43 protein-coding genes (1 of these 43 only partly in view) are annotated in these 46,137 nt (G+C 62.4%); 15 read left to right on the top strand and 28 right to left on the bottom strand.

Translation table 11 applies throughout. The annotated features are described in order from the left end of the window. The first annotated feature begins 326 nt into the window (after positions 1-326). A complete protein-coding gene (locus NCR98_RS26065; RefSeq protein ID WP_250468353.1) occupies positions 327-596 on the top strand; it encodes a hypothetical protein in 270 nt (89 codons plus the stop codon). Between the two features lie 212 nt (positions 597-808). Here the strand turns inward: NCR98_RS26065 and NCR98_RS26060 are convergent, their stop codons facing one another. The 10 genes from NCR98_RS26060 to NCR98_RS26015 form a co-directional block, all read right to left on the bottom strand. Next, entirely contained in the window at positions 809-1,669 is an 861-nt protein-coding gene (locus NCR98_RS26060; RefSeq protein ID WP_250527749.1) for an MOSC domain-containing protein, read from the bottom strand. 92 nt (positions 1,670-1,761) lie between these two features. Then, positions 1,762-2,769, bottom strand: a complete 1,008-nt coding sequence (locus NCR98_RS26055; RefSeq protein WP_250527748.1) for a Gfo/Idh/MocA family protein — start codon at positions 2,767-2,769, stop codon at positions 1,762-1,764. A 25-nt stretch (positions 2,770-2,794) separates the two neighbouring features. Then, positions 2,795-3,727 carry an electron transfer flavoprotein subunit alpha/FixB family protein gene (locus tag NCR98_RS26050; protein ID WP_250527747.1) on the bottom strand — a complete coding sequence of 311 codons (933 nt, stop codon included), beginning with the start codon at positions 3,725-3,727 and terminating at the stop codon, positions 2,795-2,797. Beyond that, entirely contained in the window at positions 3,727-4,476 is a 750-nt protein-coding gene (locus NCR98_RS26045) for an electron transfer flavoprotein subunit beta/FixA family protein (protein ID WP_250511636.1), read from the bottom strand. Before NCR98_RS26045 ends, NCR98_RS26050 begins: the two co-directional genes overlap by 1 nt. Before the next feature lie 30 nt (positions 4,477-4,506). Continuing rightward, positions 4,507-5,466, bottom strand: a complete 960-nt coding sequence (locus tag NCR98_RS26040) for an ABC transporter permease (protein ID WP_250527746.1) — start codon at positions 5,464-5,466, stop codon at positions 4,507-4,509. 7 nt (positions 5,467-5,473) lie between these two features. Then, positions 5,474-6,973: a sugar ABC transporter ATP-binding protein gene (locus NCR98_RS26035; RefSeq protein ID WP_244830541.1), complete on the bottom strand. Its 1,500-nt coding sequence runs from the start codon at positions 6,971-6,973 to the stop codon at positions 5,474-5,476. A 16-nt stretch (positions 6,974-6,989) separates the two neighbouring features. Further along, the gene (locus tag NCR98_RS26030; protein WP_250527745.1) at positions 6,990-7,928 is read right to left on the bottom strand and encodes an ABC transporter permease; all 939 of its coding nucleotides are present in this window, start codon (positions 7,926-7,928) and stop codon (positions 6,990-6,992) included. A 77-nt stretch (positions 7,929-8,005) separates the two neighbouring features. Next, positions 8,006-9,085, bottom strand: coding sequence for a sugar ABC transporter substrate-binding protein (locus tag NCR98_RS26025; protein WP_244830542.1), 1,080 nt, complete (start codon positions 9,083-9,085; stop codon positions 8,006-8,008). Positions 9,086-9,166: 81 nt separating this feature from the next. Continuing rightward, positions 9,167-10,840 carry a GMC family oxidoreductase gene (locus NCR98_RS26020; RefSeq protein WP_244830543.1) on the bottom strand — a complete coding sequence of 558 codons (1,674 nt, stop codon included), beginning with the start codon at positions 10,838-10,840 and terminating at the stop codon, positions 9,167-9,169. 84 nt (positions 10,841-10,924) lie between these two features. After that, complete coding sequence (locus tag NCR98_RS26015; protein WP_250527744.1) at positions 10,925-12,433, bottom strand: aldehyde dehydrogenase family protein; 1,509 nt, start codon at positions 12,431-12,433, stop codon at positions 10,925-10,927. 193 nt (positions 12,434-12,626) lie between these two features. On the opposite strand from NCR98_RS26015, the gene NCR98_RS26010 reads away from it, so the two are divergent. Continuing rightward, on the top strand, positions 12,627-13,310 hold the full coding sequence (locus tag NCR98_RS26010) for a TetR/AcrR family transcriptional regulator (protein WP_244830546.1): 684 nt from the start codon (positions 12,627-12,629) through the stop codon (positions 13,308-13,310). Positions 13,311-13,350: 40 nt separating this feature from the next. Here NCR98_RS26010 and NCR98_RS26005 read toward each other — a convergent pair whose 3' ends face one another. Further along, complete coding sequence (locus tag NCR98_RS26005; protein WP_404989367.1) at positions 13,351-14,883, bottom strand: acyl CoA:acetate/3-ketoacid CoA transferase; 1,533 nt, start codon at positions 14,881-14,883, stop codon at positions 13,351-13,353. Between the two features lie 202 nt (positions 14,884-15,085). Between NCR98_RS26005 and NCR98_RS26000 the strand changes: the two genes are divergently transcribed. From NCR98_RS26000 to NCR98_RS25970, 7 genes are read left to right on the top strand one after another with little or no spacing between them, the layout of a single operon-like run. Then, positions 15,086-16,231, top strand: a complete 1,146-nt coding sequence (locus NCR98_RS26000; RefSeq protein WP_244830549.1) for an acyl-CoA dehydrogenase family protein — start codon at positions 15,086-15,088, stop codon at positions 16,229-16,231. Continuing rightward, positions 16,228-17,007, top strand: coding sequence for a 3-ketoacyl-ACP reductase (locus NCR98_RS25995; RefSeq protein ID WP_250511628.1), 780 nt, complete (start codon positions 16,228-16,230; stop codon positions 17,005-17,007). Before NCR98_RS26000 ends, NCR98_RS25995 begins: the two co-directional genes overlap by 4 nt. A 7-nt stretch (positions 17,008-17,014) precedes the next feature. After that, a complete protein-coding gene (locus tag NCR98_RS25990) occupies positions 17,015-18,184 on the top strand; it encodes a dihydrodipicolinate synthase family protein (protein ID WP_250527742.1) in 1,170 nt (389 codons plus the stop codon). A gap of 38 nt (positions 18,185-18,222) precedes the next feature. Next, positions 18,223-19,074, top strand: a complete 852-nt coding sequence (locus NCR98_RS25985) for a sugar phosphate isomerase/epimerase family protein (RefSeq protein WP_250527741.1) — start codon at positions 18,223-18,225, stop codon at positions 19,072-19,074. 18 nt (positions 19,075-19,092) lie between these two features. Continuing rightward, on the top strand, positions 19,093-20,073 hold the full coding sequence (locus tag NCR98_RS25980) for a Gfo/Idh/MocA family protein (protein ID WP_250494661.1): 981 nt from the start codon (positions 19,093-19,095) through the stop codon (positions 20,071-20,073). Next, positions 20,060-20,338 carry a hypothetical protein gene (locus NCR98_RS25975; protein WP_250469713.1) on the top strand — a complete coding sequence of 93 codons (279 nt, stop codon included), beginning with the start codon at positions 20,060-20,062 and terminating at the stop codon, positions 20,336-20,338. Before NCR98_RS25980 ends, NCR98_RS25975 begins: the two co-directional genes overlap by 14 nt. A gap of 38 nt (positions 20,339-20,376) precedes the next feature. Then, positions 20,377-20,802, top strand: a complete 426-nt coding sequence (locus NCR98_RS25970; RefSeq protein WP_250527740.1) for an acyl-CoA thioesterase — start codon at positions 20,377-20,379, stop codon at positions 20,800-20,802. 75 nt (positions 20,803-20,877) lie between these two features. Here NCR98_RS25970 and NCR98_RS25965 read toward each other — a convergent pair whose 3' ends face one another. The 9 genes from NCR98_RS25965 to NCR98_RS25925 all read right to left on the bottom strand — a co-directional run bounded on the left by NCR98_RS25965 (position 20,878) and on the right by NCR98_RS25925 (position 31,094). Then, positions 20,878-21,651: an SDR family NAD(P)-dependent oxidoreductase gene (locus tag NCR98_RS25965; protein WP_244830560.1), complete on the bottom strand. Its 774-nt coding sequence runs from the start codon at positions 21,649-21,651 to the stop codon at positions 20,878-20,880. Positions 21,652-21,673: 22 nt separating this feature from the next. Beyond that, on the bottom strand, positions 21,674-22,435 hold the full coding sequence (locus NCR98_RS25960; RefSeq protein WP_244830562.1) for an SDR family NAD(P)-dependent oxidoreductase: 762 nt from the start codon (positions 22,433-22,435) through the stop codon (positions 21,674-21,676). 49 nt (positions 22,436-22,484) lie between these two features. Beyond that, positions 22,485-23,483 (bottom strand): ABC transporter permease, encoded by a 999-nt coding sequence (locus tag NCR98_RS25955; protein WP_244830564.1) that lies wholly within the window; start codon positions 23,481-23,483, stop codon positions 22,485-22,487. Between the two features lie 16 nt (positions 23,484-23,499). Beyond that, complete coding sequence (locus NCR98_RS25950) at positions 23,500-25,017, bottom strand: sugar ABC transporter ATP-binding protein (RefSeq protein ID WP_250527739.1); 1,518 nt, start codon at positions 25,015-25,017, stop codon at positions 23,500-23,502. A gap of 58 nt (positions 25,018-25,075) precedes the next feature. Then, the gene (locus NCR98_RS25945; protein ID WP_250469709.1) at positions 25,076-26,185 is read right to left on the bottom strand and encodes a sugar ABC transporter substrate-binding protein; all 1,110 of its coding nucleotides are present in this window, start codon (positions 26,183-26,185) and stop codon (positions 25,076-25,078) included. Between the two features lie 29 nt (positions 26,186-26,214). Further along, positions 26,215-27,507, bottom strand: a complete 1,293-nt coding sequence (locus NCR98_RS25940; RefSeq protein ID WP_250527738.1) for an acetoin dehydrogenase dihydrolipoyllysine-residue acetyltransferase subunit — start codon at positions 27,505-27,507, stop codon at positions 26,215-26,217. Further along, positions 27,504-28,490, bottom strand: a complete 987-nt coding sequence (locus NCR98_RS25935; protein WP_250527737.1) for an alpha-ketoacid dehydrogenase subunit beta — start codon at positions 28,488-28,490, stop codon at positions 27,504-27,506. Before NCR98_RS25935 ends, NCR98_RS25940 begins: the two co-directional genes overlap by 4 nt. A 1-nt stretch (position 28,491) precedes the next feature. Further along, on the bottom strand, positions 28,492-29,514 hold the full coding sequence (locus tag NCR98_RS25930) for a thiamine pyrophosphate-dependent dehydrogenase E1 component subunit alpha (protein ID WP_244830572.1): 1,023 nt from the start codon (positions 29,512-29,514) through the stop codon (positions 28,492-28,494). Between the two features lie 77 nt (positions 29,515-29,591). After that, complete coding sequence (locus NCR98_RS25925) at positions 29,592-31,094, bottom strand: FGGY-family carbohydrate kinase (RefSeq protein WP_250527736.1); 1,503 nt, start codon at positions 31,092-31,094, stop codon at positions 29,592-29,594. Between the two features lie 124 nt (positions 31,095-31,218). Between NCR98_RS25925 and NCR98_RS25920 the strand changes: the two genes are divergently transcribed. The 3 genes from NCR98_RS25920 to NCR98_RS25910 all read left to right on the top strand — a co-directional run bounded on the left by NCR98_RS25920 (position 31,219) and on the right by NCR98_RS25910 (position 35,326). Beyond that, positions 31,219-32,235: a sugar-binding transcriptional regulator gene (locus NCR98_RS25920; protein ID WP_250527735.1), complete on the top strand. Its 1,017-nt coding sequence runs from the start codon at positions 31,219-31,221 to the stop codon at positions 32,233-32,235. 113 nt (positions 32,236-32,348) lie between these two features. Continuing rightward, on the top strand, positions 32,349-33,854 hold the full coding sequence (locus tag NCR98_RS25915; RefSeq protein ID WP_250527734.1) for an argininosuccinate lyase: 1,506 nt from the start codon (positions 32,349-32,351) through the stop codon (positions 33,852-33,854). Positions 33,855-34,177: 323 nt separating this feature from the next. Then, positions 34,178-35,326: a porin gene (locus NCR98_RS25910; RefSeq protein WP_250527733.1), complete on the top strand. Its 1,149-nt coding sequence runs from the start codon at positions 34,178-34,180 to the stop codon at positions 35,324-35,326. A 48-nt stretch (positions 35,327-35,374) separates the two neighbouring features. Here the strand turns inward: NCR98_RS25910 and NCR98_RS25905 are convergent, their stop codons facing one another. The 5 genes from NCR98_RS25905 to NCR98_RS25885 form a co-directional block, all read right to left on the bottom strand. After that, complete coding sequence (locus NCR98_RS25905; RefSeq protein ID WP_250527732.1) at positions 35,375-36,541, bottom strand: MFS transporter; 1,167 nt, start codon at positions 36,539-36,541, stop codon at positions 35,375-35,377. Continuing rightward, positions 36,538-37,356, bottom strand: a complete 819-nt coding sequence (locus NCR98_RS25900; protein WP_250527731.1) for a DeoR/GlpR family DNA-binding transcription regulator — start codon at positions 37,354-37,356, stop codon at positions 36,538-36,540. Before NCR98_RS25900 ends, NCR98_RS25905 begins: the two co-directional genes overlap by 4 nt. A 21-nt stretch (positions 37,357-37,377) precedes the next feature. Continuing rightward, positions 37,378-38,733 carry an MFS transporter gene (locus NCR98_RS25895; protein WP_255784903.1) on the bottom strand — a complete coding sequence of 452 codons (1,356 nt, stop codon included), beginning with the start codon at positions 38,731-38,733 and terminating at the stop codon, positions 37,378-37,380. Positions 38,734-38,810: 77 nt separating this feature from the next. Further along, a complete protein-coding gene (locus NCR98_RS25890) occupies positions 38,811-39,662 on the bottom strand; it encodes a sugar phosphate isomerase/epimerase family protein (RefSeq protein WP_250527730.1) in 852 nt (283 codons plus the stop codon). A 23-nt stretch (positions 39,663-39,685) separates the two neighbouring features. Then, a complete protein-coding gene (locus tag NCR98_RS25885; RefSeq protein ID WP_250527729.1) occupies positions 39,686-40,654 on the bottom strand; it encodes a phytanoyl-CoA dioxygenase family protein in 969 nt (322 codons plus the stop codon). Positions 40,655-40,802: 148 nt separating this feature from the next. On the opposite strand from NCR98_RS25885, the gene NCR98_RS25880 reads away from it, so the two are divergent. After that, positions 40,803-41,825 carry a LacI family DNA-binding transcriptional regulator gene (locus tag NCR98_RS25880; RefSeq protein ID WP_250494646.1) on the top strand — a complete coding sequence of 341 codons (1,023 nt, stop codon included), beginning with the start codon at positions 40,803-40,805 and terminating at the stop codon, positions 41,823-41,825. Between the two features lie 25 nt (positions 41,826-41,850). Here NCR98_RS25880 and NCR98_RS25875 read toward each other — a convergent pair whose 3' ends face one another. From NCR98_RS25875 to NCR98_RS25865, 3 genes are all read right to left on the bottom strand, one after another. Further along, positions 41,851-43,386 (bottom strand): amino acid permease, encoded by a 1,536-nt coding sequence (locus tag NCR98_RS25875; RefSeq protein WP_250527728.1) that lies wholly within the window; start codon positions 43,384-43,386, stop codon positions 41,851-41,853. A gap of 133 nt (positions 43,387-43,519) precedes the next feature. Beyond that, the gene (locus NCR98_RS25870; protein ID WP_250527727.1) at positions 43,520-44,299 is read right to left on the bottom strand and encodes an SDR family NAD(P)-dependent oxidoreductase; all 780 of its coding nucleotides are present in this window, start codon (positions 44,297-44,299) and stop codon (positions 43,520-43,522) included. A 178-nt stretch (positions 44,300-44,477) separates the two neighbouring features. Beyond that, positions 44,478-45,119 carry a glutathione S-transferase family protein gene (locus NCR98_RS25865; RefSeq protein WP_250527726.1) on the bottom strand — a complete coding sequence of 214 codons (642 nt, stop codon included), beginning with the start codon at positions 45,117-45,119 and terminating at the stop codon, positions 44,478-44,480. Between the two features lie 256 nt (positions 45,120-45,375). Between NCR98_RS25865 and NCR98_RS25860 the strand changes: the two genes are divergently transcribed. Both NCR98_RS25860 and NCR98_RS25855 read left to right on the top strand, forming a co-directional pair. Next, positions 45,376-45,534: a hypothetical protein gene (locus NCR98_RS25860; protein ID WP_244830596.1), complete on the top strand. Its 159-nt coding sequence runs from the start codon at positions 45,376-45,378 to the stop codon at positions 45,532-45,534. A gap of 33 nt (positions 45,535-45,567) precedes the next feature. After that, on the top strand, positions 45,568-46,137 hold the start of the coding sequence (locus NCR98_RS25855) for a phosphocholine-specific phospholipase C (RefSeq protein WP_250527725.1). It continues 1,704 nt past the right edge of the window; 570 of the gene's 2,274 nt are visible here — the first part of the coding sequence; the start codon lies at positions 45,568-45,570; the stop codon falls past the right edge of the window.

The raw sequence follows: 46,137 nt of genomic DNA, 5'->3' as shown, positions 1-46,137 counted from the left end.
CTTCTCTCGTTGATTCTTGCCGATAACGTCCGAGCCTCAACGAGAGGACCGTATCTCCTTGCGGCCCTCTGGGTGAAGAGTTTTAGCCCGCTTGTTAGCGGGCTTTTTTTGCGTCCGATCAAAGCGACGGTACGACATGCTCCCTCGAAAACCACGAGCGATAAATCGTCTACCGCGTCGAAGATAATCCGCCAGCAAATTTATCCGGTTGACAACGCTTTTTGGCCAGAGAAACCTGACGTTGTGCAATGCACCAATCTGGCTGAATCGCGGCAGAAGCCAGGAATACACGTCACGCCGCTCAACGTTCATCTTCGAGGTCCGTCATGCGACTTTCCATCCTGCTGGCTGCACTCACGACCTGTCTGACCTGTACGGCACGCGCAGAAAATCCGGCTTCGCCACAAGACTCGGCCATGTACCTTTCGAGTGTCGTCGGCAATTCGCAGATGAACGCAAATCCGCAACTGGCGCAGCCAGTCAGCGCGTCGTCGGACAAACCATGCACGTCGCCCGGAAGACGGGTTCAGCGGGACATCCGGGGGTCGATCGACGGTGGCTCGCGCTGCGACAATGCAACGGCCACCGCGTTCTAACGACACGCGCGAAGCAGCGTGTTGACGATTGCGACGCGTGCATCACTTTAGGTGTAGCTGCTCGACGACAAGCGCAGGACAACAAGTTCACTCAGAGGCCGCTCAAGTGCGAGCGCGGAAACGGCCCTAGCATTGCTCGATGCATCGCGCACCTTCGCGCCGCCAAAAACCAGCACGCGCAATGCCGCGCTGAAGAGGAAGAGGGACGCGCCTTAAAAGTCGTCGGAAAAACTCAGTTCATAGTCGACGCTCGCGCCAACGCGCAACTCACGGCCCGCGCCGTCAAGAGCAATCGCGTTCTGCCCGAACGTGAGGCCGCCATCTACACGAGCATTAGCGCGCCAGCCCATCATCACGTCGAGCGGTTCGTTGGGCCATTGCGCGTCGCGCACGCCGTGCGTCTGATCGACCGTCGTGATCGGACAGCGCGCGCACGGCTTCACCATGCGCAACACGATGCCATCGACCGAGATCGTATCGATGAAGTCTTCCTCGAAGGCGTCGAGACCGCTCAAGACGACATTGGGCCTGAAGCGATTCATCGGCACGCGCGGCGCGCCCTTCGCTTCGAGACGCGCGTTGAGATCGTCGAGCGAGGCGTGGTTGGTGACGAGCAGCGGAAAGCCATCGGCGAATTGCGTGGGTGCGTCGGCATCGCGCGTCCACGTCTTGCTCGCGAGGCGCGTGACGTCGTCGGCAAAGCGCACGAGCCGCACGGGAACGCCGAGGCGTGCGGAGAACCAGCGCGCGGCGCTCACGCCTTCGTCTAACGCCTCGAAGTGATCGCGCCAGACATTCACGGCAACGCGCGCCGGGTCTTTCGCGCGCGCAAGCGGCACTTCGAGCGGTTCCGCAGTATCGGGGGAATTCAGCACGAGCGCATCTGCCGTGAGCGTTGGAATGATGCGCGCCATCGCCGGGAATTCGCGTTGCGAGACGAAGCGCCCGTTTTCGTCGATGACCATCCAGTGGCGATCCCACGGAAACCCGTGAACGGCGAGCTGCACGCGATCGAGTGCGATTGCGCCGCATGACTTGACTGGATAGACGAATAGCGCGCTGATGGTAGGCATGATCGGGGTGTTCGATGGCGCGAACCGCTCTTCTGGAAAAGCGCCATTGTCCCGTGCTCATATTGTTCCGGCAAGCGGTGCGCTCATACGCTTTATAACCGCTTCCCCGCATCCGCCGTGACGCGCTCGATCAACCGCTGCACACGAAGCGCATCATCGCCGCTGACGCTCGGCGCGCGATCATCCCGCACGGCATCGAAAAAGTCCTTCAACAACGCACGATGCGCGGCGTGCGAGAAGTCCATCGGCTTCGCACCGAAGCCCGACGACGAAGGATCGCGGAACTCGTCGATGCTTCCATCGCGGAAAAACACGCGCAAGTGCCCGCCTTCGAGCGTTGCCGTGCCTTTATCGCCGATTAACTCAATGCGCTCCGGAAAGCCCGGAAACGCCGCCGTGGTTGCAAGAAGATGACCCACGGCGCCGCTCGCGAACGTAAGCGAAGCGCTTGCAAAGTCCTCGGACTCCATCGTGTGCAACGCGGTGGTCGCTGTAGCCGCCGCGACCGAGGACACATCGCCCGCCAGCCACAGAAGAATGTCGAGCGAATGAATTGCCTGCGTCAACAACACGCCACCGCCATCGCGCGCATAAGTGCCACGGCCCGGTTCGTCGTAATAGGATTGCGGCCGCCACCAGCGCAGATCGAGTCCCGCGCATGCAATCGAACCAAGCGCGCCACTCGCCTTCACTTCCGCCAGCCGCTGCACGACGGGACGAAAGCGATTTTGAAACACCACGCCGAGTTTGCATTCCGCAGTACGGCAGATATCGACGATGCGCGTGGCGCGCGACATCGACACATCGAGCGGTTTCTCTAGCATCACGTGCTTGCGCATTGCGGCGGCCTGTTCGACCAGTTCGAGATGCGTATTCGGTGGGGTGAGGACGAGCATGGCGTCGATGGTCGCGTCGTTCAATATCGCATCGACAGACGCGCCGACAGGAAACCCGTGCGCGCTGGCGAACCGTTCTACTCGTTCAGGCGAACGGCCGACGACCGCCACGACCTCCACTTCCTCACGCAATTCATTCAATGCGAGCGCGTGAGGCGTTGCAGCCAATCCAGCGCCGACCATCGCGATTCGAATTTTGCGCATCGAGCCTTCCTTGGGCGTTGATGTGTCACACGATCGTCGTCAGCTCCGGAACGGCTTCGAAAAGATCCTGAGCCAGACCATAATCCGCGACGCTGAAAATAGGCGCTTCCGGGTCCTTGTTGATGGCGACGATGACCTTGCTGTCCTTCATCCCGGCCAGATGCTGAATCGCGCCCGAGATGCCGACCGCCACGTACAACCGCGGCGCGACGATCTTGCCCGTCTGACCCACTTGATAGTCGTTCGGCACGTAACCGGCATCGACCGCCGCGCGCGATGCGCCCAGCGCAGCACCGAGTTTATCAGCGAGCGGTTCGAGCACCGTCGTGTAGTTCTCGCCATTGCCGAGGCCGCGTCCACCTGAAACGATGATCGAAGCCGAAGTCAGTTCCGGCCGATCCAGCTTCGTGACTTCACGGCTGACGAATGACGAGATGCCAGCGTCGGCTGCCGCTTCGATCTTCTCGATCGATGCACTGCCGCCTTCCGCAGCCACCGGATCGAAGCCCGTTGCACGGACCGTGATGACCTTGATCGGATCGCTCGATTGCACCGTCGCGATAGCGTTGCCCGCATAGATTGGACGCTCGAAGGTATCGGCACTGTCGACGGCGGTGATGTCGCTGATCTGCGCGACGTCCAGATGCGCTGCGATGCGCGGGGCGATGTTCTTGCCATAGGCCGTCGCGGGCGCGAGGATGTGCGAATAGTCCTTCGCGATATTCAGCACCGTGCCCTCGACATTCTCGGCCAGACCTTCGGCGAGTTGAGGCGCATCTGCAAGCAGCACTTTAGATACGCCTGCGATCTTCGCTGCCGCATTGGCCACGCCTTGCGCGTTCGCACCGGCGACCAGCACATGAATAGCGCCGCCGATTTTTGCCGCCGCCGCTACCGTGTTCAACGTCGCGGCCTTGATGGACGCGTTGTCGTGTTCCGCAATTACCAGAATCGTCATCAGATCACCTTCGCTTCGTTTTTCAACTTCTCGACCAGCGTCTTCACGTCCGGCACCACCACGCCCGCCGAACGCTTCGGCGGTTCCGCGACTTTCAGCGTCTTCAGTCGCGGCGTCACGTCAACGTCAAGATCAGCGGGCTTCAAAGTCTCCAAAGGCTTTTTCTTTGCCTTCATGATATTGGGCAGCGTGACATAGCGCGGCTCGTTCAGGCGCAAGTCGGCCGTCACCACCGCAGGCAGCTTCAACGACAACGTTTCGGCGCCGCCGTCGATCTCGCGCGATACCGTCGCCTTGCCGTCCGTCACCACCACCTTCGATGCAAACGTCGCTTGCGGCAACGCAGCCAGCGCGGCGAGCATTTGGCCGGTCTGATTGCAATCGTCGTCGATAGCCTGCTTGCCCAGAATCACGAGCTGCGGCTGTTCCCTGTCGATGAGCGCCTTCAGTATCTTCGCCACGGCGAGCGGTTGCAGTTCATCGCCGGACTCGACGAGAATGCCGCGATCCGCGCCAATCGCCAGCGCGGTACGCAAAGTCTCCTGGCACTGCGCGACGCCGCACGATACCGCGACGACTTCCGTCGCCACACCTGCTTCGCGCAGGCGCACGGCTTCTTCCATCGCGATCTCGTCGAAGGGATTCATCGACATCTTTACGTTGGCGAGTTCGACGCCGCTGCCGTCGGACTTGACGCGCACCTTCACGTTGTAATCCACTACTCTCTTCACTGCCACGAGGATTTTCATGAGCTAACCGTCCTTCAACGAATGCAAGTCTCACTTGATGATCAACACCTTCGACCGATCGAAAGCCACGGTGACGGCGACGATCAGGATCAGACCGAACACGATCTGCTGCGCGAATACGCTGATGCCGACGAAGGTCATGCCCACGCGCGCCACCGACACCAGCAGTGCACCGACGAGCGTCCGTCCAATGCCGCCCGCGCCGCCCGTCAGCGCCGTGCCGCCGACGATCACGGCCGCGATGGCCGGCAAAAGGAATTGATCGGCAAGCGTGGGCGAACCGCTTCCAAGACGCCCTGCCATCACGACGCCCGCCAGTCCCGCGAAGAACGACGAGGTGCCGAACACGAGGCACTTCGTGACCGACACGCGCACGCCCGAGGCAATGGCGGCGGGTTCGCCCGCGCCGATGGCATCGGTGCGACGGCCGAACACCGTCGAGCGATGCAGGAACAGGCAGAACAAAAACACGGCCACGCCAAGCAGGATTTCATGCGGCACGCCGAACGACGTACCCGTGGTCCATCCAAGCGATGCATTGCGCCTCTCGTCGCTGATGCCGATGGAACGCGTACCCGACAACGTCAACGCCGCCGCCGATGCAATGCCGCCGACCGCGAGCGTCGCGATGAACGAGGGAATGCGCAGCACGGTCTGAATGACGCCGCTCAAAAGCCCGATGCCGAACGAAGCCGCAAGCGCGATCACCGCCGCCATCGCGCCGTAACGCGGCAGCAGCATCGCGACGATCACGCTTGACAACGACGCCACCGCCTGCAACGAAAGGTCGATGCTGCCGAGCAAAACCACGAATGTCGTGCCGGCCGCCATGATGAAAAGCGTCGAGCTATCGGCAAGCAAACCGAGTTGTGTCGATGGCGCGAGAAAGCTCGGCTGTGCAATCTCGATCAACACGTAGAGCACGACGAGTGCGAGAAACGGCGCGTTGTCGCGCAGCTTCGCCGCAAGGGGAGCGTTCAGTTGTGGCATATCGACCTCAGACCATGTGTTCGACGATTTCGACCTGCGAAGGCTTGCGCCCGACTTCGCACGGCAGGATTTTTTCGGCGCGGCCGTCGCGCATCACCATCACGCGATGACTGAGACCAAGAATCTCTTCGAGCGTGTCGCCGGTCAGCACCACCGCCACGCCGTCCGCCGTCAGTTCGCGGATCAGCTGATAAACCTCTTCCTTCGCGCCGACATCGAGACCGCGTGTCGGATGATCGAGCACGAGGATTCGGCTGCCCGCGAAGCGCCATTTCGCGAGCACCACTTTCTGCTGATTGCCGCCAGAGAGATTGCGGCACGACGCATCGGCGCCGGGCGTCTTGATGTGCAGACGTTCGATCCATTCGTTGGCGAACGCACGCTCGCGCGCCTTCTTCACGATGCCGCCACGGCTCACCGCATTGAGACGCGGCAAGGTCAGGTTTTGCGCGACGCTCATTTGCGTGACGAGACCTTCGACCTTGCGCTCGCGCGGCACGTAGCCAATGCCCAATGCAACGGCATGATTCGCATGCGGCTTCAGATGCGTGCTGCCCACCAGCACTTCGCCGCGATCGAGCTTTTCGAGTCCCGCGATGACGCGGCACAGTTCCTCGCGCCCCGAGCCGACCACGCCCGCGACTCCGAAGACTTCGCCGCAGCGGACATCGAAGGACACGTCATCGAGCACATGTCCGAGCGACGCGTGACGCACCGAAAGCGCTACATCGTCGCGGCAAGGCTTCTGCAGATTCTCGCGGTAATACTCGCCATGCAGCGTACGGCCCACCATCAGTTCATGCAGCTTCGTCACCGACGCCGTTCCCGACGCCATCTCGGACACGACCTTGCCGTCTTTCATGACATACACGCGATCGGAAAGTGACAACAGCTCGTCGAGCCTATGCGAGACGAACACGAACGAGGCGCGCGACTTCAGTTCGCGCACGAGGCCGAAGAGAATCTCGATCTCGCCTGCTTCGAGCACGGAGGTCGGCTCATCGAGCAAGATGATCGGCGTGCCGCCCGTGCGACTCGCCAGCGACAAGGCGCGCGCGAGTTCCACCATCTGCCGCTGACCGAAGGACATGTCTTCGCAGAGCGTCAATGGATCGATATTCAGACGCACGGTCGCCAGTTCCTTCTGCGCCGCGCGCTTGAGCTTCGACCAGTTGATGCGGCCGAAGGTCACGAACTGTTCTTCGCGCCCGAGAAACAGGTTCTCCGCGACCGTCAGGTTCGGCAGGATCGACTGCTCCTGATACACCATGGCGATGCCCTTGGAGGTCGCATCGCGCGGATTGCGAATCACGAGCGGCTTGCCGTTCAGCGTGATCTCGCCCGCATCCTGACGATACGCGCCGGTCAGGAGCTTCATCAACGTGGACTTGCCCGCGCCGTTCTCGCCGATCAGACCGACGATCTCGTTGGGCCGCACGTCGATGGACACATCGTCGAGCGCAAGTACGCCCGGAAAGCGCTTGGTGACATTCTTGAGTGACAGCATGTTCATCTCCTCACGCTCATTTGACGATGCGCCGGCGCGAACGATTCAGCGCGAGCGTTACCGCCGCGATGATCAGCACGCCTTGAATGCCCTGCTGCACGTAAGGCGGAACGCCGAGCAGCACCATGCCATTGCCGAGCACGATGACGATGAGCGTGCCGACGAGCGTGTTCATCGGGCTGCCGTTGCCGCCCGCGAGCGACGTGCCGCCGACCACGATTGCGGTGATCGCCACGAACAACTGACCATCGGCGATACGCGCGTGGCCCTGACCGTATTGCGCGACGGCCAGAATGCCCGCGACGCCATAGAACGCACCGGCCAGCGCGAAGACCGCAATGCGCACGCGCGATACCCGCACGCCGCTCAGACGCGCGAGGTCCTCGCCTCCGCCGATGGCAAGCGTATGCCGGCCGAGCAGCGTGTGCTTGTAGACGAACCACGCGATTCCCAGCACCAGCACCGCGATCCACACCGACAAAGGCAAGCCGAAATAACGCGTGATGGAGATGGCGCGCAACATCGGGTCGCTCACGCGGATGGTGTTTCCCGACAGCCACGCAGTGCCGATTCCCGTCGCCACGAAGCCGACGGCAAGCGTCGTGATGAACGAAGGGATGCGCAGGAACACGTGCAGCACGCCATTGGCGAGGCCGAGCAGCGCGCCCGCCGCGATCGCCACGGCGAGCACCCACAGCCCGTAGTGGTTATCGTTGTACGAGTTCTCGACCAGCATCGACACGGCAATCGCCGCGACCGCGACGATGCCTTCCGCCGACAGGTCGATGCTGCCGAGCTGAATCACGAACGCGGCGCCCAAGGCGATGGTCAACGGAATCGCCGCGCCCACCGCGATTCGCGACAGGTTCATCGGATCGAAGAAATCGTGGTTCAGCGCGCCGATGCAAAGACCGAGCGCCACCAGCACCAGAACGGGTGCGAAACGTCGCAGCAAAGCCTGCTTCGATACCAATGGAGTCCCGGTTGTTGTTATGCGGACGGCCTGCCGGGTGGGCGCCACGGTCAACTTGTTCATCGATAAATCACCGGACCCGACACGCGGGCATAGAGGTTGTTCCAGTCACCGCCAGGCGCGGCCGCCCGCTTGATGACGTCCTGGACGTTCGCCTTCGTCACGAACGTGGCCTTGCAATACGATTCTCGCCGGTCCTTCGGCAAGGCGGCCACGTCGATCTTCTTGTCCTTCGCCTGCAAGCCCATCGACAAGCCGATGCCGCCAAGCCAATACGGGTCCCAGTCCACCGACGCGATCAGTTCGCCCGCCTTGATCGCGGCGAGTCCGGGCGGCGTGCCGTCCATGCCCGTCACCGGCATCTGGCCCGCGAGCCCCTCGGCGCGCAACGCTTCGATGGCGCCGAGCGCCATGTCGTCGTTCGCGGCCCATACGCCCTTGATCTTCGAGTTGAAGCGCGTCATCCACGCCTGCATGATCGGAAACGCCTTTTGCGAGTTCCAGTCGGCCACCTGGAAGTCGAGCAACTGGATGTCGGGGAACTTCTTTAGCGCGGCTTCGAGACCGGCCTTGCGCTCGATCGCCGGGACATTGCTGAAGATGCCGCCGAGCGCAACGACGCCGCCCTTGCCGCCCATCGCCTTGAAAAGTTGCGTCGCCGCTTCCTCGCCGTACGCGACGCCATCGTAAGAAAGATGCGCCACGTAGTTCGGGTTGTTGTCCCACGGATGCAAGTCCTTCGGCTTGTTCCAGATCGTCGTCACGAACGCGCCCGCCTTCGAGCAGGCTTCGACGATCACGCGGGCATCGGCGGAGTCGTTGGGATCGACATTGAGGACGAGATTGCCGTTGGTACGTTGCAGGAGCGCGCGAATGTCGGCAATGCCTTTCTCGGAGCTGCCTTCGGTCGTCAGCGGTACATAAGGCAGGCCAGCGCTCGCGGCAAAGCCCTGCGCGCCCTTGTTGAATGCCGCGTGATAGGGATTGGTGAGCGAGCGGAACGAACAGGCGAGCGTCGTCTTGTCCGCGCCGAGCGACAGGCTCGACAAGCCGCCACCCGCCACCGCGAATGCGGCTCCGGCGCCCAGCCTCATGAAGTCCCGGCGCGAGAAAGCCGTGCGTTGATGTTGTTCAGACATGATGTCTCCCACGAATGGAATAAATAGACGGATAGTTATTTATGGCTCGAAGAATCCGATGCTGCCGAACCCTTCAGGCGCCTACGCCACGCTCACGGTGACGTCGTGCAGCGAGCGGCCCGCGTGCGCCGCCAGTTGGCCCGTCGCGGGCGCCTTCGCCGCAACGAGTCCGCGAATCAGGTCCGAGGCTTTCTCCGCGATCATCAGCGTCGGCGCGTTCGTGTTCGAACTGACGATACGCGGCATCACCGATGAATCCGCCACGCGCAGCCCTTCGATGCCATGCACGCGCAACTGCGGATCGACCACGGACATTTCGTCGATACCCATCTTGCAGGTGCCGACCGGGTGATAGCCCGTGCGTCCGTATTGCTTCGCGTACGCCTCGTATTGGGCCTGCGTGCGTACCGAGCCGCCCGGAAAGTGCTCGCTCTTGATGTACTTGGCGAGCGCGTTCTGACTCATGATTTCGCGGCTCTGACGAATGCCCTCCACGGCCACCTTGAGATCGTGGGGATCGCGAATGTAGGCAGGATCGATGACCGGTGCATCGGCGGGATCGGCGCTGTGAAGCGTGACGTTTCCACGGCTTCTCGGACGCAGGAAATACGAGTTCAGCGTGCAGCCCGAACCGGACGGCACCGGCGGCACGCCCGCTTCCACGCCCGCGCCCGGCAGAAAATGGAACTGCAGGTCGGGCGTCGGCACGTCGCTGGCCGAATACCAGAAGGCGCCGCCTTCCGCGATATTCGATGTCACCGGTCCCTTGTTGAAGATTTTGTATTCGAGACCGGCGAGCAGCATCATGTGCTTCTTCGCATACTTGTCAAGACTGTACGGACCGTTCAGCTCATAGACGATGTCGATGTCGAAGTGATCCTGCAGATTGGCGCCGACGCCGTCGAGTGCATGCAGCGGTTCGATGCCGACGCGTTCGAGATCCGCCGCGCGGCCGATGCCCGAGAGCATCAGGATCTTGGGCGAACCGATTGCACCCGCCGTCACGATCACCTCGCGCTCGGCGCGCGCCACGATCACATTCGAGCGCGCGTTCTGATCGGCATATTCGACGCCCACCGCGCGACCGTTTTCGATCACGATGCGCGACACGAGACAGTTCGTCTTCACGGTGAGGTTGCCGCGCGAGCGCGCCTGTTGCAGATAGCCGACCGCCGCGCTGCAACGCCTGCCGCCGCGCTGCGTGACCTGATACACGCCGACGCCTTCCTGCTGAGCGCCGTTGAAGTCGCTGTTATACGGCAGGCCCGCTTCCTGACCCGCCAGCACGAAGGCCTTGGTCAGTTCGTTGACGCTGATGAGATCGGACACGCCGAGCGGCCCGCCCACGCCGTGATATTCGTTGCACAAGCGCTCGTTGTCTTCCATGCGCCGAAGGTAAGGCAGGACGCCATCGCGAAAACCCCAGCCCGTGCAGCCTTCGCGTTCCCATGCGTCGTAGTCGGCGGGTTGGCCGCGCGTGTAGACCATCGCGTTGATGGAACCGCCGCCGCCGAGCACGCGGCCTTGCGCGAACGGAATTTGCCGCCGTTGCGTTTCCGCCGCCGCGACCGTGCGATAGCCCCAGGTCAGCGGGCCGCTCGTCATCTTGAAGAAGCCGACCGGCATATGGATGTACGGGTCGGTATCGGCGGGACCGGCTTCGAGCAGCAGCACACGGCTGCTCGCGTCTTCGCTCAGACGCGCCGCGAGCGCACAACCCGCCGCGCCTCCGCCAACGATCACAAAGTCATACATTGCTGTCTCCGATTCTTTGTTCGCCACGAGTCGCGCGTGGCCGTCCGCGCGGCTCTCGAAGGCCGCTCTCGTGAACCACTCGCGCTATGCGATCCAGCGCGGCCGATTGCCAAGCTGCACATGCACGGACTTGATCTCCGTGTATTCCTCGACGCCGTAGCGTCCCGTCTCGCGGCCGATACCCGACTGCTTGAATCCGCCGATGGGCATTTCCGGTCCGCCGGTAATCGTGCAATTGACCCAGATGCGTCCGGCTTGCACATCGCGCAGACTCTTGAACGCGCCTTGCAGGTCGCGCGTCCAGATGCTCGCCGCGAGACCGTACGGCACGCCGTTCGCGAGTTGGATAGCCTCCTCGAAACCGTCGAACGGCGTCACTGAAAGAACCGGCCCGAAGATTTCGTCCTGCGCGAGCGAACTGCCCGGCTGTACGTTGCGAAACACCGTCGGCTGGATGAAGAAGCGCTCGCCATCGCTGCTGGCGTTACCGCCGCAAACGAGTTGCGCGCCGTCGTGCGTGCCTGCATCGATAAAGCCGCGAATCTTGTCGAACTGCCGCGCCTCGACGATTGCACCGACATGATTCGACGCGTCGAGCGGATCGCCCATGCGCACCTTGGCAAGCACCGCGCCGATACGTTCGACGAGCTCCGCTTCGACCGAGCGATGCACCACGAGCCGGCTGCCCGACACGCAGCACTGTCCTGCGTTGAACGCGATGCCGAAGGCGATGGCGTCGGCGGCGTCGTCGAGATCGGCATCGGCGAACAAGATATGCGGATTCTTGCCGCCGAGCTCAAGCCCGACCTTCTTCATGTTGCCGCCCGCCGCCGCGAGCACCGAACGGCCCACTTGCGTCGAACCGGTGAACGAAATCATGTCGACGTCCATGTGTTCGGCAAGCGCCTGCCCGACCACCGGACCGAGACCGGTCACGACGTTGACCACGCCGTCCGGCAGACCCGCTTCGGTGAGCAACGCGGCGAGCTTGAGCGTCGTGGTCGATGTCAGTTCGGACGGCTTGACGATCACCGTGCATCCCGCAGCCAGCGCGAAGGGCAGACGCTCCGAAAGAATGAAGAACGGAAAATTCCACGGCGTGACGATGCCGACGACTCCCACCGGCTGACGCATGACCAGCCCGAACATGTCGGCCCCGAGCGTGTCGTGCGAGTCGCCATGGACCACGCGTGCAAGGCCCGCCGCATATTCCCAGATGCCCGCAGCCGCCGTGACTTCGCCGCGCGACTGGCCGACAGGCTTACCGCTTTCGAGCGTTTCGAGATACGCCAGCGTCTCGACGTTGTCGCGAATCAGGCGCGCGGCTTTCAAAAGGACCGTTGCGCGTTGCTCGCCGGATAAGCGCGACCAGCGGCCATCGTCGAAAGCGCGCCGAGCAGCGGCAACCGCTGTATCGAGATCGCCGGATGACGCACGCAGCGTCGCGGTGACGCCCACGCCGTGCCCCGGACTCTTGCGCGTCACCCATTCAGCGGATGAGCCCGCATGACTTTTTCCGTCGATGAACATCGGCGTGCGCAGCGGCTCGTCGGGAAGATGCAGCGAGGCTGCGAGTTCGCTCAAATCACTCATATCCGTCTCCATTCAACATTTCCGCGGTGCGCCCGGCATTCGCTGCAAGCGTGAGAACAAGGTCACTGCCTCACGTCAACGGAACCCATTCTGCACCATCCGGTTACTTCCGTACAAGCCGATTTTTGGTTTATAGTCGCTGACATACCGAGTGCCTTCAGGCATCCCGACCGCTCATCCTTCGACCACGCACATGACCCTCACCCCCGCTACGCCGAGAAGCGCATCCAAGTCCGCCGAAGCCGTCGTCACCCGTCAACCCAGACAGCGGGACCCCGAAGTAACGAAGGCCCGGATTCTCGATGCCGCGAAAAAAGAGTTCGCCAAGCTCGGCATGGCGGGCGCACGAGTGGAAGCCATCGCCACGCGCGCCAAGGCCAACAAGCGGATGATCTATCACTACTTCGGCAGCAAGGAGGAGTTGTTCGTCGCGGTGCTCGAAGACGTGTATGCCGACATCCGCTCCGCCGAACTCAAGCTCGACCTCGACCATCTCTCGCCCGAGGAAGCCATCGTCGCGCTCACCACGCATACCTGGAACTACTACCTGAAGAACCCCGAGTTCATGACGCTCGTGAACAGCGAGAACCTGCATCGCGCGCGGCACGTCAAGAAGTCGCAGCGCTTCAAGGAATTGCACCAGGGCTTCATTTCGATGCTGCAACGTATCCTCGATCGCGGCGTCGAGGCGGGCGTGTTTCGTAGTGGCGTCGATGCGCGGCAACTGCATATCACCATGGCCGCCATCGGCTATTACTACCTCACGAATCGCTTCACGAGCGGCGTGATCTTCGACATCGACTTCATGGACAAGGCTGCACTCAAGAGCCGTCTCGACTTCAATATCGACACCATCCTGAGGCTCGTGCGGCCTTGAAAACGGCACGGCGAGCATCTTGGGCAGCGGCGTTGCCATGTCACGCCACCTTCTCTTGCGCCGCCGACATACGCGCGAGCAACGCTGCATCGACGAGCGGACGAAACGCCATGCGCGCCAGCACGTCGCGCTCTATATCCACGCCGTCCGCAACCTCGATCAGCCGCACGCCTTCGGCTTCCAGCCGGAACACCGCCCGCTCGGTCACGTAAAGCACTTCCTGCGCGCTGCGCAATGCTTGCTCGCCGCTGAACGTGATGTGCTGCACGCGTTCGACGAGCTTCGGCACGCTGCCCGGCGACACGATCTTCAAGCGCGTTCCCGCCTGTTCGACATCCAGCCCTTTCGCCTCGAAACTCCCGCAAAACACGATCTTGCGTGCGCCTTGCGTGATGTCGATGAAGCCGCCCGGCCCGACGACCGTCGACCCGAGCTTCGACACGTTGATGTTGCCTGCGCCATCCATTTCGCCCATGCCGAGAAAAGAGACATCGACGCCGCCGCCGCTGTAGAAATCGAATTGATCGACACTCGACAGAATGGCGTGCGCATTGCGCGCGGTGCCGAACATGGGGCCGTCGAGCATCGCGCCGTTGTGAATGCCCTGCTCGACCGATCCCCAAAACGTGCCGAGACGCCCTTGCTCCGCGAGCAGCGCGGGAATGCCGCCCGGAATGCCGAAGCCGAAGTTGGCCGATTGTCCTTCGTGCAGTTCGAGCGCCGCGCGTGCCGCGATGATGCGGCGAATGCCCGTCGGCACTTCGTAGAAGCCTTCGCCGATGGTACACAGCGCTTCACCGCTCAAGGCCGCGTCGTAGTCCGACACCACGCATTGCACTTGCTCCGGTGTCTCCACGAGCGTGTCGACGAGAATGCCCGGAATGCGCACGAGCCGCGCCGGCACGTAGCCTTCCGGGGCGCGCTCCTTCACCTGCACGATCACGCGGCCGTCGCTGTTATGCGCGGCGAGCGCGGCGGCGTAGACATCGAGGTCGGCCGGTTCGCGGCGCAGCGTGACATTGCCGCTCTCATCCGCCGATGAACCGCGCACGATGGCGAAGTCCACCTTGAACGGCTTGTAGCGCAGGTATTCGCGGCCATCGAGTTCGATCAGCTCGACGAGGTCTTCGCTTGCGAGCTTGTTGATCTTCCCGCCATCGATACGCGGATCGACGAAGGTGCGCAGTCCCACATGCGTGACGAGTCCGGGCCGCCCCGCGCCAATCTCGCGCAGCAACGTGCTGATGGCGCCGGCGGGAAAGCTGTAGGCCTCGAAGGCGTTGTCGCGAGCGAGCTTCTGCATGGCGGGCGCCCAGCTCCAGTGTCCGCCGATCACGCGTTTGACCATGCCCTCATGCGCAAATCGGCCGAGGCCGCTGCCCTTTGCGTCACCGATGCCGAGCGCGTGGACGATGGTCAGATCGCGCGGATGTCCCGTCTCGAGAAAGCGCTTTTCGAGTTGGGCAAGCACGGCGTCGGCTTCGAGCAGCCCGCCGCCGGAACCCGCGAGTGCGATGGTCGCGCCATCGAAAATCTGCCCGACCGCAGCGGCAGCATCCGTCCACTTGTTCACTGAAAGCTCCTTTGGGAAGCAGCCGCAAAAGCCATTGACAGCGGCCATTCGTTGGTCTTAAATAACCCACCAGATGGTTACTTGCTGCGAATGTTGGCACACGAAACCTCTGAATTCAAGCGGTATTTCGACTGGCTGCGGGTAAACCTTCAACGCAAGTCCTGCCGCAAATATCTGATCTGACGATATGCATGGAGACAACATGAGACTCTCGGAAACGCACGAGCAAATTCGCGACACGACGCGGCGGTTTGCGCAGGAAGTCATCCGGCCGCTGGCCGAGGAACTGGATCGCGAAGAGCGTTTTCCAGCGGAGATCTACAAGCAGATGGGCGAACTGGGACTCTTCGGCATCACCGTGCCGGAGCAGTTCGGCGGCGCGGGAATGGACGTCACGGCTTACGCGCTCGTGATGGAAGAGTTGTCGCGCGGCTATGCGTCGGTGGCGGATCAATGCGGCCTGCTCGAACTCGTCGGCACGTTGTTGAGCGCGCATGGCAGCGACGCGCAACGTGCGAAGTACCTGGAGTCTTTGCTGCGCGCCGAGTTGCGTCCGGCCTACTGCATTACCGAATCCGACGCGGGAACGGACGTTTCCGGCATCCGCACCACGGCCACGCGCACCGCCGACGGCTGGGAACTCAGCGGCGCGAAACTGTGGATTCATAACGCGCCCGTCGCCGACCTTGCCTTCGTGCTCGCGCGTACCGACCCGGCTGCGGGCAAGCGCGGCATGAGCATCTTTATCGTCGATTGCCACTTGGCGGGCGTATCGAAGGGGCCGAAGGAACACAAGATGGGACAGCGCGCATCGCAGGTGGGCGAGCTTCATTTCGACCGCGTGAAGCTTGCCGAAGACGCGCTCCTCGGACAAGAAGGACGCGGCTTTCACATGATGATGAGCGCACTCGACAAGGGCCGCGTGGGCATCGCCGCGCTCGCGGTCGGCATTGCGCAGGCGGGTCTCGAAGCGGCGCTCGAATACGCGCAGACGCGCAAGCAGTTCGGCACGCATATCGCCGAATTCCAGGGCATTCAGTGGATGCTCGCCGACATGGCGAAGGACATTCAGGCCGCGCGCCTGCTCGTGCACGATGCCGCCGCGCGTCTCGAATCCGGCGAGCGCGCGAGCATCGCCTGCTCGATGGCCAAGTGCTTCGCGGGCGACACGGCCGTCAAGCACAGCGCCAACGCCGTGCAGATATTCGGCGGCAGCGGCTACATTCGCGGCTACGAAGTGGAGCGGCTTTATCGCGACGCGAAGATCACGCAGATCTACGAAGGCACGAACCAGATTCAGCGCACGATCATTGCGCGCGATCTGATTGCGAACGGAGCATCGTTATGAGCGCGCGTCCTGTTGCGCTCGTCACGGGCAGCCGGCGCGGCATCGGCCATGCGATTGCCGTCGAACTGGGCCGCGCGGGCTTCGATATCGCGCTGACCGACGCCGTGGCTTCCGACGAACTCGATCGAGCCGTCGCCGATGTCGAAGAAACCGGCGCGCGTGCCATTGCCGTCGTATCCGATCTGGCGGATATCGCCTCGCATCACGCCACGCTGCACGATATCGAAGCGCGGCTCGACGCTCCTATAGATTGCCTCGTGAACAACGCGGGCGTGTCGGTCATGTCGCGCGGCGATCTGCTCGATGTAACGCCCGAGAGCTTCGACCGGTGCATGGCCATCAACACACGCGGCACGTTCTTTCTCACGCAGGCTTTTGCGCGGCACTTTCTGTCTCGCATACGCAAGAGCATGGCGGCGCATCCGAGCGTCATCACGATCACCTCGTCGAATGCCGTCGCGGCGTCTCCCTTGCGCGGCGAATATTGCGTGTCGAAGGCGGGATCGTCGATGGCCACGACGTTGTTTTCCCTGCGCCTGGCCGAACACGGAATCGCCGTCTACGAAGTGCAGCCCGGCCTGATCGAGACCGAGATGACAGCGCCTTCCCGCGCGCGCTACGACGCGCAAATGGAGCAAGGGCTCACCGCCATCAAACGCTGGGGCACGCCGCGGGAAGTGGCGACGGCCGTGCGCTCGCTCGCGACCGGCGGCTTGCCGTACAGCGTCGGACAGGCCATCCGTGTCGATGGCGGCTTACTCGTCAACAAATACTGAACCGCATATGAACTCAACGCTCAAGCTGCCGACCTCGCTCGGCACGATAGAAAGCTACCGTCTGCAAGGCACACCGCTCGATGTGCGTACGCCCGCGCGGCCGTTCAATCGCATCGCGTATTCGGCGGCGCATGTCGTGGCCGATCCGCTGCGCGCGGGTGAACTGAACGCGCCACCCGCCATCGACTGGGAACGCACGCTCGACTATCGGCGCTATCTCATCAAGCAAGGTCTCGGCATTGCCGAAGCAATGGACACCGCGCAACGCGGCATGGGTCTGACGTGGAACAGCGCCCTCGAACTCATCACGCGTACCATGGAAGGCACGCGCGATATTCCCGGCGCGTCGATCGCATCGGGCTGCGGCACCGATCACGTCTCACCCGGTTCGATCACCAACTGCGATCAGGTCATTCGCGCCTACGCCGAGCAACTCGAAGCCGTGCAGCGCGTCGGCGGACGCGTCATCCTCATGGCAAGCCGCGCGCTCGCGCGAGTCGCGCGCTCGACCGACGACTATCGGCGCGTCTATCGCGAAGTGCTCGCCATGTGTAACGAGCCCGTGATTCTGCACTGGCTCGGCGAGATGTTCGATCCGGAACTCGCCGGCTACTGGGGCGATTCGTCGTATGAGCGCGCGGCGCAAGTGTGCCTCGATGTGATCGGCGCCAGCGTCGATCATGTCGATGGCATCAAGATTTCCCTGCTCGACGACGCCAAGGAAATTTCCTTCCGGCGTCAGTTGCCGCCCAAGGTGAAGATGTACACCGGCGACGACTTCAATTATCCAAGTCTGATTGCGGGCGATGAACGAGGCTTCTCGCATGCGCTGCTCGGCATCTTCGATGCGATTGCCCCAGCCGCTTCGCAGGCGCTCGCCGCGCTCGCCAACGACGACCTCCATACATTCCACACGCTGCTCGCGCCGACCGTGCCGCTGTCACGCCATATCTTTCGTGCGCCGACGCAGTATTACAAGACGGGCGTCGTATTCCTTGCGTATCTAAACGGCTTTCAGGACCACTTCTTCCTGCTTGGCGGCCACCACGGCATGCGTCCGCCCGCCTATCTCGCCGAGGTCTTTCGTCTCGCCGATCAGGCCGGCCTGCTGCGCAATCCCGACGACGCCATCGGCCGAGTGCGGAAAGTCATGGCAGCGCTCGGCTGCGCCGAGTAATCGCGGCGGATCGCCTTCGACATCACACGGGGATCAACATGAGAAACCTGCAGGGAAGACTCGATCTGTGCTCGATCAACACGGCGACGCTTGGCCATCGCGAGGCGTTGAGCGTCACGATCGACCGCATCGCCGCAGCGGGATTTGGCGGCATCGCGCCGTGGCGTCACGAGGTGGAGAACGCGAACGTCGCCGACATCGCGCGGCAGATCAGGGCGCTCGGGTTGAGCGTCACGGGCTATTGCCGTTCGACATATGTGCCGGCGGCGAATCGCGCGCAATTCAAGGCGAACATCGAATCGAACAAGGCAGCCCTGCGCGATGCCGCGACACTCGGCGCACGCTGCTTCGTGATGGTCGTCGGTGGTTTGCCCGAGGGCAGTCGCGATCTGAATGGCGCACGCGCGCAGGTGATCGAAGGCATCGCCGAATTGCTGGATACGGCGCGCGAGTGCGGCGTGCCGCTCGCGCTCGAACCGCTTCATCCGATGTACGCGGCGGATCGCGCCGTGCTCAACACGCTCGCGCAGGCGCTCGATATCTGCGCGCAGGTCGATCCCGGACATGGCGGCTTTCTCGGCGTTGCCGTCGATGTCTATCATTGTTGGTGGGACCCGGCGCTTCAGGCATCGATCGGGCGGGCGGGACAAGACGATCGCCTGCTCGCGTTTCATGTATGCGACTGGTTGCGCGAGACACGCGATCTGTTGCTCGATCGCGGCATGATGGGCGATGGCGGCATCGACCTGGCGGCCGTGCGCAGTAACGTCGAGCAAGCCGGATATGACGGACTCGTCGAAGTCGAGATTTTCTCGAAAGAAAACTGGTGGCGGCGCGATCCGGACGAAGTGCTGCGCATCTGCGCGGATCGCTTGCAAACAGTGTGCTGACTGCAAGGGACAATCATCATGCAAGAGACAGTTCGTTGGGGCGTGCTCGGCGCCGCGAAAATCGCCGACAAGTTCGTGGTGCCCGCCATTCAGCGGTCGTCCAATGGCCGCGTGGTGTGCGTGGCGGCACGCGATCGCGAGCGCGCGGCCGCTTTCGCTGCACGACACGACATCGCACACGCATATGCAAGTTACGACGAAGTTCTCGCCAGCGATCAGGTCGATGCCATCTACATTCCGCTGCCAACGGCGAGTCACTTCGAATGGTGCAAAAAAGCGCTTCTCGCCGGCAAGCATGTGCTGTGCGAAAAGCCCATCGCCATGACGGCTTCGCAAGTTCGGGAGTTGATCGCGCTGCGCGATTCGACGGGTCTCGTCTGTGGCGAGGCGTTCATGGTGGCGCACCATCCGCAATGGGCGTTCGTGCAGGAGTGCATCGCGCGCGGGACACTTGGTGAACTGCGGCTCGTGGAAGGCTCCTTCACGTATTTCAACGACGATCCCCATGCACTCAAAAACGATCTCGCATTGGGCGGCGGCGGTGTGCGTGATATCGGCGTCTATCCGGTCGTCACCACGCGCATGGTGACTGGTCTCGAGCCGCTTGCGATCGGCGCGGACATCACCATCGATCCGCGTTACGGCACCGACAAGCTCGCGGTCTGCGACCTCACGTTTGCTGGCTTCGATCTACACTTTTACTGCGGCACTCAACTCGCGCGCCGCCAGCATATGATCTTTCATGGATCGAAAGGCTGGCTCTCGCTCGATGCGCCGTTCAACCCCGGCGTGTACGGCGACGCGAAGGTTCATATCCGTCTGGATGGAACGGGCAAAGCGGAGACCGTCGAGTTCGGCGATGTCGATCAATATCAGTCGATGGTCGAAAACTTCGGCGCGGCGGTGCTTCGGCCGGGCGAACCGCTTGCATTTACGCTCGAGAATTCGCTCGGCAACCAGCTTGTGATCGACGAGGTGCTGTCTCATGCCAACCGCTAGCACGACCATGACCAAGAAAGCGACGTCGATGATCGACGTTCAGCAACTTCGCGAAACGCGCGCGCTGGCGGCCGCGTGCGCCAATGCGGACGACGCTTCCCTATGGCGCTGGTTTTCGGCGCTGATGGACAGCGGAAAGATTCGCTGGTGCCTTGCCTCGGAGGGCTGGCTCGTGAGTGTGAACCATCGGCACGTGGCGACGGCTGCATCGTTCGATGAAGCCATCCGCATTGCCAAGGATAGCTCCAGTTTTTCTCTCATGTGATGATGTCGCCGACATCTACTTTCGACCGGAGCCGCGACATGACGACAGACAGGATCTTTCATTGCGACAAGCTCGTGCGGTTTCAGCACTGCGATCCTGCCGGCATCGTGTTCTATCCGCAATACTTCGTCCTGTTCCATGAGGTGCTCGAAGACTGGTTCAATGACGGACTGGGCGTGGATTACGCACATTTCATCGGCACGCAAAGACTCGGCATTCCCACGGTGCATATTCAGGCGGATTTCGTCGCGCCGAGCAAGCATGGACAGACGCTTCGTTGCTCCCTGAAGGTCCGCGATCTGGGCAGAAGTTCGATCAAACTCAGTCTTGAAGCTGCTGTCGAAGATGAGTTGCGCGCGAAAATCGAGCAGACCGTCGTGCTGTTTTCGTTCGACGATCAGACTTCGGTCGCGCTGCCGGAAGACTTGAGGCAGCGCATGATGCAGTTCGCGGCGCAGGATTGACCTTGAAAATCCACGACGCGCGCATCCGCCAAGGCTTGATGCGCCAGAGCGTTACCTGAAGACAGCGACCGCATCTCACCAGCAAAGATAACCGCCGTCCGCCACGACGATGGACCCAGTCATCAAACTTGCGGCGTCGCTGGCAAGGAACAAAATGACGGACGCGATTTCGTCCACGCGTCCGAGGCGGCCCATCGGTGTGCCGCCTACCCAATACTGTCGCAAGTTCGGGTCCATCGATACCTTCCTGACGAGATCGGTATCGATATACGTCGGCGCAACCGCGTTGACCCGCACACCGCGCGATGCCCATTCCACCGCAAGCGAGCGCGTCAGATGATGCACGGCCGCCTTCGACGCGTTGTAGTTCGCCTGCTCCTGCGGTCGCGTCGCAATGAACCCCGCCATCGAACCGACGTTCACGATTGCCCCGCTGCCGCGTTCGAGCATCGATCTACCGAACGCGCGGCAACAGCGAAACAAGCCATTCAGATTCACGTCGAGGACCTTGTTCCACACCTCATCCGACATCGTCTCCGCCGGCTCGTTTGAGATGGCGATGCCCGCGTTGTTGACGAGAATGTCGATCGCGCCGATACGCGCGGCAATGTCATCGTGAATGCGTTGCGGCGCGGCCGGATCGGTCACGTCGAAGGGCACGCCGTGAGCCGCGAAGCCCTTCGTGTTTAAAGCATCGACGGCGGCAGCGAGCGCGGCGGGATCGAGATCGGTGAGCACGACTTCGGCGCCTGCTTCGGCCAGCGCTTCGGCTGTCGCCTGGCCGATGCCGCGCGCCGCGCCCGTTACGACCGCGCGCTTGCCATCGAGTCTGAATTTGTCGAGATACATGGAATCTGCCTTGAGAAACGAGTCAACTCAGCACGATCCCGCCGCACACGTTGAGCGATTGTCCGGTCACGAAAGCGGAGGCATCGGAGGCAAAGAAGCACACCGGCCCGGCCACGTCTTCGGGTTGTCCGAGCCGCGCGAGCGCGGTCTTGTCGACCCACTGCTTCGCGATTGCAGGGTCCTCGAGATTCGTGCGCCCCATGTCCGTCACGATAATGCCCGGACACACCGCGTTGGCCGTGATGCCGAACGGGCCGATCTCCTGCGCGAGCACGCGCGTGAAGCCCATGACCGCCGCCTTCGATGCCGAGTAATGCGCTTGCAGCGGCGCGCCATGCTTGCCGCCAATCGACGCGATATTCACGATGCGTCCGTACCCGCGCGCCTTCATGTGCGGCAACAAGGCTTGCGTCACGAGGAACGTGCCTTTCGCGTTGACGTCGAGCACCGCGTCCCATTCGTGCTCGGCGAGTTCATCCACCGACCGTGCGATCAGAATGCCCGCGTTATTGACGACGGCGTCGACCTGACCCGCCTGAGCGATGGCCGCCGCGATCATGTCCGTTACCTGCTGTTTGTCGCTGACATCGGCATAGAGCGCGAACGCGCGCCGCGACTTGCCGCGAATCTCTTTTGCCACGCCTTCGAGCGCATCGCGCTGCCGTTCGATATCGTTGACGACGACATCGAAGCCATCGTCGGCTAGTCCCAACGCGAGCGCCCGGCCAATGCCCCTGCTCGCGCCCGTCACCAGCGCCACCCGTCCATTCGATGCTTTGCTCATGATGATGTCCGACTCCTTGTTTCGTGATGTATTCGTGCACGTGAGGCGATTAGCGGAAGAAGCGAATCTCGCCGCGTAAGACCGCCAGCCCGACAGCCGCGATCATCACGATGCCGCGCACGATGTTCTGCAAATAGAACGGCGCGCCGATCAGATTCAGGCCGTTATCCAGCATGCCGATGATGACGACGCCGACCAGCGTGCCCTGAATGGTCGCGCGCCCCGGCTTGAATGCGGTCATGCCGAGGAACACGGCGGTGAGGCTGTCCATGAGGTAAGCATCGCCCGCACCGGATTGACCCGTGCCGAGTCGCGCGGTCAGCATCACGCCGCCGAGCGCCGCGCCCGCCGCCGACAGCACGAGCGCCGTGACACGCGCGCGGTTCACCTTGATGCCCGACAGACGCGCCGCCTGAATGTTCGCGCCCGTCGCGATGACGCTGCGCCCGAGCCGCGTTCGATTGAGCAGCACGTAAAAGACGAACACGGTAACGAGCGCAATGACGATAGGCATCGGGATCACGCCGAACACCGTGCCCTTGGCAATGGCGTAGAAGCTGTCGGGCATCTGCGCATAGATCGAATCGCCGCCGGTGTACGCGTAATTGACGCCGAGCGCGATGGGTCCCATCGCGAGCGTCGCGATCAGCGAGGGAATGCGCAGCATGGTCACGAGCAGGCCGTTGACGAGCCCGATCACGACGCCCGAAACGATTGCCACTGCAATGGCAAGCGGCACTGGCAAGTGCGCCAGCACGAGCATGCCGGCGACGAGTACGCCCGCGAGACTCGCTGCCTGACCGATAGACAAGTCGAATTCGCCGCTCGCCACTGCCACGGTCAGGCCCGACGAGATGACCATCAGCACGGAGATCTGCACGAGCACATTGCTGATGTTGTCGATCGACACGAAGCGGTCGGTGCCGAGCGCGAACGCGATGAAAATGATCACCGCCGCCGCGACCGTGCCCCAGCGGCTCGCGAGATGACTGAAGTCGAAGCTGCGTGGCGCGTGAGCGGCGGGGTCTTCGGATCTTTTGGCGGCCAAGGTCTGTCCTTTCATTTCAGTTCACCTCGAGCAAGAGTCTTGCTTCGGAAAATTCGGTGCGGTCGAGACATTCGCCCACCACGCCATCGGCGATGCAGTAAATGCGGTCGCATAGCTTGAGCATTTCCTCGAACTCGGCGCTCGCAATCAGCACGCTCGCGCCCGCCTTGACCAGTTCGTGAATCAGCGCATAGATTTCCGCCTTGCTGCCGACATCCACGCCTTCGGTCGGATTGTCGAGCAGCAGCAGCGGATGCTTCGCCGCGTGACTTCGGCCCATGCGAATCAGCCAGCGGCCGAACGCGACCTTCTGCTGATTGCCGCCGGATAGCTGAAGCACGTCCTGCCCGATGCCGCTGCACTTGATACCCAGTTGCTTCACGGTGTCGTGCGCGAGCCCGCGCATGAGCGTGTGCTGCATGAAGCCGCCGCGGCTCGTTTGTTCGAGCGTGCCGGTCATCAGATTCTCTTCGACGGTCAATCCCGGAAAGAGCGCCTTGCGCAAGCGCTCATCGGCGACCAGGTACACGCCACGGCCGATTGCATCGGCGACATCGCGCGGCAATCCGCGTTTGCCATTGACGATGCATTCGCCCGTGACCTTCGCGCTCATCGATCCCGCGAGCGCTTCCAGCACGCCGGTCTGCCCGCCGCCCATCACGCCTGCAATGCCGACGATCTCGCCCGCATGCACGACGAGATCGGGCACATCGAGATTGCCGATGCGCGCGTCTTGAATGCGCGTCGTGACAGTGTCGCGAGACGCGGAAGACGACCAGTTCTGATCCTCGATCCTGCGGCCGACCATCAGATGCACCACTTCCTGCAGCGTCGTTTCGGCGACGAGGCCATCGTGCACTTTTGCGCCGTCCTTGAGCACGGCCACGCGATCGCACTGCTCGAAAATCTCGTTCAGGTGATGCGAGATGAAAAGAATCGACAAGCCGTGCGACTTGAGATCGCGCAGAAAGCTGAAGAGCTTGCGGCTTTCGTTGAGCGTGAGCGAGGCGGTCGGTTCATCGAGAATCAGAATGGCGGGCTCGCTCACCAGCGCCTTCAGGATGTCGAGAATCTTGTTCTCGCCGAGCGTGAGATCGCCGCATTCCCGGTCGAGATCGATATCGATGCCAAAGCGCTGCGCAAAGCGGCTCGCTTCGACTCGCAAGGCGCGCGAGCGGATCAGGCCGCCGCTCAACGGTTCGCGTCCGAGCATGATGTTCTCGGCGGCGGTCAGCGTCGAGATGACCGCGATCTGCTGATGCGCCACCGCGATGCCCGAGGCGAGCGCGTCGCCGACGCTCTTCATCGAGACCGGCTTGCCGTCGATAGAGAGCGTGCCTGCATCGGCTTGCTGCGCGCCGCAAATGATCTTGACCAGCGTGGATTTGCCCGCGCCGTTCGCGCCGACGAGCGCGAGCATTTCGCCGCCCCACAAGTCGAGATCGACGCCGCGCAGCGCCGGGTTGCCGTGGAAGCTCTTTTCCACGCCACGGGCGCTCAGGCGAGGGGTTCCCTTCGCCAGATTGTCATTCATGTGTCTGTCTCCTGACACGGCGGGCCGGCGTGGATACGCGCGGCCGGCCCGCCGCCCATCACATGCCGGCCACGGCGCGGTCGCGATAGATGTAGTAGAGATCTTTCGCGTTATAGGTCGGCTCGTTCGGCCCGGGAATATTCACACCGCGCACCAAGAGAGGCGCGGGGAATTCAACGGTTGGAACCGGCACGAGCTTCTTCGCGTCGCCACCCTTCGCCACGATCTCGTTGATGAGCCAGCCGGTGTAGGCGCCCCAGACTTCGAAGGCCTGCGCCGTCGTGCAGATCAACGGATAGTTCGGCTTGCGCATGCGGTCGAGTGCCGTCGGATGCCCGTCGTGGCCGATCACCATGATCTTGTCCTGCATGCCGCGCGACATGACGACTTCTGCCGCCGCCATGGCCGGTTCGTCCCACGGGCACCAGATCACGTCGAGATCCTTGCCGTAGGTCGTGAGCCAGTCGTTGACGGTGTTCTGCGTCGCCTCGTAGAAACCGGAATACTGGATCACGCGTTCGTTCTTGAGCGAAATCCATTCGTTTTCCGTGAGGGCCGTCTTCATCACCTTGCCGCGCTTGCGCGTACCGTGGTGAAAGTTCGCGATGATCGCGCACATGTTGGCCTTGGTCTTGCCCTGGGCCAATAACGTATCGATCATGAACTGCGAGGTCTGCGCGCTCATTGCGTAGTTGTTGCTGGTGATGTCCGCAATGGCGGGCGCCTGCCATCCCGAGTCCAGACTGAAGAACGGAATCTTCGATGCCGTGAGGTGATCGAGCGCGCTCTTCGCCGCGGTCAACGTGCCGTACAGCACGAGAATGGCATCGGACTTCGCGGTGATCGCATCCTCGATCTGGCTCACGAGCTGACCCGGATCGCCCTTTGCATCGGTCTGCTTGATCTGCCAGGTCTTGTCGAGACCCGACTTCTTGAGCCACTGCTGCAGGCCGTTCCACGAGCGCTGGTCGGATTGCGCGGACATCTGCTGCGCCACCACCGCGATCTTCAGCGGCTTGCCGCCTTGCGGCGACGATGCCGGCGTTTGCGCCTGGGCGCTCGTCGCCCCGAACAGCATCTGGGCGAACTGCGTACCGCCGACGGCGGCCGCCATGCCGAGCAGACGGCGGCGCGAGAACTCCGGTTCCTGGCTGTTGCTGTCTTCCATGTTTGTCTCCTGTTCTATTCGACTGCGTGTTATATGAAGAGCGCCGCCACCTTCTGCGGTTGATCCCAATGCGGCATGTGACCCGCCTGGGGGATGAAGTGCACGGGAATGTCCGGCCCTGCGCGGCTCGCGTGCTGCCATGGGATGATCTGATCGTCGAGCCCCCAGATCACGCGGGAAGGCGCGTCGAGCGCGGACAGTTCGGAGCGGATATCGATCTGCTGACGCCCGCTGCTGACGAGATTGCCCGCGAGCGCCGCCAGCGCGCCGCGCTTGCTGATGGCGCCCGCCATCTGATCGAGTTGTTGCGCGGACAGAAGCGGCGGATTGAGCGCGGAGCGGCGCAGCAGATGCATGAGCCCGCCGCCTTTTTGCACGTGCGCCATGCCGTCGATGAAGTCGTCGTCGATCTCCGTGCCGAATCCGGCGGGCGCGATCAAGGTCAGGCGCCGCACTTTCGACTTGAGCGCCGTTGCGACTTTCGTGGCGACCGCCGCGCCCAGCGAATGCCCGGCGAGTTCGATGCCGCCGAGCCCCAAGTCCTCGATCAGCGCGACGATCGCGGCAGCCATGCCATCCACGTCGGCGCTGTCGAAATCGGTGGCGCCGTGAGAAGGCAAGTCCGGTGCGATGACGTGCTTGCCACGCCGCTGCAACTGGCTTGCGAGCGCGGACCATACTTGCGCGTCGCCGGAGAAACCGTGCAGCAGCACGAGCGGGGCGCCGCTCGCGTTCGGCGCGCGCCATTCGCGATACGCCACGCGACCGCGCGGCAGATTGCGATAGAGCACGCCTTCTGCCGAGACTTCGCGCGCCTGATTTGCATCGCCGACGTAGCCCGTGCCGTTCACGCGCGCTTCGACATCGTGGCGTTCTATGCGCCCGCGTCGTCCCGTTCCGGCGATGTCGTCGAGCGCGATACCGCCTTGCCGCGCCACGCGTCGTGCGGCAGGCGTGGCGCGCAAGCCGGTCGTGACGTCCTGGCGGGTGCTCGCTGCCTGCGAACGCATTTCAGGCGCAGTGGCAACGGCAACGGCAGGCGCGGCGGCGGCGGCCTCCTCGGGCACGGCGCTGCTCTCTTCGCCGATCACGTCGTATTCGCCGAGCATGCCGCCGACATCGACGTCCTCGCCCACTTCGGCGACGATCTTGCGCAACACGCCATCGGCGAGCGCGGGCATCTCCACGACCGTCTTGTCCGTTTCGATTTCGACGAGCGTCTCGCCGCGCGTGAAAGACTCGCCCGGCTTCTTGAACCACTCGACCACGCGCCCCTGCTCCATCGTTTCGCCCAGGCGCGGCAGCAACAGGGACTTGCTCATGCCGGCACCATGTTCGAGATTATGTCGACGATGAGCTGCGCCGTCGGAATACTCGCGCTTTCGAGCGCGGGCGACACCGAGATCGGCACGTCTTCGCCCGCGAGCCTGAGCACCGGATCCTCGAGGAAGTCGAAGCACTCCTCCGAGATACGCGCCGCGATCTCGGAGGCGACGCCGCACGTCGAAGCCGACTCGGTGACGACGACCGCGCGCCCCGTGCGATTCACCGACGCCACCACGGTTTCCATATCGAGCGGATTGAGCGTGCGCAAGTCGATCACTTCGACATCGACGCCATTGCGCGCCAGCGCCTCGGCGGCTTCGAGCGCGACATACACCATGCGCGAATACGTGACGAGCGTGACGTCCTTGCCGTTGCGCCGCACCGCTGCCTTGCCCCATGGCGCGATGGGCGTGGTCAGGTCCGCGTCTTCCTTGCGTGCATAGAGCGCCTTGTGCTCGATGAACACGACGGGGTCCGGCAAGGTCAGGCTGTGACGCAGCAGATGGTAGGCATCGGAAGCCGTGGCGGGCATGGCAAGGCGCAAGCCGGGCGTGTGCATGGCGAGCGCTTCGAGACTCTGCGAATGCTGCGCGCCTGCCGACCGGCCCGTGCCGCCTTGCGTGCGCAAGACCATCGGCACACCGATCTGTCCGCCGAACATATAGCGGATTTTCGCGGCCTGATTGCCGACCTGATCCATCGTCATGCCGAGAAAGTCCACGTACATCAGTTCCGCGACCGGTCGCAGGCCGGTCATCGCCGCGCCGACCGCCGCACCGACGATGGCGGGCTCGCTGATCGGCGTATCGATCAAACGCGCGGCGCCGAATTCCTTGATGAGGTCTTTCGTGACGCCATACGCGCCGCCGTACACGCCGACTTCCTCGCCGATCACGACGACGGTGTCATCGGCCTGCATGGCGTCGCGCAACGCCTGGCGCAGCGCGTCGCGGTAAGTGATTCTGGTCAGACTGGACATATCAGCTCCTTGCCAGCACGCGTTCCAGACGCGAGCGAACGGATTCCGGTTGCGGCTCGCCGACGCCGTAGACATCCTCGAACATGGTGTCGAGCGCGGGCGCGGCGGAGTTCGCGGTGAAGTCGATCGCGTCGCTCATCTCGCGGCTGATCTCGGCATCGAGTGCGTCGATCTCGGCGGCGGTCACCGCGTGGCGCTCGATCAGCGTGCCGCGCGCACGGACGATCGGGTCGCGCTTGCGTCCCACTTCTTCTTCATCGGGCGTGCGGTACGGACTCTTGTCCATGCGGCCATGACCGAAGAAGCGGAAGCACGAGATCGCCATGAAGCCGGGCTTGCCAGCGCGCGCGCCCGAGACCAGGTCTTCCGCCACGTCGAGCACGGCTTCGACATCCTCGCCATCCACCATGCCGGTGCGCAGGCCGAACGCCTCGGCGCGCTTGTCGAAGGCGGTGGAGCGTGTCGCCTTGTCGATCCGCGTGCCCATGCCATATTGATTGTTGATGCACACGAAAAGCACCGGCAGGTCCCACAGCGCCGCCATGTTCATGCTCTCGTAGAGAATGCCTTGCTGCATGGCGCCATCGCCGAAGAACGCCACCGATATCGCATCTTTCTTCAGGAGCTTGTAGCTCAGGCCCGCGCCGACCACATGCGAGATGCCGCCGCCGACGATCGCATTCGCGCCGAGGTGACCCAACGCCATGTCGGCGATATGCATCGAGCCGCCCTTTCCACGGCAGTACCCGGAAGCCTTGCCGCCGATTTCCGCCATCATCCGGTTGGGCTCGGCGCCGCGCGCGAGAAAGATGCCGTGGCCGCGATGGTGCGTCGTGAAGCTGTCCTGCGGCTGCAACGCGCCGACGACACCCGCCGCCGCGCCCTCTTCGCCGATGGACAGATGCAGCATCGACCCCGCCGACAGCTCGCGCGCATACAGCTCGGCGACATGTTCCTCGAAGGTTCTGATGCGGCGCATCGTGCGATAAAGGTCTAGCAATGGAGGCTTGGATTGCGAAAGCATGGTTTCGACTCTGATTGGAGGGTTCTCGATGAATGCGCGGACCGGTATCTCGGCGTGCGGGCTTCGGCAGGCCTCGCTTACGCGGAAGGTCGCTCGCTAAAGCCGCGCAGGGCCGGATAAAGCTTCTGATACCGTTCGTAAATCTCGTCGTAGCGGGCGGCTTCCGCTGCTCTCGGTTCAATGCGGCGACCCGCTTTCACCATGGCCGAAATACCTTCGTCGATGGAGCCGAAATGGCCGACGCCCGTCGCGGCAAGAATGGCCGCGCCGAGCGACGGCGCTTCGCTCGCCTTGGGCACGCTCACCGGCAAGCCCGCGATATCGGCATGGAGTTGCAGCCACAGGTCGGACGCGACCACGCCACCGCCGATGGTGATTTCACTCGCGGGAAAGCCCGCCTGCGCCATGCGCTCGAAGATCAGGCGCGAGCCGAAGCAGATGCCTTCGATGGTCGCGCGAAACAGATGCGGCATGCCGTGCGCGAGCGTCAGTCCGACGAAGGCGCCGCGCGAGAGCGCATCGACATGAGGTGTGCGGTTGCCCTGAAAATGATCTAGCGCGAGCAGACCGTCGCAGCCCGGCGCGATCTCGCGGGCTTCGTCGTTGAGCGCCTTGAGATCGAGATTGCCGCCCGCGAGCCGCCGCAACCAGTTGACGATGGAGCCCGTCGATGTCTGTCCGCCTTCGATGATGTGCCGGCCGGGATAGACGGCATCGGCATACGTGCCCCACAGGCCCTTGGCGGCGGCCGAGCGGTCGGAGACGCCGAACATCAGATGCGACGACCCGGTGATGAGCGCCACTTGTCCCGGCTTCGCAACACCGATTCCGATCATGCCGATGAGCGCATCCGCGCCGCCTTGCACGACCTTGACGCCCTGCGGCAACTGCAAATGTTCGGCGGCACGCGCGCTCAACGTGCCGACCACTTCGCCTGGCGCGATAACGGCGTCGGGCCACTTGTCGAGCAGCGAATCGAGCTTCAGCGCCGCGAGCAGACTCTTCGCGTAACCTCCGCGCTCGGTCGAGTAATGCCAGCGGATCGACGCGTTATCGAGGCTCGCGCAACGCCGGCCCGTGAGCCGCAAGTTCATGAAGTCCTGATACTCGCAGATGGTCGCCGCACGCTCGTAGATCTCGGGCTCGTGACGCGCGATCCACAATGCTTTCGGGATCATCCATTCCGCCGATACCGGACCTTCGCCCGCGCCGTTGACGACGAGCGCCGGATCGCCGGTGGCGAGCACGTCGGCGGCTTCGGCTTCGGCGCGTACATCCATCCAGATGATGGCCGGACGCAGCGCCGCCCCTTGCGCGTCGAGCGCGACGACGCTGCAACTCGTGGTGGCTAGCGCCATGGCATCGATGTCGGCGGGCGCGATACCCGCTTCCTTTACGGCCTGCCGAACCGCCGTGCCCATGGCATTCCACCAGTCTTCCGGATTCTGCTCGGCGCGCGCGCCCGCCGAAAACTGCGTGGCGTACGGCTGCGCGGCCGATCCAAGACAGGAGCCGGTCAAATCGAACACGCGTGCACGAATGCTTTCCGTTCCACCATCGACGCCGATTACGTGGCTCATGCTGTCTCCGTCTCTCCAACTATCGTTTTGCACATTTGTCGTCATGCGCGACATTTGTGATGAGTTTGATTTTCGGGGTGGGCTTTGTCAAGATGGTGTGCATAAACAGAGGGGAAACACCTAAATGCTGGAGCTGAACCTTGCGCACGAGTCCGACGACGCGCTGATCGTCCGCGCTGCGTGGCTGTATTACGTCGGTGGTTTGAATCAGGAGCAGACGGCCTCGCGGCTCGGTCTGCATCGCAGCCGCGTGAATCGCCTGCTGTCCGAGGCGCGCGATCGCGGGCTCATCAACGTGACGATCAACCACGAATCCGCGCGCGATATCGAAGTCGAACAGGCCATTGCGCGTTGCTTCGGCCTCGACTTCTGCATTGCCACGCCAGCCTTGGGATTCGCCGACGGGCCCGCCGATCCCAAAGCGGATCGCATTCGCGCGGCCATCAGCCGGCGCGCGGTCGGCGCGGCGGGCGCGAGCTTTCTGAAGGGCAAGCTGCTGGACGGGCCCATTACCGTGGGCGTGAGCTGGGGACGCACGATAGAACAAGTGGCGACGCAGCTTGCGGGCGTGCGCAATCCGCAGGCGCGATTCGTCTCGCTGCTCGGGTCGCTCAAGCGGAACTCGACATCGAACCCGTTCGAAGTCGTGCAGTTCTTCGCGGCGCGGACCGGCGGCGAGGTGCACTTTTTGCCCGTTCCGTTCATCGCCAATTCGGTAGCGGACCGGAAGGTCTTTTTCGAGCAGCGCATCGTGCAGGACGCAATGCATCTCGCGCAGAATGCCGATCTTTATCTCATCAGCGTGGGCGAACTCGAGGAAACATCGGTGCTGCGGACACAGGACATCATGACGGCGGACGAGCTGCGCAATATCCAGGAAAGCGGCGCCGTCTGCGATTCGCTCGGCAAGCTGTTCGATATCGACGGCCGCGAGATCAAGCATCCGCTCAGCGAACGGACGGTCGCCATCGCCACGGACGAATTACGCGGTCGCAATGTCGTGCTTCTGACGGGCGGTTTGGAAAAAGTACGCGCGACGATTGCGTTGTTGCGCAGTGGCATCGTCAAGGGGCTCGTTATCGACGGCGACACGGCGCTCGCGCTGGCGAAGTCGATGCAGTTGACTGACGGATTGGTGTGACGCGTGAATTGGGCGCTCGGGGAAGGCGGAACAAATCCGTCCAGGCCGGGCGCCCAGCAAACAAAGCGGTTGCGCTCCTATAATCGCGACTTTCCAATCCGCGAATTCCTACCATGAGATTGCTTGGACGCGCATCGATTGCTGCTGTCGTGTTTGCCATGTTTGCCGTGTTGCCGGCGTTTGCGCAGCAGGTTCCACCTCACGATGAATTCTTCTGGCTCGGCGAGATCAACAAGGCGACCGTCGTCATCAACACGAGCGAAGGCTTGCTCGACAAATCGATGGCGCCGCGCCTGGCCGCTGGCGTCGCCAAGGTCATCGCCGACGGCGACCAGCCCGGCGCGAAGCGACCGCGAACCGTCATTACCTTCGAGCCGCTTCTGATCAAGGCCGCGGGCGAAGACATCACGCTACTGCACGCCGGACGCTCCAGTCAGGACATGCACGCGACTTACCGTTCCGCGATCCTGCGCGACGACCTGCTCAATCTCGCCGATCAGCTCAACACCACGACCGCCACCATCGTGCGCCTCGCCGACAAATACAAGAGCGTGGTCGTGCCGAACTACACGAACGGCGTGGCCGCGCAGCCCAACAGCTATGGCCATTACTTGCTAGGCTTCGCCGCCGGCCTCGACCGCGATGCGCAGCGAATTCGCGAGACATACAAGCGCGTGGACCGTTCGTCGATGGGAACGACAGTGCTGAACGGTACGAGTTGGCCGCTGGATCGCGAGCGCATGGCGCAGTATCTCGGCTTCAATGCGCTCGTCGACAACGCGTACGACGCGTCGCAGATTTCTTCCGTCGATGAACCCGTGGAGGCTGGTGCGGTCGTCACGAGCGTGGCGCTGCATACCGGCGCCTTCATTCAGGACGTGATGACGCAATACGCCGAGTCGCGCCCTTGGATTCTCTTGCAGGAAGGCGGCGCCAATACGTACGTATCGAGCGCCATGCCGCAAAAGCGTAACCCGGGGCTTTTGATTCGCACGCGCTCGGACGCATCGACGGCAATCTCGCAGGCGGAAGGCGTCGTGATGCAAGCGCATAACCTGCCGCCGGGCATGAGCGATCCGAAGGACGTGAAGGCCAACAACGAGATGATCGAAAGCGGCATTGCAGCGCTCAAGGGCTTCGACGAGGTGCTGAACTCGCTCGTCATCAACCCGAACCGCGCACTTGAAGAGCTCAATAGCGACTGGACGGCATCGCAGGAAGTCGCCGATGTCCTCATGCGCAAGTACAAACTGCCGTTCCGGGTCGGCCATCATTTTGCGTCGAACGTGGTGGAATATGCGCGGCAGAAGGACATCAAGCCGCTCGACTTTCCGTACGCCGACGCGCAGCGCATCTACAGGCAAACGGTCGAAGGCACGCCCTACGCCGGCGACTTTCCGATGAGCGAAGCCGAGTTCCGCTCGACGCTGGACCCGGTGGCGATCGTGAACGATCGCGCGACCGTGGGCGGCCCGCAGCCTTCGGAAATGACGCGCATGCTGAAAGATGCGAATGCGCGTATCGCCGAGCAGGACAAGTGGATCAAGAGCAATCGCGCGCATATCGCGAGTTCGCTGGCGCGGCTCGACAATGACTTCGGCAAGATGATTGGGCATTGAAGCTGCGCACATGCTCGAGCGTATCGCGCTGATGAGGCTTGTCGATTTGCCGGTGACAATCCTTCTTTTCGGGGCGCTCTGCTACGGCTTCGCCAATCCGAACATCTGATGAATGCGGTAAATGCGCTTGAACCCGCGTTTGCCCAATACGCGCGAAAACGATAGTCCGCCAATATTTCGTCATTACGACAGCGCGCTCGACAGCGAGCCGAATCGGCGATATCGCAACATCTTCATCATGTGTTCAAGCGGCTATTTTGCATTTGACGATTCGGTCGCTAACCTCTCGACAGAGTCCCCGTCAACTCGTCCGGAGTTCAGGCATGAAAAAAACGCGAATCGCATGGATGCTGCCATTGCTGTTGATCGGCGCTAACGCACGGGCGCAGAGCTCGGTCACGCTGTACGGCTTGATCGATGCCGGCCTGATGTACACGAATAACGTCGCCAAAGGGGGCTCGCAAGGCTCGCTTTGGCAGGCCACGAGCGGCAATATCAACGGCAGCCGCTGGGGACTGCGTGGCTCGGAAGATCTCGGCGGCGGATTGAAGGCCATCTTCGTGCTCGAGAACGGCTTCAACCTGCAGACCGGCCGCCTGGGCCAGAACGGACGCGAGTTCGGCCGTCAGGCATATGTGGGCCTTGCATCGAGCGACTATGGCGCGCTGACGCTGGGACGCCAGTACGATTCGCTCGTCGATTTCGTCGCGCCGCTGTCCGCAACCGCAGGCTCGTTCGGCGACACGGGCTTCGCCCATCCGTTCGATAACGACAACCTCAATCACTCGGTCCGCATGAGCAACGCGGTCAAGTACATGAGCAGTTCGTACGCCGGACTCAAGTTCGGAGCACTGTACGCGTTCTCCAACAGCACGGACTTTTCGATGAACCGCGCCTACAGCGCGGGCGGCAGTTACAGCTACGGACCGTTCAACGTCGCGGTCGGCTATCTGCAGATCAATGGCTCGAACGGCGCGAACACGGCCGGTGCCATCGATGTCGCCGAATCGACCGCCAATGGCACCGGCGGCTTCGTGGTCGGCGCATCGCGCGAATGGGTGCTCGGCGCCGGCGCGAACTATGCGTACGGTCCGGCGCTCATCGGCTTCGTGTTCACGCGCAGCGTCTATCAAGGCACGACATCGTTCAACTCGGTGAACGGCGCGATGAGCTTCTATAACTACGAAGTGAACGCGAAGTATGCGCTGACGCCCGCGATCAGTCTCGGTATAGCCGATACTTATACCGACGGCCACGCCGCCAACAGCCGCACTTTCGGCGACGATCCGAAATACAACCAGGTCAATCTGCAAGCCATCTACTCGTTCTCCAAGCGCACGGACGTGTACGCCGAAGCGATGTATCAGCACGCAATCGGCGCGCAATACGTGGCCTTCATCAATACCTCGGGCGGCGCTTCGTCCACGGCCAACCAGGTGGTCGGAACGGTTGGGCTGCGGCATCGGTTCTGATTGGTTCGAGCGCTCGTCGGGATGCAGCCACGATAGCTGGCTGCATCTTCATCGAGCGTCGCTTTGCTTGGCCGTCACGGTCCGCGCGCATAACGGCACGAGACACAGCAAAACGACGACGACCCAGAAGGCGCCGGGAAGGCCCACTTGTCCCGCTATGAAGCCGATTCCCGCAGGCCCTGACAGAATCCCGGCGTAACCCACTATCGTCACCGCGGCTACCGCAAGCGCGGGTGGCATGAGCCGCTGCGTTCCGCTTCGACGATAAAGAATCGGCACCGTGTTCGATGCTCCAAGCCCCACCAGCACGAAGCCGCCCAGCGCAACGAAGGCGATGGGAACCGTGAGCAGAAGCACGAACCCGACGATGGTCAGCACGCCGCCCCAGAACATGACCGCGCGCTCGCCGAGCCGCTTGATGACGGCATCGCCGCATAAACGCCCGCCTGTCATTGCCATCGAAAAGAGGACGTATCCGAGCCCCGCTTCGTTCTTGCCGACGAGACCCGTGTCCGAGACGAGCAGCGCGCTCCAGTCGAGCACCGCGCCTTCGGCGAGGAACGTGATGGCAGCGAGAATGGCGAGCAACAGCACGATGCCGCGCGGCACGGCAAAGATAGGCCCGCCTTCGCTCTTTGCATAAGGCAGAAGTCTGGGCGTTGCGAGGACCAACGTTCCGAGCACGAGTGCCGAGCAAAGGAGGGTGCCCGGCAGCGTGCCGACATGCATCGACAGCAGGAACGTCATGAGACTCGATCCGGCGAACCCACCTACGCTGAACAGGGCATGGAACCCCGACATGAGCGGCCGTCCCGCGTCACGTTCGACTTCGACGGCATGAACGTTCATTGCCACTTCGAGCGAGCCTAGCGATGCACCGAACAAAAAAAGCGCTATGCCTAATTCAGCCGGCGTATTGACGACCGTGAGAAACGGCAAGGTCAGGACGAGACCCACGCCTCCCGCCACGATCACCGGCTTGCTGCCGTAGCGCGCGGTGAGCATGCCCGCGAGAAGCATCGCCAGGACCGAGCCTAAGCCGATGCACAAAAGCAGCAGGCCGAGCGTGATGTCGTCGACACCGAGCCTGCTCTTCGTGAACGGCACGAGAGGCGCCCACGACGCAATGCTGAAGCCGGCCACGAGAAACGCAAGACGTGTGGCAAGACGCGTCCCGAAGCGATTGGACGATACCCCCAGATTGGCCTCGCTCATGATTTTTCCACCGCGGTCATCACCGTCGGGCCGGACTTCGACAGCGCCGCGAGCACATCACCCGGTGCATCTTCCTCGACGATAAGGAAGTCGATTTCCTTCATGTTCGCCACGCTATAAGGCGCGCGCGCATGAAGTTTCGCGGTCGTGGCGAGCACGACCTTCTGCGCGCTTGCAGCGACGACCGCGCGTTTGAACGCAGCGTCGCTTAAGCCGAATGCGCCGATGCCGCGTGACGTCGATACCGCGCACGCGCCGATGAAGCACATATCGAAGCTCATGCGCCTGACGAACTCCACCGAAGTGGGATCGACGCTGCCGCCTACGTGTTGATCGACCAAGCCGCCGGTCATGACGAGTTGCAGGTCCGTTCGTCGCAACACCGCAGCAGCGATATCGACGGAGTTCGTGACCACCGTGAGCTCGAAATCCGCAGGCAGGATGTTCGCGAGCGCGAGGTTGGTGCTGCCGCTGTCGAGGAACAGGAACTGGCCCGGCTGAATGAGGGACGCGGCCGTTTGCGCGAGGATGCGCTTGCGGTCGGCGTCCATGTCGATGCGCGCCGCCATGGGAAGCGCGGCCGGCAAAACCGGCAGCGCGCCGCCGTAGACGCGACGGCATTTGCCTTCGGACGCCAGCGCCCGAAGATCGCGGCGGATGGCGTCTTCCGATACGGCGAATTCGACGGCGAGATTTGCGGCGACAAGCGACTGGCCAGAAGACAGACGGCTGGCCAGTTCGTCGCGACGGGCGAGTGGGAGATCGGGGTTCATGCGCGCAGCATAACGTGCACGAACAAGAATGTAAACGTGCATGAACGTGCATCACCCAACTCTTTATCTTGTAGCAAGCACCTCCGCGGCGACCTCTCGATGCGGCCGCGCGCATAGTATCAGCACGCCGCCGAGCGCCCCGAAACACGCCAGGACCGAGAACGGATACTGAAAGTCACTGCCCTTCCCCGCGAGCATTCCGACGAGCGTGGGCCCGACGAAACCCCCGACGAGATTGCCGAACGCACCGATGACGGCAGTCGCGACGATCGCATCGGCGGCCGACAAAAGCTCGGTCACGTACGTGAAGATGAGCGGAAGGAACATTTCGAGGAAGAAGCCCATGGCGGTGAACAACGACATTCGCAACACGAGCGATGTCGCCGGCACGTTGGCCGCCGCGAGCAACAACACACTCGCAAGGATGATCGGCACGCCCGCATGCAGCCGCCGCTCCTGACGTGCATCCGAACTGCGCGTCGCCACCAGAATGCCGACGATGCACGCCGCCCACGGGCACGCCGAAAGCAAGCCGACTTCCACCGACCCCAGGTTCGGCGCCGCCGCGGCAATCGAACTCGGCAGCCACAGCATGAAGCCATAGACCACGAGGTTGATCATCGCGAAGCCGAATCCGAGGAACCACGTCGCCTTCAGCCCCAGGACACGACGGATGCCCGATTGCGATGAGACATCCACGAATTCGGCCTGCTCGTCGGCGAGCACGCGCGAAAGTCCGGCCTTTTGCTCGTTGGTGAGCCACTTGGCGGCCGTGATGTTCTTCGGAATGCTCGACCACCAGACCACTGCCCAAATCCACGCGGGCAAGCCTTCGATGATCATCATCGCGCGCCAGTCGTGATGCGCGAGCAGAAAGCCCGAGATCGGTCCGGCAAGCAGCGCGCCGAGCGGCGAACTGACAGTCCAGAAGCCGAAAGCCTTGCCCCGTTCGCGGCGCGTGAACCACGACGCCGTGAGACTCGAAGCGGACGCCCACACCGGCCCTTCCGCCACACCGAGCACGAGCCGCACCGCCATCAACTCGTTCATCGTGCGCACGAGCCCGGTGGCCATCGCCGCCGCGCCCCAGCAGATGAGACACACGAGCACGACCTTGCGTGCGCCGAAGCGCGACACGAGCCATCCGCCCGCCAGAAAAGTGATGACGTAGCCCCAGAAAAAGATGCCGCCGACAAGTCCGGCGTGGGTCGCATCCATGCCGAGATCGCGCCGGATCAACGGCAGCGCGAGGCCGATGTTGGTCCGGTCGAAATAAGAAATGGTGTACATGAGAAAGATCACGAGCGTGATCCTGATCCAGCGAGCTGAACCCGATGACTCGGCTCTCTCGAGGGCTGCATCCTTCATCGCTTGTCTCCTTCGTCTCGTGTCTTCGAGACTTCTTCGGCTGCTTGTGATTGGGGCGGGTTTCTCTGCTGTCCTCGATGCGTTCGGGCATGACGCACTTCATCGCTTTCTTTCGTTCAAACTTTTGCTTATACCGGCGTTGCTTCCTCTCTTTCGAGCCGTGTCCACATGTCCGCGACCAGGCCCTTGAGCAATTGCGCTTCTTCCCAACGATCCGATAACTCGTAGCCATTTCTATCGGTCATCGCATACTCCTTCGGGCCGAGTTCGCAGAGAAACGTGAGCACGGCATCGCTTTCCGCACGCTTTCGCCAGCTGCGAAAACCGTATTTCCACCAGCCGAGGAAAAGATCGAGCCATTCCTTGTGATGCGCAAAGCTGATCTGCACCTGTATCTGCTCGCGGCTTGCCACGCGTCCATGAAAGCCCCAGCAGTTGTCCAGAATGCGATGCATGAGCCGATGGTTGTCATCCGATACCGGCCACGCGAACTCCCGGCCCACGAGGTAATGCGAGATGTCGCCGGTCAGACGCAGGTCAGGAAAGCAATCGAGCAGACGCAGCGTGAATAGCAGATCCGTCGTCATGCGGTCGCGATGCGTTTCGATATGAACCGCGATGCCCGCATCGTGCGCAAGCCGGCGCCATCCTTCGATAAGCGGAATGCACTCCTCGATCGAGTACGGCCGCACGTCCGGCTGAAGATTGATGTGATCGGCACCGAGCGCCTGCACGTGCTCGATGATCGGCTTCAGGTCATCCACGGTTTGCGGATAACACTGCGCCTGCCACGTCATGCCGTATTCCTTCAGCGTGTGCGTGACGCGGCTCGCATACGCGTAGTCGAAGAAGCGCACGCCCACGCCGTCGAAGCCGGCATCGCGGATCATGCGTAACTGCTCGTCGAGCGGCCACTCATGTCCGTCCGGGCGGCGTCGTTCCATGGCCCATAGCGACTGATACACCTTGAGTTGCTGCATGCGGTTTCCTTTCCGACGCCGCGCTACATCGCCTCTGCTGTCGTGGCGAAAAAGCGATTCTTGAGCGATGTCTGGTTCTCGTAGATCGAGCCTTGCTTCGGCGCGGGCGGCAGCGGCAGGATGACCGGAACGTTCTCCATGCGCGGCACGATAGTCGGCTCGCCCGCGATGATCCGCTCGTTGAACTCCGCGAGACTCTTGTCCTGCGTGGGACCGCCGATAAGCGGCCAGGCATCGACGGCGGCAATCTCATACAGCAACAAGCGGCGCGGCCGGTTCGACGTGTTTTCCGCGGAACCGTGAATTGCGCGCGCATGATGAATCGAGAACGATCCCGCCTTGCCCGTGCACGGCACCGCCTTGCTGAAGTCGACATTGGATGTCGTCGGGTCCATCGCGCCGCAAAAATAGCCGTCCGTGTGATGACTATGAATCTCGCTCTGGTGGCTATCCGGAATGATCAGCAGCGGGCCGTTTTCCAGTTCGCAATCGTCGAGCATCACGCCGACAGCGAGCACGTCCTGATTCGTGTGCGGGTAAAACGCCCAGTCCTGATGCCATTCAACCGGGTCGCCGACATGCGCTTCCTTCAGGTTCAGCTTGGTGTTGCGCACGCGCAGATTCGGCCCTAGAAGACTCGTCAGCGCGGCGATCAGCTTGGGATGCTTGAGCGCTTCCATGAACACCGGATCGACCTTGATCGGGTCCTTGATGCGCCGCACGCGCGGCTTTTGCGCTGTATGCGAGGGCGCGAGATCGAATACATCGTTCGATGCCGTGAGCGCGCGAGACTGCTCGACGAGTTCATCCGTGACGCGGCGCATGCGCTCCACGAGGTCATCGCTGAAAACGTTGGTGACGACTACGTATCCTTCCTTGGCGTATTGCTCTACTTGCTCGTTCGTAAGCACTTTCATCTCCTGAAAGAACGGACCTGCCTTTTGGGAGCGCTCCCATTCGCGAGCGCCGACGCGGCGCTTTGGCAACGTCATTGCACTGCATCATGCTCGGTTCGTAACCAGCTATGTGCGCGCTCCCATTCAAGGTAAAGTGGAACCGTCGGAGTGTCAAGCAGCGGTCTTCCCTGATCGACCCTTCGCGCACGAAACACAGATCACCAACGAAACGAAACGAAGCACCATGAAAACAAGCGCCACCGCGTCCGAACCCACCTTGCCCCGGCCCACCATGGAAGACGTCGCTCGCGAGGCGAAGGTCGGGCGCATGACCGTTTCGCGCGCGTTGAATCAGCCCGAGCTCGTATCGCCCGAATCGCTGGCGGCGGTGCAGGCCGCCATCGAAAGACTCGGTTACGTGCAGAACCTGAATGCAGGAAGCCTGGCGTCGAACCGGTCGAAGATCATCGGCGCGGTCATTCCGACTATCGAGAACGCGTTCTTTTCGGACACCATCAGCGGGCTGTCGCAAGCGCTGGCCGACAAGGGCTATCAGTTGCTGCTCGGTCAATGCCGTTACGACGCAGCCGAGGAAATGCGGCTCATCGATGCCTTCGTCGGGCGACGCGTCGACGGCATCATGCTCATACGCACATCGACGCCGGCGGAAGTGGACAAGCGCATTCGCCGTTGCGGCGTTCCGGTGATCGAGGCATGGGACACGTCCAACGATCAGATCGACATGCGTATCGGTTTCTCGCATCGCGATGCCGGTGCTGCAGTGGCGCGCTATCTCGCAAGCAAGGGACGACGCAATCTCGGTTTTCTCGGCAGCATGGATGTCCGTTCGACCGGCCGCTTGCAAGGCTTTCGGGCGGGCGCGAAACAGTCGGGGCTTCACAAGATCGAGGCCATCACGCTCGACCGGCCAATGGGCATCAACGACGCGCCCGAGATCTTCGACAGGCTGCTCGAACGCCGCCCGGACCTAGACGCCGTGTTCTGTTCCAGCGACATGCTCGCCGCTGGCGTGCTGTTCGAGTGTCAGCGGCGCGGCATACGCGTGCCGGAAGACGTCGCCATCATGGGCTTCGTGGACTTGCCCATCGCGGCGGCGACGCATCCGGGCATCACGACGATCCGCGTTCCATCGCTTGAAATCGGCAAGCTGGCGGGCGACATGCTGCTCGATTATCTCGAAGGCAAGCGCCCCGCGAATCCGCGTATCGACCTGGGCTTTACCATTGTCGAGCGAGGCAGCGCATGAAGCGGGACATGACGGGCATGCAGCACTATCGCACTGCCTGATCGACGTCGGCTTCGAGCTTGCCGATGCGCGCCATATCCGCATCCGACTTCATCGACGGCGGACCCGCAAAGGTCTTGCGCACCCCGAAGCCGTACCAGATGACGAGCAACGCGATCACGAATCCAACGAGCACGTACAGCACTTTTTCGTTCGGCGGCTGAATGCCGACATACGCGAGCACGCACGCGCCGACCGTCGCCAGCAACGCGAGCGGCTTGGACCAGAGGCCGAGCTGGAACGGTCCCTTCTCTGTCCAGCCATGGCCTTCGGCGAACATGCCGAGCGCAATCGGCATCGCGTAGGAAATGTATAGGAAGACCGCGCTGCCGGCGCTGAGCACGGAGAAGGCATCGCCATACAGCGTGATGAGAATGGCGAGTATGGCGCAAGTCCAGATCGCCGCGCCCGGCGTGCGATGCTTCGGGCTCACGTGACGCAAAAACTTCGAGCCGGGCAGCCCGCCATCTCGCGCGAACGCGTACATCATGCGCGAGGTGGACATGATGGCCGCAAGCCCGCAGACATAGTTGATGAAGAACATCGCGAGTTCGAGACACACGCGCAACGTCGTCGGAATCGGCGCGAGAATGGCTTCGAAGAAACCGGTGCCCTGTTTCATGCCCGCCGTGAGATCCGGCATGACGAGCACGAAGGTGCAGACCATGACGTAGCCAAAGACCGCCGACCAGAACACCGAGCCGATGATCCCTTTCGGCACGTTGCGCGCGGCATCGTGCGTTTCCTCGGACGTGTGCGCGGAAGCGTCGAAGCCGGTGATGGTGTACGTCACGAGCAGCAAGCCCGCGAGAAACGCGAGCGGCGTCGATTGCTTCGGCCACGCGCCGCCATCGACGCCCGTGAAGTTGGTGAACGTGACGAGCCGATGCAGATCGAGCGGCACGGACGAGTAATAGAGCAGCGCCACGACCAGAACGATGGTGACGACGAAGATAAGATAGCCCGAGAGATCGGTGATCTTGCTGGCGATCTTGATCCCGCGTGCATTGAGCAGCGCCTGCGACAACGTGATGATCGCGAGGAACGCGGTCTGGTGCCACCACGTCAGGTTTTCGGGCGCAACGCCGAACATCGGCGCGATCAGCGTCTTGAAGAACGGATCGTAGGTGCCGAAGTTGATCGCGCTGATGACGAAGATCAGACCAATCAGGTTGAGCCATGCCGTGAGCCATCCCAACTGCTTGCCGCCGAGGATCGAGCCCCAGTGATACAGCCCGCCCGCTGTGGGAAACGCGGACGCGATCTGCGCCATCGACACCGCGACGATCAACGCGAACAACGCGCCAAGCGGCCACCCGAGCCCGACGGACGCGCCGCCCGTCGCCGAAAGCGCCAGCTGGAATGCGGTGATACCGCCCGAGAGGATGCAGATGATCGAGAACGAGACCGCGAAGTTCGAGAAGCCGTTCATGCGCCGGGACAACTCTTGCGCATAACCCATCTTGTGCAACAGGCTCACGTCGCTGTCGCTGCTTGCTTCAGACTGGTGCTTTGCGTTCATATTCACTCCGTCACGAATGCCTGCCGGGAAGGAACCAGAATTCGACGTCCGTATTGCCTGTCACGCTGACGCGCGACGCGCGACGCGCAACAGGCACGGTAAGTAGCCAAATTTCGAAGCGCTACCGGATTCTTTACACGGCGGAGAAGCCGTTATCCACGAAGAGATGCGTTCCGTTGACGAAGCTCGCTTCGTCGGATGCCAGAAAGAGCGCCGCAGCAGCGACTTCGGACGGCTCGCACAGCCTGCCCTGCTGAAGCGCGATGGCGGCTTCAGTGGCATCGACACCCATTGCCTGCAGGTCGCGAAGCTCGCGCATGCCGTGCGGCGTGCGAATGAATCCAGGCGCCACGGCGTTGCAGCGAATGCCCCGATCGCGGTATTCGACGGCTATCGCGCGGGCGAACATGTGGCATGCGCCCTTGGTCGCGTCGTAGAGCACTTCGCCGGGCGTGGCGTAGACTGCCGAGATCGACGAGGTGCACACGATGCTGCCCTTGCCCTTTTCGAGCATCTGCGGCAGGACCGCTTGTGTCATGAGGAACATGCTTTTGACGTTCACGCCCATCAGCCAGTCCCATTCCGATTCCTCTATTTCGAGGAACGGTTTGACGATCAGCGTGCCGGCGTGATTGAAGAGGATGTCCGCGTTGCCATATTGCTCTTTCGCGGCTGCGACGGCTTTCTGGACATCGGATTGACGGGAGACGTCCGCACCCAGACCTAGCGCTTCGAATCCCGCTTCGTTGAGCCGGGAGGCGAGCGCAATGGCGGCATCCACGTCCCGGTCGATGATGGCGACCTTCGCGCCCTGTTGCGCGAACAGTTCCGATGCCGCCGCGCCGCATCCACCCGCGCCGCCGCTGATGATCGCCACCTTGCCGGCGAGGCGGCCGTCGCTTCTGGAAACCATATCGTTGTCCTCGGTAACGTTGAGCTGCGTTCGACAGAGGGTCGCTCCGTGCATCGACGTTACTGCGCCAAAATGCGATCTACTACTGGATTTTCGGCGTAGCGGGCTTTGGGCGAGACCGCGCAACGAGGAACGACAACGCCGGAACCGGCGTGCGCCCGGCGCTTCATCGATGTCCCTAGGTAAGCATCGGCGTCAGGTCGGGATCGCCCTTCTTCATCGCTCGCCGATACGCCGGGCGTTCGCCGATTCGCTGCAGATATGCCCGTATGTTGGAATACGGCGAAAGGTCCAGCGGCTGAAAAATACGCATGGTAGTCAACGAAAATACGCTCATGATGTCGGCGGCCGTGAAGTCGCTACCCGCGAGATAGTCCGCCTGTCCCAGCCGATCTTCGATGAGCGCCAGCACTTTATCGAGCCGTCCCTGCACGGCGGTTTGCACCGGATGATCCGGCGGCAAACCGGCGCGGCCGATCATCATCGAGCGTCCCATGACCGGCTGCAGGTTGCCGTTCGCGAAGTGAAACCAGTAGAGATAGGACGCGAAGTCGGGATGATCCGGCGCGTGCTGCAATCTGCCGTCGCCATGGCGCGCGAGAATGAACTCGACGATAGCCGCGGACTCGGCGAGCAACATGCCATCGACTTCGATGAGCGGCGCCGCGCCCAGCGGATGCAACGCGACGAGTTCGGGCGGTGACAGCATGGTGCGTGCATCGCGCGTGTACTTGACGAGCTCGTATGGAACATCGAGCTCCTCGCACAGCCAGACGATACGCTCGGATTGCGAGTGCCCGAGGTGATGGATTTTCAGCATGAGTCAGTTTCCTTGAGTACGAGTGAAGTCGAAGCGCGATGAACCTGGCGTGCAGCGCAAGCAGCGAGCCTGGCGCCCGCCGTCCGAAAGGCATCAAGCCTACCGAATTTCGAACGACTTTCTTGAACCTTCATATTTCTGCCAAAAATTACCTTTACATTTCCGTCAGAAATTAGGCGCCTGCTTACGAACATGGAATGTCCGGCCGGAAATTCCATCCAGTTTCTCACTCGTTCTTTTTCTGATGACGACAACCATGCCCCACCTGACTGCGCTCGGCAGACCGTCGCTGGCAAGCGCGCTGATTTGCATCGCGCTTACGCTCGCCGCTTGCGGAGGAGACGACAAGTCGGCAACGCCCGCCTCGACCAACGCGTCGTCCTGCAAGATCAGCCACTGCGCGCCGGCTCCCTGAGTCGCATTCCCACATCAAAAATTCATCAATGGCATGACATTCAGTCCATCTAAACGAAGTTTCATCAAGACGTCGCTTGGCACCGCCGCTTCCGCCGCCGTGCTTTCCACGTTCCCGCCTGCTATTCGGCGCGCGCTCGCCATCGACGCGAACAACGTCACGGGCACGATCAGGGACGTTCAGCACGTCGTGTTGCTGATGCTGGAAAACCGTTCGTTCGACAGCTATTTCGGCACCTTCAAGGGCGTGCGCGGTTATGGCGACCGCTTTGCCATTCCCTCGCCCAACGGCGCAAACGTCTTCTATCAGAACTACACGAGTTCCGGCTCGACGAGCACGCTGATTCCCTATCATCTCGACGAGTCGAAAGGCAACGCACTGCGCGCGGGCAGCACACCGCATACGTGGTCCGACTCGCAGGCCGCATGGGACAACGGCCGCATGGCGGCATGGCCGACAGCGAAGAAGCCCTTGTCGATGGGGTATTACGAAACGGTCGAAGTGCCCTTTCATCGCGCGCTCGCGGACGCCTTCACGCTGTGCGATTCGTATCACTGCGGCATGCACACCGGCACGATTGCAAACCGTCTCTTCTACTGGACC

The organism is Caballeronia sp. GAWG2-1, from assembly GCF_023631405.1.
Classification (GTDB): Bacteria; Pseudomonadota; Gammaproteobacteria; order Burkholderiales; family Burkholderiaceae; genus Caballeronia.
The sequence above is the reverse complement of the archived record's forward strand: the minus strand, read 5'-3'. Positions and strand labels throughout refer to the sequence as shown.

Excerpts from the sequence above, each read along its gene's own strand:
- NCR98_RS26010 (WP_244830546.1), top strand. The coding sequence starts at position 12,627 with ATGACCCTCACCCCCGCTACGCCGAGAAGCGCATCCAAGTCCGCCGAA.
- NCR98_RS26000 (WP_244830549.1), top strand. The coding sequence starts at position 15,086 with ATGAGACTCTCGGAAACGCACGAGCAAATTCGCGACACGACGCGGCGG.
- NCR98_RS25915 (WP_250527734.1), top strand. The coding sequence starts at position 32,349 with ATGAGATTGCTTGGACGCGCATCGATTGCTGCTGTCGTGTTTGCCATG.
- NCR98_RS25870 (WP_250527727.1), bottom strand. The coding sequence starts at position 44,299 with ATGGTTTCCAGAAGCGACGGCCGCCTCGCCGGCAAGGTGGCGATCATC.
- NCR98_RS26040 (WP_250527746.1), bottom strand. The coding sequence starts at position 5,466 with ATGCCACAACTGAACGCTCCCCTTGCGGCGAAGCTGCGCGACAACGCG.
- NCR98_RS26065 (WP_250468353.1), top strand. The coding sequence starts at position 327 with ATGCGACTTTCCATCCTGCTGGCTGCACTCACGACCTGTCTGACCTGT.
- NCR98_RS25920 (WP_250527735.1), top strand. The coding sequence starts at position 31,219 with ATGCTGGAGCTGAACCTTGCGCACGAGTCCGACGACGCGCTGATCGTC.
- NCR98_RS26055 (WP_250527748.1), bottom strand. The coding sequence starts at position 2,769 with ATGCGCAAAATTCGAATCGCGATGGTCGGCGCTGGATTGGCTGCAACG.
- NCR98_RS25935 (WP_250527737.1), bottom strand. The coding sequence starts at position 28,490 with ATGTCCAGTCTGACCAGAATCACTTACCGCGACGCGCTGCGCCAGGCG.
- NCR98_RS25970 (WP_250527740.1), top strand. The coding sequence starts at position 20,377 with ATGACGACAGACAGGATCTTTCATTGCGACAAGCTCGTGCGGTTTCAG.
- NCR98_RS25865 (WP_250527726.1), bottom strand. The coding sequence starts at position 45,119 with ATGCTGAAAATCCATCACCTCGGGCACTCGCAATCCGAGCGTATCGTC.
- NCR98_RS26015 (WP_250527744.1), bottom strand. The coding sequence starts at position 12,433 with ATGAGTGATTTGAGCGAACTCGCAGCCTCGCTGCATCTTCCCGACGAG.
- NCR98_RS25995 (WP_250511628.1), top strand. The coding sequence starts at position 16,228 with ATGAGCGCGCGTCCTGTTGCGCTCGTCACGGGCAGCCGGCGCGGCATC.
- NCR98_RS26045 (WP_250511636.1), bottom strand. The coding sequence starts at position 4,476 with ATGAAAATCCTCGTGGCAGTGAAGAGAGTAGTGGATTACAACGTGAAG.
- NCR98_RS26025 (WP_244830542.1), bottom strand. The coding sequence starts at position 9,085 with ATGTCTGAACAACATCAACGCACGGCTTTCTCGCGCCGGGACTTCATG.
- NCR98_RS25900 (WP_250527731.1), bottom strand. The coding sequence starts at position 37,356 with ATGCACGTTTACATTCTTGTTCGTGCACGTTATGCTGCGCGCATGAAC.
- NCR98_RS25975 (WP_250469713.1), top strand. The coding sequence starts at position 20,060 with ATGCCAACCGCTAGCACGACCATGACCAAGAAAGCGACGTCGATGATC.
- NCR98_RS26050 (WP_250527747.1), bottom strand. The coding sequence starts at position 3,727 with ATGACGATTCTGGTAATTGCGGAACACGACAACGCGTCCATCAAGGCC.
- NCR98_RS25945 (WP_250469709.1), bottom strand. The coding sequence starts at position 26,185 with ATGGAAGACAGCAACAGCCAGGAACCGGAGTTCTCGCGCCGCCGTCTG.
- NCR98_RS25890 (WP_250527730.1), bottom strand. The coding sequence starts at position 39,662 with ATGCAGCAACTCAAGGTGTATCAGTCGCTATGGGCCATGGAACGACGC.
- NCR98_RS25875 (WP_250527728.1), bottom strand. The coding sequence starts at position 43,386 with ATGAACGCAAAGCACCAGTCTGAAGCAAGCAGCGACAGCGACGTGAGC.
- NCR98_RS26020 (WP_244830543.1), bottom strand. The coding sequence starts at position 10,840 with ATGTATGACTTTGTGATCGTTGGCGGAGGCGCGGCGGGTTGTGCGCTC.
- NCR98_RS25980 (WP_250494661.1), top strand. The coding sequence starts at position 19,093 with ATGCAAGAGACAGTTCGTTGGGGCGTGCTCGGCGCCGCGAAAATCGCC.
- NCR98_RS25885 (WP_250527729.1), bottom strand. The coding sequence starts at position 40,654 with ATGACGTTGCCAAAGCGCCGCGTCGGCGCTCGCGAATGGGAGCGCTCC.
- NCR98_RS25930 (WP_244830572.1), bottom strand. The coding sequence starts at position 29,514 with ATGCTTTCGCAATCCAAGCCTCCATTGCTAGACCTTTATCGCACGATG.
- NCR98_RS25950 (WP_250527739.1), bottom strand. The coding sequence starts at position 25,017 with ATGAATGACAATCTGGCGAAGGGAACCCCTCGCCTGAGCGCCCGTGGC.
- NCR98_RS25985 (WP_250527741.1), top strand. The coding sequence starts at position 18,223 with ATGAGAAACCTGCAGGGAAGACTCGATCTGTGCTCGATCAACACGGCG.
- NCR98_RS25910 (WP_250527733.1), top strand. The coding sequence starts at position 34,178 with ATGAAAAAAACGCGAATCGCATGGATGCTGCCATTGCTGTTGATCGGC.
- NCR98_RS25940 (WP_250527738.1), bottom strand. The coding sequence starts at position 27,507 with ATGAGCAAGTCCCTGTTGCTGCCGCGCCTGGGCGAAACGATGGAGCAG.
- NCR98_RS25960 (WP_244830562.1), bottom strand. The coding sequence starts at position 22,435 with ATGAGCAAAGCATCGAATGGACGGGTGGCGCTGGTGACGGGCGCGAGC.
- NCR98_RS26035 (WP_244830541.1), bottom strand. The coding sequence starts at position 6,973 with ATGCTGTCACTCAAGAATGTCACCAAGCGCTTTCCGGGCGTACTTGCG.
- NCR98_RS25925 (WP_250527736.1), bottom strand. The coding sequence starts at position 31,094 with ATGAGCCACGTAATCGGCGTCGATGGTGGAACGGAAAGCATTCGTGCA.
- NCR98_RS25860 (WP_244830596.1), top strand. The coding sequence starts at position 45,376 with ATGCCCCACCTGACTGCGCTCGGCAGACCGTCGCTGGCAAGCGCGCTG.
- NCR98_RS25905 (WP_250527732.1), bottom strand. The coding sequence starts at position 36,541 with ATGAGCGAGGCCAATCTGGGGGTATCGTCCAATCGCTTCGGGACGCGT.
- NCR98_RS25965 (WP_244830560.1), bottom strand. The coding sequence starts at position 21,651 with ATGTATCTCGACAAATTCAGACTCGATGGCAAGCGCGCGGTCGTAACG.
- NCR98_RS25880 (WP_250494646.1), top strand. The coding sequence starts at position 40,803 with ATGAAAACAAGCGCCACCGCGTCCGAACCCACCTTGCCCCGGCCCACC.
- NCR98_RS25990 (WP_250527742.1), top strand. The coding sequence starts at position 17,015 with ATGAACTCAACGCTCAAGCTGCCGACCTCGCTCGGCACGATAGAAAGC.
- NCR98_RS26060 (WP_250527749.1), bottom strand. The coding sequence starts at position 1,669 with ATGCCTACCATCAGCGCGCTATTCGTCTATCCAGTCAAGTCATGCGGC.